The organism is Spirochaetota bacterium (assembly GCA_026414805.1).
Lineage (GTDB): Bacteria > Spirochaetota > UBA4802 > UBA4802 > UB4802 > UBA4802.
The window spans coordinates 1-48597 of sequence record JAOAIH010000019.1 but is presented as its reverse complement, the minus strand read 5'-3'; the positions used below and the strand labels follow the sequence as shown (position 1 = coordinate 48597).

Annotated in this window: 31 protein-coding genes and 1 tRNA gene; 18 read left to right on the top strand and 14 right to left on the bottom strand. The window is 36.7% G+C overall.

The annotated features are described in order from the left end of the window. Together N3F66_05730 and gltA are read left to right on the top strand one after the other, a co-directional pair. A partial coding sequence (locus N3F66_05730) for a sulfide/dihydroorotate dehydrogenase-like FAD/NAD-binding protein (GenBank protein MCX8123649.1) occupies positions 1–543 on the top strand: 543 nt, incomplete at its 5' end. Further along, positions 533–1930, top strand: coding sequence for an NADPH-dependent glutamate synthase (gene gltA / locus N3F66_05725; protein MCX8123648.1), 1398 nt, complete (start codon positions 533–535; stop codon positions 1928–1930). The genes N3F66_05730 and gltA, both read left to right, overlap by 11 nt. Here the strand turns inward: gltA and N3F66_05720 are convergent. Further along, entirely contained in the window at positions 1896–2690 is a 795-nt protein-coding gene (locus tag N3F66_05720) for a polysaccharide deacetylase family protein (GenBank protein ID MCX8123647.1), read from the bottom strand. The genes gltA and N3F66_05720 overlap by 35 nt on opposite strands. 332 nt (positions 2691–3022) lie before the next feature. Here N3F66_05720 and N3F66_05715 point away from each other — a divergent pair, with 332 nt between their 5' ends. The 6 genes from N3F66_05715 (at position 3023) to N3F66_05690 (ending at position 11876) form a co-directional block, all read left to right on the top strand. After that, positions 3023–4252, top strand: coding sequence for a mandelate racemase/muconate lactonizing enzyme family protein (locus N3F66_05715; GenBank protein MCX8123646.1), 1230 nt, complete (start codon positions 3023–3025; stop codon positions 4250–4252). 98 nt (positions 4253–4350) lie between these two features. Then, positions 4351–5736 (top strand): asparagine--tRNA ligase, encoded by a 1386-nt coding sequence (gene asnS / locus N3F66_05710; GenBank protein MCX8123645.1) that lies wholly within the window; start codon positions 4351–4353, stop codon positions 5734–5736. A gap of 130 nt (positions 5737–5866) precedes the next feature. Then, positions 5867–6304, top strand: a complete 438-nt coding sequence (gene rpiB / locus N3F66_05705; GenBank protein MCX8123644.1) for a ribose 5-phosphate isomerase B — start codon at positions 5867–5869, stop codon at positions 6302–6304. Then, positions 6301–7965 carry a hypothetical protein gene (locus N3F66_05700; protein ID MCX8123643.1) on the top strand — a complete coding sequence of 555 codons (1665 nt, stop codon included), beginning with the start codon at positions 6301–6303 and terminating at the stop codon, positions 7963–7965. The genes rpiB and N3F66_05700 overlap by 4 nt, the downstream gene beginning before the upstream one ends. 264 nt (positions 7966–8229) lie before the next feature. Next, the gene (locus N3F66_05695; protein ID MCX8123642.1) at positions 8230–10458 is read left to right on the top strand and encodes a cyclic nucleotide-binding domain-containing protein; all 2229 of its coding nucleotides are present in this window, start codon (positions 8230–8232) and stop codon (positions 10456–10458) included. Continuing rightward, positions 10455–11876, top strand: coding sequence for a CCA tRNA nucleotidyltransferase (locus tag N3F66_05690; GenBank protein ID MCX8123641.1), 1422 nt, complete (start codon positions 10455–10457; stop codon positions 11874–11876). The genes N3F66_05695 and N3F66_05690 overlap by 4 nt, the downstream gene beginning before the upstream one ends. Here N3F66_05690 and mtnP read toward each other — a convergent pair. Together mtnP and N3F66_05680 are read right to left on the bottom strand one after the other, a co-directional pair. Next, a complete protein-coding gene (gene mtnP, locus N3F66_05685) occupies positions 11873–12739 on the bottom strand; it encodes an S-methyl-5'-thioadenosine phosphorylase (protein ID MCX8123640.1) in 867 nt (288 codons plus the stop codon). The two genes, N3F66_05690 and mtnP, sit on opposite strands and share 4 nt — an antisense overlap. Before the next feature lie 69 nt (positions 12740–12808). Further along, the gene (locus N3F66_05680) at positions 12809–15100 is read right to left on the bottom strand and encodes an ATP-binding protein (GenBank protein ID MCX8123639.1); all 2292 of its coding nucleotides are present in this window, start codon (positions 15098–15100) and stop codon (positions 12809–12811) included. 193 nt (positions 15101–15293) lie between these two features. On the opposite strand from N3F66_05680, the gene N3F66_05675 reads away from it, so the two are divergent. Beyond that, a complete protein-coding gene (locus N3F66_05675; GenBank protein MCX8123638.1) occupies positions 15294–15908 on the top strand; it encodes a carbonic anhydrase in 615 nt (204 codons plus the stop codon). Between the two features lie 35 nt (positions 15909–15943). Here the strand turns inward: N3F66_05675 and N3F66_05670 are convergent, their stop codons facing one another. Both N3F66_05670 and N3F66_05665 read right to left on the bottom strand, forming a co-directional pair. Beyond that, on the bottom strand, positions 15944–16639 hold the full coding sequence (locus N3F66_05670) for a YIP1 family protein (GenBank protein ID MCX8123637.1): 696 nt from the start codon (positions 16637–16639) through the stop codon (positions 15944–15946). A gap of 291 nt (positions 16640–16930) precedes the next feature. Continuing rightward, a complete protein-coding gene (locus tag N3F66_05665; GenBank protein ID MCX8123636.1) occupies positions 16931–17686 on the bottom strand; it encodes a hypothetical protein in 756 nt (251 codons plus the stop codon). A 475-nt stretch (positions 17687–18161) separates the two neighbouring features. Here N3F66_05665 and N3F66_05660 point away from each other — a divergent pair, with 475 nt between their 5' ends. The 3 genes from N3F66_05660 to N3F66_05650 all read left to right on the top strand — a co-directional run bounded on the left by N3F66_05660 (position 18162) and on the right by N3F66_05650 (position 22093). After that, positions 18162–20474 (top strand): methyl-accepting chemotaxis protein, encoded by a 2313-nt coding sequence (locus N3F66_05660; GenBank protein ID MCX8123635.1) that lies wholly within the window; start codon positions 18162–18164, stop codon positions 20472–20474. Between the two features lie 262 nt (positions 20475–20736). Next, positions 20737–21150, top strand: a complete 414-nt coding sequence (locus N3F66_05655; GenBank protein ID MCX8123634.1) for a hypothetical protein — start codon at positions 20737–20739, stop codon at positions 21148–21150. A 31-nt stretch (positions 21151–21181) separates the two neighbouring features. Further along, positions 21182–22093, top strand: coding sequence for a hypothetical protein (locus tag N3F66_05650; GenBank protein MCX8123633.1), 912 nt, complete (start codon positions 21182–21184; stop codon positions 22091–22093). 3 nt (positions 22094–22096) lie between these two features. Here the strand turns inward: N3F66_05650 and N3F66_05645 are convergent, their stop codons facing one another. Beyond that, complete coding sequence (locus N3F66_05645; GenBank protein ID MCX8123632.1) at positions 22097–22678, bottom strand: cytochrome c family protein; 582 nt, start codon at positions 22676–22678, stop codon at positions 22097–22099. A 149-nt stretch (positions 22679–22827) separates the two neighbouring features. On the opposite strand from N3F66_05645, the gene N3F66_05640 reads away from it, so the two are divergent. From N3F66_05640 to N3F66_05625, 4 genes are all read left to right on the top strand, one after another. After that, the gene (locus tag N3F66_05640; GenBank protein MCX8123631.1) at positions 22828–23109 is read left to right on the top strand and encodes a hypothetical protein; all 282 of its coding nucleotides are present in this window, start codon (positions 22828–22830) and stop codon (positions 23107–23109) included. A gap of 129 nt (positions 23110–23238) precedes the next feature. Beyond that, positions 23239–23655 carry a PaaI family thioesterase gene (locus N3F66_05635; GenBank protein MCX8123630.1) on the top strand — a complete coding sequence of 139 codons (417 nt, stop codon included), beginning with the start codon at positions 23239–23241 and terminating at the stop codon, positions 23653–23655. Positions 23656–23670: 15 nt separating this feature from the next. Further along, positions 23671–23754: transfer RNA gene (locus tag N3F66_05630), tRNA-Leu, on the top strand. 1591 nt (positions 23755–25345) lie between these two features. Continuing rightward, positions 25346–25648 (top strand): hypothetical protein, encoded by a 303-nt coding sequence (locus N3F66_05625; GenBank protein MCX8123629.1) that lies wholly within the window; start codon positions 25346–25348, stop codon positions 25646–25648. Positions 25649–26765: 1117 nt separating this feature from the next. Here the strand turns inward: N3F66_05625 and N3F66_05620 are convergent. From N3F66_05620 to N3F66_05585, 8 genes are all read right to left on the bottom strand, one after another. Further along, positions 26766–29840, bottom strand: a complete 3075-nt coding sequence (locus N3F66_05620) for an efflux RND transporter permease subunit (GenBank protein ID MCX8123628.1) — start codon at positions 29838–29840, stop codon at positions 26766–26768. Positions 29841–29849: 9 nt separating this feature from the next. Beyond that, positions 29850–31391, bottom strand: a complete 1542-nt coding sequence (locus N3F66_05615) for an Ig-like domain-containing protein (protein ID MCX8123627.1) — start codon at positions 31389–31391, stop codon at positions 29850–29852. Between the two features lie 43 nt (positions 31392–31434). Further along, positions 31435–32877 carry an Ig-like domain-containing protein gene (locus tag N3F66_05610; protein ID MCX8123626.1) on the bottom strand — a complete coding sequence of 481 codons (1443 nt, stop codon included), beginning with the start codon at positions 32875–32877 and terminating at the stop codon, positions 31435–31437. Continuing rightward, on the bottom strand, positions 32867–34225 hold the full coding sequence (locus N3F66_05605; GenBank protein MCX8123625.1) for an efflux RND transporter periplasmic adaptor subunit: 1359 nt from the start codon (positions 34223–34225) through the stop codon (positions 32867–32869). The genes N3F66_05610 and N3F66_05605 overlap by 11 nt, the downstream gene beginning before the upstream one ends. Before the next feature lie 62 nt (positions 34226–34287). Further along, positions 34288–35655, bottom strand: coding sequence for a TolC family protein (locus tag N3F66_05600; protein ID MCX8123624.1), 1368 nt, complete (start codon positions 35653–35655; stop codon positions 34288–34290). Further along, positions 35652–36116: a hypothetical protein gene (locus N3F66_05595; GenBank protein ID MCX8123623.1), complete on the bottom strand. Its 465-nt coding sequence runs from the start codon at positions 36114–36116 to the stop codon at positions 35652–35654. The genes N3F66_05600 and N3F66_05595 overlap by 4 nt, the downstream gene beginning before the upstream one ends. A gap of 1 nt (position 36117) precedes the next feature. Then, a complete protein-coding gene (locus N3F66_05590) occupies positions 36118–36705 on the bottom strand; it encodes a tetratricopeptide repeat protein (GenBank protein MCX8123622.1) in 588 nt (195 codons plus the stop codon). Continuing rightward, positions 36702–37481, bottom strand: coding sequence for a hypothetical protein (locus N3F66_05585; GenBank protein MCX8123621.1), 780 nt, complete (start codon positions 37479–37481; stop codon positions 36702–36704). The genes N3F66_05590 and N3F66_05585 overlap by 4 nt, the downstream gene beginning before the upstream one ends. A gap of 800 nt (positions 37482–38281) precedes the next feature. Here N3F66_05585 and N3F66_05580 point away from each other — a divergent pair. Beyond that, the gene (locus N3F66_05580) at positions 38282–39025 is read left to right on the top strand and encodes a hypothetical protein (protein MCX8123620.1); all 744 of its coding nucleotides are present in this window, start codon (positions 38282–38284) and stop codon (positions 39023–39025) included. Further along, the coding region (locus tag N3F66_05575) for a hypothetical protein (GenBank protein MCX8123619.1) at positions 39022–48597 on the top strand (9576 nt) is incomplete at its 3' end. The genes N3F66_05580 and N3F66_05575, both read left to right, overlap by 4 nt.

Genomic DNA, 48597 nt, shown 5'->3' with positions numbered 1-48597 from the left:
GCGGTGTGTGTTGGTGGTGGCATTGGTATTGCTGCGGTGTATCCAATTGCAAGTGCACTAAAAAAAGCTGGCAATTATTGCATAAACATAATTGGTGCACGAAATAAGGATTTGTTGATATTAGAGGAAGAATTGAAAGCCGTGAGCGACCAGTTCATTGTTACCACTGATGATGGAACGTATGGTATAAAGGGATTTGTGACCGATGAACTTAAGAAGATACTTGATTCACGGCAGGTAAATATTGTAGTGGCAGTGGGTCCTGTCCCAATGATGAAAGCAGTGAGTGATCTAACAAGACAGTATAATGTAAAAACGCTGGTTAGCCTTAATTCAATTATGGTTGATGGTACAGGAATGTGCGGTGGGTGCAGGGTAACAGTTGGTGGCAAAAAGCAGTTTACCTGTGTAGATGGACCTGAATTTGATGCGCACCTGGTTGACTTTGATGAGATAATGAAGCGCCTCAATACATATAAAGATCAGGAAAAAGAGAGTTTTGAACAACATAAATGCCAACTGGAGAAATACTATGGCCGATAAGATTCCCCGACAAAAAATGCCCCAGCAGGATCCACAAGTGCGCATTCGTAATTTCAATGAAGTGCCGTTGGGGTATGATGAAAAGAAAGCTATACTTGAAGCATCACGGTGCTTACAATGCAAGCGGCCAACCTGTGTTGATGGATGCCCTGTCAATATCAATATTCCTGGATTTATCAAAGCATTAAAAGAAGGAAAGCCACTAGAGGCATTTTCCATTATAAAACAGACAAATACCCTTCCAGCGGTGTGTGGCAGGGTATGCCCTCAAGAAGATCAGTGCGAAAAATTATGTGTATTAGCCAAGAAAGGAGAGCCGGTTGCTATCGGCAACCTTGAACGATATGTTGCAGACTTTGAGCGAGAAAAAGAACATTATACCTTTCAAAAGGTAAAAGCAGATAAAGGGAAAAAAGTTGCAATCATCGGCTCAGGGCCTGCGGGGTTAACTGCTGCAGGGGATCTTGCACGTTTGGGCTATAGTGTCACAGTTTTTGAGGCTTTACATAAGGCTGGTGGAGTACTGGTGTATGGTATCCCTGAATTTCGTTTACCAAAGGACATTGTCCAGTATGAGATTGATGCATTGAAGGCTATGGGGGTTACCATAGAACTGAACAGGGTGATAGGGACAGCCGAAACCGTAAATGATTTGCTATCCACCGGCTTTGATGCTGTGTTTGTTGCAACAGGTGCCGGATTGCCACTATTTCTTGATATTCCCGGTGAGAACCTTCAGGGTGTATATAGTGCTAATGAATACCTGACACGGTCTAACCTAATGAAAGCTTACAGGTTTCCTGAATATGATACACCTATTGTCAGAGGAGAGCGGGTTGCAGTTGTTGGTGGTGGTAATGTTGCAATGGATTCTGCGCGCACGGCATTGCGCCTTGGAAGTAAAGAAGTGTATATTATTTACAGGCGTTCTAGAAAAGAGATGCCTGCACGAATTGAAGAAGTGGAACGAGCGGAAGAGGAAGGGATTATTTTTAAGCTTTTGACAAATCCTGTGCGTTTTATTGGTGATGAGAAGGGACGTGTTAAAGCCGTAGAATGTATTCAGATGGGATTGGGTGAACCTGATGCATCCGGACGAAGGAGCCCTGTGCCACTACCGGGTTCAGAATTTACTATTGATATTGATGTTGCAATTATTGCTATCGGCAATGGGCCTAATCCTTTGATACCAAAAACTACGCCAGGCTTAGATACAACAATGCGTGGGAATATCATTGCTGATCCACACACTATGAAAACCAGCAAGCGTGGTGTTTTTGCAGGGGGTGATATTGTAACCGGTGCTGCAACCGTAATACAGGCAATGGGTGCAGGTAAAAAGGCAGCAAAAGCTATTGATGCATACCTTTCGACCGGAGAGTGGTAGAAACCAGAATTTTTTCAGGTTCTTTTGGCACAGATGGTTTTTTGCTTTTATGGATGATTGCCTGCGCAATAGCATGCCAGTTATTTTGATACATGTAGCGAGGTAATTCCAGATTATTGGGCACCAGTGGTAGTGATACAGCACCCCATTTTATGGTAAATGCATACGTGTATCCTGCCTGAGCAAGAGCTTGTTTTCCAATTTCGGTTACCACGCCAAACGGGTACACAAAAGTATCAACGGTAATGCCTAATTTTTCTTCTAGCATCTTTTTTGATTCAAAGACTTCTAATTTGAAGTAGCGATAGTTTTTTGTATAAAGCTCATCATTAATAAACAAATGAAAATAGCCATGTGATGCAACAGAACACCCTTCGTGTACAAGAGATTTTAATTCTTCCCATGTTAACACATATGGCTTTTTGCCAATGATGAATGTGTTAATGCCAAGCATTGGTTTAATGCCTAAAGGCTTCAAGACTGAATAGTATGCATCAAGGACTGTTTTGTGCCCATCATCGATGGTAATGCAGATGTTTTTATCACCTTGTATTTTTCCCTGTTTTATGTCATTAAACGTTACAAATGTAAAACCATTTGTTTTCAACTCAATCATCTGATTGCGAAATTCATCCAGTGATATATCGTATTTGACCTTTTTCCCCATAAAGGTATGATACACAAGAACATATACTTTGTTTTTTGCATACAGCGGGGCAACTGTTAATAGCAATGTCAGTGCAACGGTTATAATTTTCATCGTGTTCTCCAAAATATCTATAAAAAAATAATACTAAAACAGGTCTGTGTCAATGCAGCATATATTTTTACATGAAATGAAATATTGTTATTTCCTTGTAATTATCGCTGCTTCGTATATATTATTTAAATATTTTATGATTAATATGCATCATTGTAGTTATTAATAAAAAAATCTATAGAGTAAATATTAGTAAGGGCATAATGGTGTCAACATAAAAGTAATGCTTGAGTAAATAAAGACTTCTAATGCATTGAATTGTAGTTGACGTTGTTTATAGAGATGTTATCTGATTAAAGAAAAGTAAAAAATTATTAATTTGGGGGTTAGCTATGAAAATAAGCTGCATTGAATTATATCATGTTTCAATTCCATTGCGCCACACTTTTTGGCCTACGTGGATTCCTGGTTACCCGCAGACGCATAACCGTTTTACACTCATTAAACTGATAACTGATGATGGTATAGAAGGATATTCTGCTGGTGCAGCGATGGGCAAGGAGCGTGAAGGATTAGGGGATCTTTTAGCTGGTTATATTTTAGGTACGGACCCAACCGACATTGATAGGGTGCAAAGCCTTTTAAAGCAGGCGGGGTATTTGGGTTGGAGAAATTTTTGGATAGAACCTGCATTCTGGGACATTATTGGCAAAAGCAAGGGAAAGCCTGTATATGAGCTATTAGGTGGCACTGCGCGCCCTATTGAAGTATACTGTTCCACCGGTGAAATGCATGATCCACATAAACGCATTGATGAAATATTACAATTACATGAACGTGGATTTAAAACATTTAAATTGCGTGTAAAGAACAAAGAGCTTAAAGATGATATTCGGCATATAGAAATTATAGCAAAAGGTGTAGGAAATAAAGTAACACTTGGAGTTGATGCTAATCAGGGGTGGCCGGTTTCAATTGTTGACAGGGTGCCTGATTGGGATTTGACGAGAGCAAAGGAATTTGTAAGAGCATGTGAGGCAAACAAAATAGTATGGCTTGAGGAGCCACTTGATTCTCGGGACTATGATGGCAATGCAGCGCTAAAACGTTTTTCAAAAAAGGTAAAAATTTCGGGAGCTGAACTGAACTATGGGTGGGATGAAATAAAGATAATGTTTGAAAAAGATTGTTTCCATATTTACCAGCCTGATGCTACTTTTGCAGGTGGCATTGCACAGGTTAAAAAGGTTATTGATACCTGCCACCTGAGGAAGCGGGAGTTTTCGCCCCATACCTGGACAAACGGGATAGGATTTTACATTAACTGGAATATGGTATTGGCAGATACAAAAAATAAACTTCCACTGGAATATCCGCTTGAGGAGCCATCCTGGATACCGGAATTCAGGGATGGAATTATAGAGCCAATAATTCCTGACAGGAATGCAATCTTACAACCATTTACTCGCCCAGGGCTTGGTTTTGAGATTGACAAAAAATTGCTATCAAAATATGGGAAGCGTTACTTCCGTATGACTGAGTTTGGATTAAAGATAAAGGTTATACGTGAAAAGGGTATTAAGGAAGCTCTGGCATTGAAGAAACGAAAGGAAGGGCAATGAATGATACACACATCACCTTTTGAAATAATTGATATTCACATTGCTATTTTTTTAAATAACATAACTTATGTAATACACAAAGGGTGACGCCAAAAGGTATGAAACGTATTCGTATTGCTGAATGTTTAAAGAGTGACGCTCCTATAAATGATTGCACTGTAGCAGGGTGGGTGCGCACAAAACGTGAATCAAAAGAAAATATATTTGTTGAGGTTAATGACGGCTCATGCCTTGCAAACCTTCAGGTTGTGATAGGTGTGGGCGATAGCTCCTATGAAGTAGCTCAAAAGCTGCATACAGGAGCAAGTGTATATATTCACGGGAGTCTTGTTCCTTCACCAGCGCCAGGTCAGCGATGGGAGCTAAAACCTGATAAAATTACAGTATTTGGCGATGCTGACCCTGAAAGCTACCCATTGCAAAAAAAAAGGCATTCATTTGAGTTTTTACGCGAAATAGCTCACCTGCGACCACGTACCAATACTATGGGTGCAATTATGCGAATCCGTAATCAGGTAGCGTTTGCCATTCATACATTCTTCCAGCAGAAAGGCTTTCTATATGTACACACACCCATTATAACCACCAGCGATTGTGAAGGTGCTGGGGAGATGTTTCAGGTAACTACGCTTGATTTGCATAATCTGCCATGGGTCAATGGTTCAATTGATTTTACTCAGGATTTTTTTGGCGCAAAGGCAGCATTAACAGTCAGTGGCCAGCTTGAAGGCGAGCTTTTAGCAATGGCGTTAGGTGATATCTATACATTTGGACCTACATTCAGAGCAGAAAATTCCAATACAACACGCCACCTGTCAGAATTTTGGATGGTTGAGCCTGAGATGGCATTTGCAACTCTTGAGGATGATTGTGCACTGGCTGAGGAATTTCTACGCTTTATTTTTAAATGGGTACTAGAAAAATGCCGGGAAGATATGGAGTTTTTTAATGAACGGATAAAACCGGGAATTATAAATAATCTTGAACTAATTGTTTCAAGTTCCTTTGAGATAGTAACGTATACCGAAGCAATTGAAAGTTTACAGCGGTCAAATGTAAAGTTTGAATTTCCAGTGCACTGGGGCATGGACCTGCAGACCGAACATGAACGATGGCTGACCGAAACCTATTTTAAAAAGCCAATAATTGTGATTCATTACCCAAAGGCAATAAAAGCTTTTTATATGAAGCTGAATGACGATAATAACACTGTAAGAGCAATGGATGTGCTTGTGCCAGGAGTTGGTGAAATTATTGGTGGCAGTGAACGGGAAGACAGGTATGAAGTTCTGGTAGCACGTATGAAGGAGATGGGATTAAATCCTGATGATTACTGGTGGTATCTGGATATTCGAAAGTTTGGGTCTGCGCCCCATGCTGGTTTTGGATTGGGCTTTGAGCGAGCAATTCAGTTTATTACCGGTATGCAGAACATACGTGATGTAATACCGTTTCCGCGAACTCCGGGGAATGCACGATTTTAATGATTTTAGAAAGATAATTGATGTTTATGACTACTTTAACAGGATAATATTTGTGTATATGCCAATTCAGGGTCTTACAATACTGAAAGTTGTTTAGCATAACAATCTGTATTTTCATAGGAGATAAAGCGTGAAAGTAGCAATTGGCAATGACCATGCCGGGGTTGAGCTGAAGCATTATATTATACAGAATTTTAAGGACATTGAATTTATCAATGTGGGGACTGATTCAACACAATCATGCGATTATCCTGATTACATAAAACTTGTTGCCGAACATGTACAAAAAAAAGATGTGGATTATGGCATAGCGATATGTGGCACTGGCATTGGTGCTTCTATAGTAGCTAATAAATATAAAGGTATACGTGCTGCTCTGTGTACTAATGAGTTTATGGCGGAAATGGCACGCAAGCATAACGATGCCAATGTTATAGTATTGGGTGCACGGGTGGTTGGTGTAGATCTGGCAATTCATATCATCAATGCATTTTTTCGGGCAGAATTTGAAGGTGGGCGTCACCAAAAAAGATTAGATAAGCTTATTGAAATAGAAAAAATTCAATGAAAAAACTGAAATTCAAAACGTTGTTTTCATCAAGTTTAATAATTATAATCGCAACTGTTTTGTGTATTGCGCTGACGTATGATACCGTGTATCAGGTTGTTTTTACATCGGATGATTTAGATCTTTTCAATGCAAAGAAAATTACTCTTCAAGGGAACAAATCCGCATATACTATCGCCAAAATAAATTATAAAGAATCAGTAAATCCGCTTGTTACGGATTTGTTGCTTTCATTTGACAATGATTTTGCAACTTTAATGAAAGATGATTCGGGACATTATGCTATACGGTATGCTCAGTACACATATTCAAAAGACGAAATTGAAGGCCAAGGTTGTGCATATTTTTTTCACAGGGATCATCGAGTTGAGATTCAAACGGCAAAGAATAACTGGCTGACAAACTGCGATGATCTGGGATCTTTCACCATTGAAGTAAAGCTTAAGCTTTCAAAGTATAGTAATGGTGCTATATTGTTATCTCGCATTGGTTATTCTGCCGGCAAACAGGGTTTTGAAATACTATGTATTGATAATAAATTGGCAATAAGGTTTTATAAAATGTTCTATAAAAAAGATGGTGTTCCCCTTGATGTGTTTTTGCACAGAGCACCAACGCTAGAGCTTAATACCTGGTATCACTTGGCAATCAGTTTTGACCGGATTTCGGGTAAACTGGAAACAATAATAAATGGTGATGTGGTAGAAACAGTGTTCTGTACTGAAAACGGGGATCCATTTGTTGATGTGCTAGTTCCCAAGTTTGTATGCCAGGATGTGCCAGTTGCAATAGTAGGTAAAAATTTTTATGGATATCTGGATAAAGTCCGTATTGCACAGCGCTACATTGCTGATTTGAAGAAGGAAGCAGAAATAGCACAAACGCAATATAAGGAAATAACCTATAGCAACAGGCAAACAACCAACCGTGAAGGTATAATAACAAGCCCGGTGTATCAATTCCCTGATTATGGAACTATGGTAACACTTTTTAAATGGGATGAACAACTTCCACAATCTACATTCATTTGGATGGAATTCAGAATAAGTGATGCATTTTTTAAAGCTGATGATACATTTCCACAATGGGTTAGAATCACAAACAATCAGAAAAATATATATTTACATAAAATAGGTGATGAATTCCTCAGGGGGAAGTATTATCAGTGGCGTGCCCACCTTATTGCATCTCCCGATGGGGCACATGCACCCATTATCTATAATATTGGTTTGCAGTATGTGCGCGATACTGCACCACAGCCTCCAGCGTTTGTCACAGTTGATTCTGTTGGGGATACGATGATCACTCTCAAATGGAAAAAGAATGTTGAGTATGATATTGCAGGGTATCGCATTTACTATGGTGTCAAAAGCAAGCACTATGATGGTGTTATAAAAACAGTTAATGGCAAGCGTATTTCCAATGAGCTATCGGACAAAAATGGATATGTTACAGTTAAAATAACAAATGATATAATAGAAGAAAACAGGAAGAATGATAATAAAGCATTTTTAACCTATCCTTTGCTTAAAAACAATGTTCTTTATTTCTTTACTGTTACTGCGTATGATACCTATAAACCTGATACAATGTTCAATCATGAGTCAAAGCATTCAAAGGAAGTAAGTGCCCGCCCCGATCCTGGATCAGATATTAAATAGTACTTGTTTTTTGATATGTATCTTTTTACAGCAATTTTGTATGGTATAGGAATAAAGGAACAATTATTATCATAATTAGATAAAGATATTGAACATTCCTGAAATAAAAAAATAATTACAGGGTAAATGATAAGTATTGTCTTGTGGTAGCAACCTTTCAAGTAGTATACAACATACGAATGGTATATTCAAATATTGTTGCAATTATTGTGATAATACCCTATTATTAAATTAATTTATCATTTATTAACAAAAGGTACTCCTATGAAAATATTTACTGTAAGTGAGCTTTTTGGAACAATACAACAGTTCCCCCTCATGCAGAAAGTGTCGCCTGTTGAGGTAATTAAGTCGTTGAGCTTTTTTAATGATGTTCCTGATAAAATTTTGCAGGAGATAGCTGGTGAAGTCTTTATCCATCAATACAACAAGGATGAAATAATAGCGCGTCATGGCAGATACAATGAATGGTTGTATGTTGTGCTTTCGGGTGAGGTTTCAGTATTTATTATTACACCTGATTATACAAAGTTAGAGCTATATGCGCTGGGGCCAGGAGATTTTTTTGGCGAGGATATTGTAATCCGTAATGAGCCACGAGAAAGTACTGCAATAGCTATTGCTGACTGCACGCTTATGGCAGTGGGGAAAGATGCACTTGTAAAGATAATAGCCTCATCACAGAAAATAAATGAAAAACTCAATGCTGCATTTTTACAACGCAAGATGCGCAACAATCTACGGTCTATTCCAATTTTTACTCATCTGCGGGAAGAAGTTTTTAATGAAATACTGGATGTGGTGCGTCTGGTACATGTGAAAAAAGGTGATGTTATTTTCAAACAGGGAGATGTAGGAGATGCATTGTTTTTAATCAGAAAAGGCGATGTGAGTGTCTACAGGGTGATGAACAAAAATGAAGAGCTGATATCACTGCTTGCAGAAGGAAATTTTTTTGGCGAAATGGCACTGGTGTTAGGAGAAAAGCGCAATGCAACAGTGATTGCCAATGATGACTGTGAGTTGCTTAAAATTGATAAAAAGGATTTTGATTCTATTATTGCCCGACATGTGGATGTATATAATACAATTCAGGCTGTTGCACTGGAACGTGTATCAGGACATGAGCTGGTTGATAGCAACGAAGCGTTTATATCCAAAAAACTCATAGAATTAAACCGTGCAGTGAATAAACATATTGATGTTATTGCACAGTGCACATTTGAAACACCAAAGGGCAGTGCTCTTTTGGCTACATTGCCAGGATCCCGCTACCCGTACGTGTATCCACGCGATAGCGCCTGTGCAACCAGGATGCTCTACCGCATTGCAATGAGCCGCTTACGATCAAAGGATATTGCCTTCAGGTTACTTGCCGGGATTGCTAAGTTCATTTACCATTGTCAGCGTGAAGATGGGTACTGGGGCCAGAGGTATGGGCTTGATACTGCAGATAAAAGTATATATAAGCAGGAAGACAATGTGGCACATGGGGTTACCATATTATGCCGGTATCTCCTTGCTGCTAAAACAAGAGGACATATTCCTCATGATAGTGAAGCGTATATAGATGCTATCTATAAAGGTGCTATGTTTGCAATAAAGCGTTACTATCGTAATGAAATTCATTTATTTTATTCTACAACATCAATACATGAATCAGCAATAGAAGAAGGGTATTCAATATGGGTAAACTACGCTTATTACTGCATGTTGCTTTTGATTGAGCAGGTTGCAAAGGAGTACAGCTGTGAAAAAAAATTTGAAAAAGCTTTTATGCTCAAAGACAGTTTTGGCACCATCGTTAAAAATGTATTTACCATTGGAGACAGGCTCATTCGGAGGCTCAAACCTGATGGAGAAGCTGATTTGCGACCTGATATTACTTTGATGAGCCCATTTTTCTTTGGTACAGGAATAATTCCTGACATTTTTAATCCTGATGAGATTTTTATTAATACAATGAAATTTGTTGAAGATACTCTATGGGATCCAGACCTTGGGATGCTGCAGCGTTACTTGCCTTTTATTGAGGACCCTAATACCCATGTACATGCGGGGAATGGACCCTGGGTGCAGTATACGGCGATGCTGGCACAGTACTATTATTTTACTGGGAATGTTGAAAAAGGTGATACAATTATGGATATTATAGATAGCTACAGCTCAGATGGCTATTTGTGCGAACATCTGACAACACCTGACAGGTTTCACGAATTTATGACTCTTGAGTGGTTGCCAGGCAGCGATGTGAATAAAGAATTTGCACCGGATATTATGGTTGAGGGGATTACCTATGATCTGATTGTGGAGGAGCTCAATCACATGAAAAATTCATATGACCAGATAAAAAGAAGGATTGAAACAGCATCAGTGCGCTATCTTACATTTGCAATTCCGCTTATGTGGTCTCATGCCGAATATGCCATGGCACTGTTGCTTAAGACATGGCGGCAATTAAAGGACTCTGGAGTTACACAGCATATTGTATGAAGACGTATACTATAAATTTGGAAATTCCTGACCATATAGCTAAAGAAATTAAGGCTATATGTGCCACTTTACAGGATAGAGGATATGAGTGCTACTTGATTGGTGGATCTGTACGGGATCTTATTCTGGGATTGCCTGTGTATGATTATGATTTTGCAACTAATGCCTATCCTGAAGAAGTAATGAAATTGTTTAAACGAGTTGTACCAACAGGTATTAAACATGGCACAGTAACAGTATGTATGCGCCATGCTCAGTATGAAATTACAACCTACAGGGCGGATGGTAAATACACAGATGGAAGGCACCCTGATTTGGTTATGTTTTCTAAAACACTGAAGGAAGATGTTGAACGCCGTGACTTTACCATAAATGGCCTTGCGTATGATGTTATCAATCACCAGATCATTGATTATGTGGGAGGCATGGAGGATATCGACAAAAGAATTATTCGTACCATTGGCAATCCACTGCAGAGGTTTAGCGAGGATGGATTGCGACCATATAGAGCTTGCCGCCTGGCAGCCAAACTGCATTGTAGTATTCATAAAGATACGCTAGAAGCAATTCCACAGGTTCTTGAGATTGCAAAAAAAATATCTGTTGAGAGAGTTCGTGATGAAATAAAAAAAATGTTAGAAGCCGATAAACCCTCAGAAGGTTTTGAATATCTACGCGTTACAGGTTTGCTGAATCTTTGTATGCCTGAGCTTGCAGAAGGGTTTGGGATGCAGCAAAATAAATACCACATGTACGATATTTACTATCACAGCATCTATTCCTGTGATGCAGCACCCAAAGAAAAACCCTTGCTGCGCATGGCAGCATTACTGCATGATATTGGTAAAATTAAAACTAGACGTGAAGGAAGTGACGGTGATTATACATTTTACAATCATGAGGTGATCAGCTCAACAATTGCCCGCAAAATCATGCGAAGGCTAAAATTTTCTAATGATGAAATAGAATATGTCTGCAATCTTATAGTAAATCACATGTTTCATTATACACCAGATTGGACTGATGGTGCAGTACGGCGTTTTATACGTAAAGTTGGACTGGATAATCTTGAAGATCTTTTTGTTTTGCGAATGGCAGATAGATGTGGAAATGGAATGAGGGATGGTTTGCCCGAACCAATAAAAAAGCTAAAAAGGCACATCAATAAGGTTATTGAAAAAGATAATGCTTTTACTGTAAGGGATCTAGATATAGATGGATATATTTTGATGGAACAACTAAACTTGAAACCAGGTCCCACTATTGGCAAAATCCTCAATGAGCTTCTAGAAAGGGTACTTGACAATCCTGAATTGAATAATGAGCAAACCCTTTTGGCATTAGCACATGAAATATATGCTGCCATGGCACAGGAGGCAAATAGCCGCCATGACAGCATCCAACACAATACTGTTTAAGAAAAATAGTTTGGTAAAATTGCCTTTAGTTTTTTCTTTTGTTTGCTGCTCTGCTTTTTGGGGTCAGTAATGACTGCATATTTGATGGCTTCCTTGCATCCGCAATCCCTTTCTTTAGTAAGCAATGGTATTAATTCTTTTATAAGGGCTTTAGCATTGGAAGCATTTTTATTGAGATTGTTGACAACCATATCAACAGTTACATGTTCCTCATCTTCTTTCCAGCAATCATAGTCAGTACTCATACAGATGACTGCGTAACACATTTCTGCTTCGCGAGCTAGTTTTGCTTCAGGGAGTGTGCTCATGTTGATGACCCCGGCATTCCATGAGCGATAAAGGTGGCTTTCGGCACGGGTTGAAAATGCTGGCCCTTCCATGCAGATAAGTGTTTCATTTGTATGCATGGGAATGTTTAATTTTTGTGCTGCAATAAGTATTAATTCATGAAGCCTGCTGCAGAAAGGGTCAGCAAAAGCAATATGTGCAGCAATGCCATCTCCAAAGAATGTGGAAACACGCTCTTTTGTGCGGTCAATAATTTGATTGGGTATGACAAAGTCAAGTGGTTTAATGCGTTCTTTTAAACTACCCACTGCAGAGAATGCAATTATCTGACCGGCACCTAACATTTTTAATGAAGCAATGTTTGCACGGTAGTTGATCTCATGGGGAAGTATAAAATGTCCTTTTCCATGACGTGGTAAAAATCCTGTTGTAACACCGCCAACTTCTGCAATGGTAATAACATCCGATGGCATTCCCCATGGTGTTTTTACTTTCACTTCATCAAGTATTTTAACTCCTTCAATCTGATATAAGCCTGAACCGCCAATAATACCCACATCAATTTTTGGTTTCATTGAATTTCTCCTGTAAATAAAATGAATTACGTTTGCACAGGCTCATACAATGCGTTTGTATAAAACTATTCACCTGCGCGATGCAATTGAGTATAGCAGTGATTTAATTTCTTTGATATCAAACGGCTTCTTAATGTAGCCAAAGGCGTGTTCTTTGTCAACTATCTCTTTAATCTGATCCTCATAAAAAATGCCTGTTATAAATATAACTCTTTGTTTTGGATTTTCTTCTTTTATCATTTTGTAAGCATCTATTCCGGACAACACTGGCATTGATACATCCATAAATACTATGTCATAATAGTTATCTTTACACAGTGAATACCCTTCAAATCCATTTGTAGCAAAAGTTATTGAACGGATACCAAGTGATTGAAGGAGAGTTTTAAAAAGGTCACGGATTGCATCATCATCATCAACAATTAAAATAGAAAGTGAACTTATATCAGCAGTATATGAAGAAGAATCAACCTCCTTTGGAAGGTAGGCAGTTTTATAGAGTGGAAGTTCTATGGTGAACGTAGTTTCTTTATCTGGGATGCTTTGAAAATAGATTTTGCCATTATGCTGCTCGATAATATTTTTAGATATAGATAGCCCCATCCCTGTCCCAACGATATTGTGTGCACCTGTTTTTGTTGTAAAAAATGGATTAAATATTTCGTCTTGAATTTTTGGATCAATCCCAATACCTGTATCGTGAATTGAAATAATAGCATTTCCATTACATTCATCTACTGTAATAGTGATTGTTCCGTAACCCTTTGGCCTTATTGCATGAACAGAATTGAGAAGTAAATTTAATATTACCTGTTGAATAAGTCCTGCATCTACCAAACAAACTGGATGCTTAATGAATTTTCGGATAAGGGTGATATTGTCTTTTATTAATATTTTCTCCTGGATGCGCAGAATATCGTTAACAAGATCAGTAATAGTATGGCGTTCTTTGTTGGTAATGTCTTTGCGTGTAAGCATTGAAAGATTTTTTAAAATAGCATGACCCTGTTCAGTCATCTTCTCAATTACTTTAAACGCCTTTTTGTTGGCTTCGATATCATCAGGATTTTCCAGTGTATACTGTACATAGCCTTGAATGCTGGTGAGTATGTTATTAAATTCATGTGTTATGCCCGAAGCCAGTTCACCAATTGCCGACAAACGTTCGGATTGTAGTAGTTTGTCCCATAGCTGGCGTGTTTGGGTAATATCATGCCAGTAAATTTGATGATATAATGAGCTATCGCTTACAAAACTTACAATGCGCAGTTCAAATGTAAGAGGTTTGTTAGTAATAGTTATTGCTTTTACATTAATAGTTTCTGCATTTTCAATTGGTTTATACAACAACTTGTAAAAAGTGACCCAATCATCAGGGTGTATAAGGGATTTAAGATTAATTTCGCTTATTAGCGTGTCAGGAGGAAAGTCAAATAATTTAAAGAATTGGGGGTTTGCATAAAGTAATACTTCACCTTTTGAAAGTGATAACCCATCAGGAAGATTTTCAACAAGAGTTCGATATCTAAGCTCAGAAGAAATAAGAAGGTCTTCGGCTTTCCGCTGAGTGGTGATATTAATACCAATAAGCAAGTATACTTCCACATTACTGTACAGTGTGATTTTTTCACCGGTGACTAAAAGTGTGGTATCGTTGTTGTTTATTCTGAATGTAATTTCTGATTCACGCTGTTCTATGTTACGATCAATTAATGAAAAAAGATGTTCTATCTTTTCAGGGTGTAATGTGAATTGCTGAATTTTTTTTCCGTATAATAATTTTTTAATATTATTATTGCGTGTGAAGAATTGCCTATGTGCCCTGAAATATATTATTGTGCCCTGTAATGTAGTAATACATACTACTGACGGATGAAGTTTTACGATAGCATTATACAAAATGTTTTGCGATAGCAGCTTGTAAATGTTGCGTGAGATTAAATTTTCCGTGGTGTACATTAGTGCATTCAATGAAGCTGTAGGATTTGATTGAAGGGTTTGGGATTCAAGTTTAATAAAGTGAGGGCGTTCGGTCAACTCCAGTATACCAATTATGCCTGCTATACTGAATCTCTTTTTGAATCGTGTGGTAATGGGAAAATCAGTTGCAAATAAAAGAAGTGGTGTGTATGAGGATTGAAGCATTTGCTGCAAAATATCAGTAACTGGTGTTATAGTGTGCATGCTTAATGGCAGGATTAATAGGGAATGTGTATCGGGTAATGGATCGTTTTGGGTAATAATTGAAAATGGTATATGGTTTCGAGATAAATAGCTCATTATGCGCTGATGCAAAGGCGAATCAGTAGCAAGCAATGAAACATTGCGTATTGCATGTGCATGTAAAAATTGTTTAAACATACCATACCTCGCACACCAGGTATATCATGGGAATTATGCATCTATTCTTCAATGCTTTTTTCTTAAATTAATTTATGGTGGTTTTTATTTATGTTGACAGATTTTAATCATACCATCGCGATTATACACAGGACATACAGTCACTATCTTCTGTATGTATGTTAGTAAAAATATTAAAACAAATGGGGGATCTATGATTCATGCAAATGTAAAAACTGATTTTGTAGGTAAGGAATACACACCTGCAATTGATGCATCAGCGTATGTGCATCCGTTAGCTGCGGTTATTGGCAATGTTATTTTGGGTAGAAATGTGATGGTAGCACCATTTGCTGCAGTCAGGGGTGATGAGGGTCAACCTATTTATGTGGGCGATAATTCCAATGTGCAAGATGGTGTTATTATTCATGCACTTGAAACTGAAAAAAATGGTCAACCGGTGGAAAAAAACCTGGTTGAAGTTGATGGCAAAAAATACGCAGTATATATTGGTAGCCGTGTGTCCCTTGCTCATCAGGTACAGATTCATGGTCCAGCATATGTGGGCGATAGCTCATTTATTGGGATGCAGAGTCTGGTATTCAGGGCAAAGGTGGGGAAAGGGTGTGTACTTGAACCACGCTCGCTTGTGATGGGCGTAACAATACCTGATGGAAGATATGTGCCAGCAGGCTCGGTGATAAAAACACAGAATGATGCTGATAAACTACCAGTTATAGATGATGCGTATCCTTTTAAAAGCTTGAATGATGGTGTGGTTCATGTGAATGTGGCACTTGCTGCAGGGTATAAGGAAAAGAAGATATAAATAAAACCCCCTCTTTGCGAGGGGGTTTTATTTTATTATTCCTCTTTCTGCTGTTCCAGTTTTTCTAATGATTTCTGTAGTTGCTGTAACTGTTCTAATGCTTTCTGCTGTTCAGATGAAAGTTTTTCGGTTTGCTGCATCATTTCATCACTCAGCTGCCCCACAGACTTGTATGCTTTAAACGTACCATATAAAGATACTACGTAAAGAATAGCCAGTACCGCAACGACAATCTTGGCAACATTTTCTTTTGCATTCAATGCATTCACAAGTGCAATAAAGGTGAGGTATAATCCATACAGTGTAATAAGCGCTGATACAACAATCCCCAAATAAAAACTTATTCCCGATAAAAAGGAAAATAAAGCCTGCACAGGGCCTAATACCATAAGTGCTGCTACTACACGTACATTTGCTTCAAATGCGGTATTCCCGCCGCATATAGCAGAGATGATGAGCATAATTATGCCACCTATGAAAAGACCTATAATTGCAAAAATTGGAGTTCCAATTAATGCCATAGTTGCACTTTTGCCAAACATACCAAATGCAGAAAGGTTAAGTAAAGTAAAAACAAAGTAGATAACTCCAGATATAAGCCCGTACACTAATGCTTTTATGACTGGTTCTGCCAGACCGCCTTGCTTTGCCATTTTTGAAAAATAATCCTTTGGAGCTACAAGAGTTGCTTTAGACTCATCAATGAATTTAGAAAAATCAAAACCATCCATACTTTCCTCCTTTTGTGGATAAAATTTATTTACTTTTGTTGATGGGAATGCGTTGATGTACAAAGTAAATAAAATGAATGTATATTGGTTAGTAGTGTTAGTCAAGTAAAAAAGAGTGTGGGTACAAATACAGGGATGAGGTGGAACATCAAAAAATGTATCATCAAAAAGAACACCTAAAAATATGTTTGTGTTTCACCAGCGATGGGTATAGGGACACTTATGAGGCCTTACTGATGCACGCAAGCAAAGAGTATTATTATGAGCTGTCGCCAAGCTGGGAGTAAGGGGTTAATAGGTAAGAGGAGTGATAGCGATCGATTCCCCTTTTTTAGCATTTGATATCTGTGTTAATAAAAACTCGTTCATATATGTATCAATTATTTCTAGTTGCTTAGGATCACAAATATGATGAGCAAATATTTTTCTATCTAGCTTTTTTATTTCTCTATTGTATTGCTCACAAAAATCTTTTTTTAATGCAATGAATTGTATTCTATTATTATAGATAGCAAGGGCAGTCCTGTGTATTTCAATGAATATATCTTCAATAGAAGATGTATTTTTCACATTTATTGATACAGAAAAATAATCAAACTTATAACTAATGATTTTTAACGGTATTATTGCTTCAACAAAATGCGTGAATAAATTTTTTGCCCATAGTGAACTGTATGGCCCTATAAAGGCTATATGGATTGCATCAATATTAAAGCCAGTATCACTAAAACCATTACACGATGAATATGTTGAAATGCCAATGCTTGAGAATGATTTCACTAATAAAGCTATAAATGGTTCAAGTGTTGCTACTGGAATTTTAAATGACCGTTCATACTTTTTGAAACGAAACCATCTACTTATGTATATGGGATACCCGGATTCACACTGAATCACTAAACTATTAGTAAAAAGTTGTTCACAAAAGGTGTTTATCTTTACACTATCAAATAATTGAATACGGAGTAAGTTGTCAATTGAACCAAAGTTATTGTATGTTAAAAATTCATTTAAATATTTATCATCAGGTATTACGGAATGAAACATGAAATCAGAAACATTATTTTGTGAATTTAAATATGAATTGTCGCTTAAATAAAATTCATTGCCCCTTTTCTCTATAAGAAATCCTCTGTGAAGAAGTGCTTCAATATAAGGGTTATTAAATGTATTGGTAGCAATAATTATCTTAGTATAATCGATAATATTCCACCTCCAGGAGCTGTTCTCAAGAACAATATGATAGTAACCACAATGTGCCTATTGTGTACGAAATATATTTTTTACACTATTTTAATCAATGTGTAAATACCAAAATAAAAAAAATTAATGCATATAATCAAAAATCTTCTTGAATAATAGTATGATATATATAAAAATTTAAATGATAATATATGATTAACATCTTATTACAATAAATGGATAGAGGGCTTTCTATATCAATGACTGCTCATATAAAGGTATACAAATACTCCAATATAGAGCGCGTATGTGAGATCCTATAAAAGGATAATTAATATTTATGCACTATAGCACTATTGCTCACAATACATCATCAAGTAAATATCCCATTGAAGAGTATGAAAAAATTGCAGTAGATTACCAATCTGTACTGTTAAAAAAATATGGTTTGAAGAATGACCCCACCTTTCTGCCACAAGCAATTGAATTGGATCTTTTAATGAAGCAAGATGAAATAGGAGTTTCGTGCGGTTTTATTGCAAGCTATCTTCAATATATTTTAAATAATGAAGTTGAGGCTGAATATGTAGAATTATTCAAAAAGATGGGAATCACTGAAAAGCTGTTGAAGATTATACTATCAGCAAAGCCCTACAAGCGAATATCGCAAGAGTTTGAACTGATGGTGATGTATTATATTCTGGACTTTTATCACAAGAAAGGGTATTCCTTTGGGATGCTTTTAGATCTTTTAAATAATGTTTCCATTAATTCTGTTTCATATATGAATGATCCTGATATTACACCAAATATCGCTCTAAAAATACCATTGACCCTTATAGTGCGTTTTATGGAGGGTGAAGCTAAAAAGTACAGCAATACAAATGATTTTATAGTAAAGATATCAAAAGATTCAAATTTTTTTCGTAAAATGATTGGTAGTGTAGAGATAGTATATAATAAAATGCCTCATTTACGGTGCCACTATGAGCTACAACGTCCTGAAAAGGTCACTATTGCTGGTAAAGCATATAACAATGTGCAATACTCAAATTATTTGGGATATGGATTGACAAGCTGGATAACCGAGATGACGACAATGGCAACAATTTCGGGACTCTATATTGTAAAGGGTATTGTGTTTGACCGCTATGTGCGAATGAAAAAATTCAATCTGCATCTTGATCAATGGCCACGATTTTTTGATGGCAAATATTACAGGATGAAGGAAAATGGAGAGTTCTATGAGGTATCTGATGAAAATAAAAAACCAGTGAAGGATTCTGAAGGGGCTAATGTACGGTATGATAGACCAGCGCGTTTTGTATTACGAAAGATACCTGATAGTTTTTGGTATGAGTGTATTCCAGTTGTGCAAAAGAAAGATACTGATTTAGATATAATTATTAATGCAGGCAAGGTTGAAATTGAGTTTGGTTGGGAAAAATTATGGCCATGGAAAAAGCTAAAGTCAATGGTAGCTGAAGATTATATAGATCATATAGAAGAGTTTTCTAATGGGAAAATTCATAGTCTCTCGTATGCAAAGGGGGCAAGGATTTTAGAGCAAAAAAAATCTAAACTAATTTCTAAGTATCGAAAGAAATATCGTTATGGTAGATATATTGGAATTGCAGTGGGATGTGCAGCTGGTGTAGCAATGTCTGCAATTATGGGGTTTAATGTGTTAGTGTTTATCAGTATAATTATATTTGGTTATTGTGTTGGAGTGTATCGGGATACTAAGAATCTTCAAAGTAGAAGGATTCAGCGAATTTTTGAAAAGAAAATTACAAACACACATAAGGTTCAAAATCAGCTATATCAAAAGCAGATAGAACTCTATCATGCAGTTGTGAAGGAATCACAAAAAATGGTAGTTGTAAAAGATATACTACATGATTCGTTTATAAATATTACACCAGCAACAAGACAAATTATTGGTCAAATGAATACTTTAGCACTGGAGGTTGCAAAAAGCAACGAAGCACAGAAAGTGTTAGACAGTTACTTCAAAAAACTTGAACATTTGCTACATAACACTATAACACAGAGTGTACAGCAGGTTGCTGATATTGTAAAAAGCGGTGTGATTGAAGTCCAAGAGGAGTTAATGAAAATTGTTGATGATAACAATGAATCAATGAAGGCCCTATCAAAGCTTATGGATAATGTAATGGAAACGCTTACAGGGATAGGTGAGCTTGCTGACCAGACGAATTTATTAAGCCTTAATGCTGCGATCGAAGCTGCACGCGCAGGACAATCAGGGAGGGGTTTTGCAGTTGTTGCTGAAGAGATTGGTAAATTGGCACAACGCACTGCTGATAAGGTGAAAGATTTGTATATTATAAAAGATATTTTTGTACGCGATACTGATACTATTGCTCAAAGGTTTGCCAGTGCCAATGATGTGATTGTAACAATGAACAAAAAGTTTTTAGAAAAGTTCTCAGTTTTAGAAAAGACAATTAAGGAAGAATTTTTACCTTTAATAAAAGAAATTGAAGAAATTAGCACAGTTATGAAACAAAATGCTGATATGCTAGATGCATTAGCTGCAATGAGCGAAGAGGTTGCTACCGCTGGCGAGCAAATAGAAGCCCAGCTTAAATCAGTACAGGATACAGTTGAAGCTATTGAACGTGGATAATTACTGCACTTAATCAATTCGTCAACATATTGTAACAATTAAAATAAATATACTGCTTACTGGTTTTAGGTAGAAAATATTGTATATGAAGTATTGTTATGAATGTTTTACACACAATTACAAAAAGTTACATAGATTCATCATTTATTTTACAATTGTGTGCTAAGACTTTACCGTATTTCTTAATTATCTGCAGTGGACTTGTAACACTGTTTCTTTTTTTACAAAATGTAGTAGCTCTTTACTATCACTCATTAATGTTGTGCTTGTAGTAATTTTAGGATTTCTTGTTGTTGCGATAATTCTTCGGTCAAACGGTAAATACTACATTGCGGCAAATGTTTCTGTTACTGGCACTGTAATTGCGTTGGGGCTGCTTGTTAATTTTGGCACTATGGCACACAATGAAGGGATTGTTCTTAATATGCAGCAATCATCAGTCAATGCACTTGTTATGAAAACATCAAAAGAGGTTAAAACAAGAGCTGAAGAAATACGCAATGCATCTGAAGAACAGAAAAATGCTTCCGCTGAGATTGTTAAGTCCATTTCCGGAATAAACGAGCTGACGCAAGCCAATGCATCTGGGGCGTTAAGCCTGGCTGAAAGCTCAGAATCAATACTTTTCATGTCCTATGTATTGAGGCAAAATGTAGCTGCAATTGAAATATCATAACATAGTGTGTAATATAATAGACCATAATACCATGCATAAATATTATATTGTAAGTGACAACCCACAAATAAAGAGTGCGATAGCTACACTGTCTATTGCTGATGCATGTGAACAGTGTGAAGATATAGCAAGGCTGTTACAAACACTCAATGATAATGCAACCATTGTGTGTGATATTGATTACATCAATCAACTGCACAAACATCTTCCAGAGATTATACAGCGTAATATTGGCTGTGTGTGCATATATTCTGATACTGGCTCTATTAATACAAAAACACTTTTGCAATCGGGAATAGTTGCTGCATTTGATATTTCTGAATGCAACTATATTGCAGCCTATAGCGAAATGTTTACTGGAATTGCAGGGGGGAGTGTTGGTATTGTTGACAGCAATCAGGCTAATCGTTTTGGGCTATCGACCATAATAAAAAAGTTTGGATACACTGCTGTTGAGTACCCTGATTTAGAGGCATGTTGCAATACTGCAGATGTAGCTGACATTTTATGTATTAATTGTTCACAGGTAAGCACAGAATCAATTGCCAAAAAATATATTGGAGGTATGCTTCCTAAAAAAAATGCTATTGCGCTCTACAAAAGTGATGATCAGGATATCTACATTCATGATATTATAAAGCTTAACCGGATAGCTAAAGTAATCTATACACTGGAAGAAGTGTATGTGATGTTGGTAAAGTTATTATTTACACAGCAGTTACATTCATATATATACAGGTTATATGAAAACTCAGGTATGCACATCATCACAACATCATACCGTGGTAGTTTGCGACAGTGGTACATGGAAGCAGGAACGACCTTGTTTGACACACCATCGATCGTTAACAGTGAAATGGAGGACGCATTAGGTGACGATATACGGATGCTTGAAAGGCTACATGCACGCGCAAAGGCTTTTAGCTGGATGGTTTCTAAATAGATATTATCTGCGGAGACGATGGGGAAACGCAAAGTCAGCTATTAACTGCAAAGGAAGATACTGATGTTGTTGTTCTGCAGGGTCTTTGGGGTAGCAGGGGCGTTTTTCATTGTGGCAGCTCCTGCACACTTTTTCCCTGGCCTTGATCCCATCTGTTCCAAGTATTGGGTACATCCCCAATGATACTGCTTTTTTATATGCGACATCCCTGTTACCCAAGGCAACATGATTTTCATAGCTATTGTATATACTGCCAGGTCCATGGCATGATTCGCACCCAACGCCATCTTCATAGATAGCGGGATTTTTTCCTGAACCAGTAGTGTGGCATTTGACACATTGTTCATGAAAAGCAGGGTTTTCAATTGATAATGCTTTTGCTAAAGCTAACGCTTTTTCCTGTTTTAAAAGTAAATATGCCTTAGAATGGGGCGATTGCTGCCAGGATTTATACTGATTGCCAATAGCGTCGGATTCATGGCATTTCTTGCAGATAGCAACACCAACAAATGTAGCAGTTTGCCGTGCAGCAATCAATGGAATACAAAGAAGAATAACCAGTATGTAAAATCGTTTTGTTAGCATACAATATATAGTATACACAATAGTGCAGACCATTGATATGTTTGCAAATACTTTTTATACGGGCGATAGCTCTAAACAAAAATTTTTTAGCTTGACTTATTAAATTTTTAATATTAATATTAAAAAAATACAATGATAGTGAACTAAATATGAATAATAAAAATGACAAAAAAGTTGGGACGTTTTTGGTTGAGAATGGAATTATTTCTGAAGAGCAGCTAAAGGAAGCATTGGAGTTGCAACGCGATAATCCCGAACGTCTTATTGGCGAAATTCTTGTAACTATGGGGGTATTGACCAAAGAAGAGCTCGTAATGGCATTAGAAATGTACATGATGACTACTGACGCCATGCCAGAGCATGTTGACGAATGGCTGGATCAGGACGAAATAGATTTATTAATGGATAAAATAAAAAATGAGAGCAGGTAGATACCGTAGCAAACGCTACATGGGCAAAAAGGTAATAGTTGGTCACATAACACCGTTTTTTTGTGAGTAAATGCTCAATAAGTTGAAAATTTCTTGACATTTATATACTGATTTTAAAAATATGCCACTATGATCGAGTTTGAAGATAAAACATGCTTTGGTTGTGGAAAATCTAACGAAAGAGGTTTAAAACTTCACCTTAAGTTTGATCCTGACACAAAAACGGCATACGGTGAATTTAAAGCAGATCAAACATTAGAGGGTCCTCCAAATATTATTCATGCAGGCATCATAGCAAGCGTACTTGATGAAACTATGATGACTGTAAATAAATATATGGAATATATTGCGTTGACGGGTGAGATAACCATTCGGTATCTTCAACCAGCGTTTATTGAAGAAAACCTCTATATCCGTGGCTGGTTTGTTAAGAAGAATAAACGAGTCATTGAAAACAGGGCTGAGATTGAAAACGAAATGGGTAAGATAGTAGCCCGTGCAAAAGCTAAATATATTGAAGTAGAAGAAATACCTCAACCAGAATAACGTAAAAGTTTTTATGCCGAAGTGGTGGAATTGGTAGACGCAGCGGACTCAAAATCCGCCGGGGGCAACTCCATGAGGGTTCGAGTCCCTCCTTCGGCAGATTTTACAGGTTACATCAAACATCACGGGCGTAATAATTATAATTACTGCAAGAGTTGTGCATAACCCTGCAATTATCGCAATTGCAAAACCCTGCCATAGACTATTGCCGTCACCAGCAAACAATAGAGGAATAAGCCCAGATACTGTCGTTAAGGTGGTCATAAGCATGGGGCGGAATCGCTGTAATGAAAGATATATGTAATCCTGTATTGAAAGAGTTGCTCCTTTCTTACTCAGCTCATTACTATAACTATCTATCAGTAAAATAGAATTATTTACAACAGTACCAGTAAGTACAATCAATCCTAAAGCTGTTACTGTGTTTAACGGTGCACCGTAAATATATACAACCCAGATAGCGCATATCCAGGAAAAGGGGATAGATATCATCACAATAAATGGAAGAATAAATGATTCAAAAATAAAACCCAATACTAAGTAAGTAGCTATCACAGCAATGATAATATAAAAAGCGATATAATATTTTGTTTCCTTTTGTTTGGTGTAAGCTTTACTAAATTCAATGTAATATCCATCAGGAATTTTCATACTCTTAATAATGTCATATAATGTATATTCAAGTTTATTCTGTGAATTGGTATTTGGAATAATACTTATAGTTTCTGCACGCATCTTGTCATAGTGCCAGAGTGTGGTAATGGTAGAAGATGGTTTGATACTGGCAATTTGTTTTAAAGCTATGATTTTATCATGATATGGTAATTTAAGTGCAGCAATGTCATTTTCAATATCAATAGGCTTTTTTGAACTGCAGCGAATATCTATCTCACCGTTTTCAATATATTTAGAAATAACAGGGCCATAGAATGCGCTACGGATGTAATTACCTGCAAACGCTATTGGTATACCATGTTCTGCACAGGAAATGTGATCAAATTCTACTGAAATCTGTGGGCGTTCTTCTTTGAAATGATAGATGATATCTTTTACAAGGGTTGTGGATAAAATTTTTTTAGAAAGAGCTTTTGCAATAGAACGAATAACTGCTACATCACTGCCCTTAATCACAATCTCTATTTCATTATTAATATCACCTGTGCTCTGAGTAAATAATAACGATGCATTGTGAGGTACCTTTATAGTCGATTGCAGTGAATTAATATATACTGGCTCATTAAGTGTAAAGATAAAATCAGCATGTGATGGCTCAATACGTGTTGATATATCTGCAATAAATGGTAATGCCTTACATTGGTCCTCAATAATCGTTGCAGCTACAGTTGTTGCCTCAAGCGAGCTTCCAGAAGGTAATTCAAGCCTTGCAAATACTTTATTTTGCTGACTAAACGAAAACTGTTCAAAGTGAAGATGGCTGGCAGGAATGATTGTACTGATGGCAAAACCAACAAAACATAGTAATAATGTTTTTTTATGTGAAAAGGCATGTTGAACTACTGCTGTATAATAATATTTAATATGTACTTTTTTATACTGTACGATGAAGTTTCTTAAATATTTATTTTTTTGAATATACTCTGGTATAGAGAAATATAATATGGATATAATCTGAACGGGTATAACATGAATTGGAATTGAAATGCCGTGAACGAGCAACCATGGGACAAATATGATAGCAACAATAAATGAAGCTAGAATTCCTGCAATAACAACTCCTGAAAGTTCTATGTATGTAGCAGTGTTCTTTTGCTTTAATAAAATGAATGGGATAAACACAACAATTGTTGTAAGACTTGAAGCAAGCAGTGCTTTTGAAATTTCTTCTGTTGATTGCACGACCGTTGGGATATTAATATTTTTGGTTTTATTTGTTATGTGTTCTATTGTTATTATGCTGTTATCTACAACCATACCAATAGCAATGGCAATCCCTGATAGAGTAATAATGTTGAGCGAAGAGTTTTTTGCATAAAGATATATACCAATACCCATAAGACAAAAAGGTATGGCAATAATAGCAGGGAATGATAGACGAAGACTTTTTAAAAATGCTGATAGTATAATTATTGTTAGTATAGTTCCTAAAATACAACTTACATACAGGTTACGTAATACCTTTTGTATTTCATTTGCTTCGTTGTAGATGATAGTACATTGTACATCAGGAAGATATATAGAATGTATTAATGATTCTACATTATGTGATAGTGTCAAAGGGTTAGCAATGGATGATTTATATATGTAGAGTGAAATATGCTCACTCCCATTGTATCGTGTAATTGATTCTTTTTGCGAAGCGTAATTATTAATGGTACCAAAATGTGACAGAAGAATGGTGGTCTGGGATTGTGGAATTAAAATTGGCAGAGATGAAATATCGTTAATGGAAGAAAATTTGCTATTTAATATTATTGTATAGTCATGTGATGTAGTATGGAGCATACCAATCGATGATATAAAATTGTTGTTCTGGATAGCATTAACTATTTGCTCTAACGAGATAGAGTGAGCTAGCATATAATTGTTGTCGCAAGTGATATTAATCTCACGTTTGGCTCCGCCTGCTATTTCAATTCGTGATATGCCATCAATGTGTTCTATTTGCTTTTTTATATTTTTTTCAGCAATCTCACGCAGTTGATTGAGTGAATAGTTATTGCTTGAAAGACTTACAATTATAGCAGGTGAGTACTCATTGCTGTGCAAATATACTTCTGGTTCATTCACATCGCGTGGGAAAGATGCACGAACAGGTTCAATTTTCTCACGTACCTCATAAGCTTTAAACCCGATATCAACATCGTACTCAAAGTAGATATAAATACGGGATTGATTGTCCTCACTTGAGGATATGATCTGTTCTATACCGCCAATAGTGCTAACAGCGTTTTCAATTGGTTTAGTTATGATTTCTTCAATTTTATAAGGTGATTGCCCGGGGTAACGGATAACAATGGAAATCCCCTTTGTATCCAAATCAGGGAAAAGTGCAGAAGGAATCCGGCTATACGAAAATATTCCTAACCCTATAATACCAATTAGTATAAATAATGTTGTTAGTTTTCGTGAAACAAATAGTTCAATAGTCTTCATTTTTTTCTTAGCAACCACACTAATAGTATAGAGGGGTATACGACCATTATGAATAATGTTCCGATAATCATTCCTCCTATGATTGAAATAGCTAAAGGAGATTGAAGATCTGATCCTTGCTGAAGACCTAAAGCCAGAGGAAGCAATCCGCATAGTGTAGTAAGCGATGTCATACTAATTGACAAAAACCGCGAATTACATGCTGCAATAATGAATTCTATAATTGGTTCAGAATGTTGATATTTCTTAATCACAGTGTCAGTAAGCAATATGACATTATTGACAATGGTACCAATGAGAATAACTGAACCCATTAGCGACATTATATTCAAAGAATTGTTTGTAATAAACAAAAAGATAGAAGAACCACACAATGATATGGGTATTGTAGACATTATAAGCATGGGAATTGAAAGTGATTCAAACTGTGAAGCAATAATCATAAAAATCAAAACTATAGACAGAATAAGTATTGCGATAAGATCATGTATGGATTCTTGTGTTTCTTTTATATCAGGGGAAATATTCAATGAAACTGATGAATTTTTTAATGTATTTTCCCATCGACTTTTGATACTTTTAATAATTGAAGAGTATGAATAGCCGTCATCAACAAATACATAAAACGCAATATAGTGTTGCTGATCCTTACGCGTAATTGATGAATATCCAGATTGCTGTTTTACATCTGCTATTTCTTTCAGTGGTATGAACGAATTTTGCGTATGTAATAATATAGCATTAATATCGTCTATACTATCTCTAAAAGGTGCATCAAATCGAACAGTTACATCAAATTCATTGTCATGCTCAAAGTATTTGCCAGCGGTGCTACCGTAAAAAGCAGTATGGAGCGTAGAGGCAACATCAAGGAGGCTTAGCCCAAACGAAGTTAATTTTTCTTTGTCAGGATGAATAGCTATTTCTGGTTTACCTTTTTTTACATCAACAATAATATCCTTAACTCCTGGTATAACTTTGTTATGCTCTAGAAATGTCTGGATTGCTTGTTCGATTTCTGAAAGTGATTGTCCGGTACACTCAAATATAATATTACCCATTGAAAGAGGTAAAACTTGCAAAAGCTCTGGATTTTGTGTATTGTAATCAATTTTTATACTGGATGAATGGTGTAGATTTTTACGTAACCATTTAATTGCATCATCAGCATCGCTATCTATGGTTACTGCTATTTCACCAATATTGGTATTTTTTTCTTTGCCAAAGTACTCGGTATGGTCATGTGGATTATATCCGGCATTTATTAGCCTTTTTTTGACAGCAGGATTTTTTGAAAGCAGTGAATCAATTAATAAACAAAAATCTACAGTGTGTGATAATGGGGTACCGCGGGGCATTTCTATTCTGATAAGAAATTGTTTTTGAGTGGTGTGAGGCATCAGACTTTTATCTAGAAACAACAGTGATAAACATCCAAAGGTTAGAATAATGATAGTAGTTATTTTTGTAACTTTTAATGATGGTAGAATCTTTTGTACTATTTGAATATAGTTTTTGTTTATTTCATCAATATGTGTATGGAGCTTATGTGAAAGTTTGTAAAACAGTTTAGAAGCTTTAGTGTTAGTACTGTTAATTTTGAAATTATGTAAAAGTATAAAAATTGCAGGTATAAGCATAATTGAAACCAGCAAAGATGCTATTAAGGCAACAGTTACTGTTATGGCAAGTTGTGTAAACAATGCACCAGCAATACCTTTGATTAAGATGAGAGGTAAAAATATTACTACACTTGTCAACGTTGATGTGACTAGGGACGGGGATACAGAAACTATTGCCTCCTGTATACGTTGTGTAAAACTATAGTTATGATTCTTGGTTTGGTTAATTGTTTCTAGAATAACGATACCACAGTCGATCAGCATACCGACACAAAGCGTCATGCCACCTAATGACATCATGTTAATGGATATGCCATATAAATTAAGGAAAAGTAACGTAATACATAATGAAACAGGTATTGCAATGATTATGACAAATGAAGATATTAGATTTTGCAAAAAAAACAAGAGCACAATAAATGCTATTACTGATCCCTGCAATGCAGATGAAATAACATTATAAATTGCCTGTTTTATGTATTCAGAGCCGTCGTAAAATACCTGGCATTGCAAATGAGTATACTTTGAGTTAATGTGTTGTACTAGTTGTAATGCTTTAGTGCACACCTTTACAGTGTTTTTGCCGGATTCTTTAATAATTGAAAGGTTAATGCAATCATGTCCATTGATGAATGATTGACTTGTTACTTCCTTGTAGCCATCAATAACCTTTGCTATATGTTTTAGGAAAATGGGTTTGCCTTCTTTGGTAGTCTTAACTCTCACGCTTTCAATATCAGATAGGTTTTTAAATTCACCTACGGTACGAATGATAAGTTCTTTGTCACCTGCGATAATTGTTCCTGCGGGATAATTGTAGTGAGATATCTGAATGGCATTAACAATGTCCTGAAGATTTACATTGTATGCATGCATAGTGTCTCTATTTACAAGTACTTCTATTTGGCGTACTTTACCACCAGAAACTTTTGCATTGCCAATACCGTCAATACGTTCAAACAGGGGTACAATGTTTTTTTCAACTTCATAGCGCAATGCTTTGCTATCGAGTTGTGAAGAGGTAATGGCAATATTCATAACTGGAAGTGCATTTGGATCAAAGCGCGTTACAATTGGTTTATATACATCCTGCGGCAACATTCCTCTTGTAAGGTCAACTTTTTCACGTGTTTTAAGTAATGCAAAGTCGATATTAATTCCCCATTGGAGTGTTGCAACTACCAAACTAGCCCCTTCAATGGATTCTGAGCGGATGCGCGTTATACCGGGGACACTGTTGACAGCTTCTTCAATAGGTTTTGTTATGAGTTGTTCAACTTCAGAAGGAGAAGCACCTGGATAGAGGGTTATAACTGATATTTCAGGATATTCTATTGGTGGCAAAAGATCCATTTGTAAGTTGAACAATGAAATAACACCGAAAAGGCACAGTGCGCTAAATACCATTATCACAGCAACTGGACGATGAACAGTAAACGAAGCAAACATGAAGCCCCTTTAATAATTCAAAAAAAGTGTAAATGGTGTTAACATGTAGTTGTTGAAGTTATCTTTTATTCCATCAGGTCCATGGGTTATGGAGATTTTGTAGTACATTGATTGGTTCTTTTCAAGATCAAACAAGTAGATATCGAGTGCATTGGACTTGTTTTGTGGTTTGCTTATCTTCCATATTTTTGGACTTGTTATTACATTACCAGCCTGCACGGTAAAGGATACATTCTGTAAAGAAGAAATTAGGTTTATACCAATTGAATCAAGAGTGTTGTTCTTGTTATTAAATACTATTCTCAAAATGTAAATGGTTTTAGGTAAACCATTAATTTGTTTTTCAAAATAGTAAGGTGGTGCTGAGTTAATGATATCATCGTTTTCAAGGATTCGTATAGGGCCTTGTTCATCAGGACCTTCTCCACTACATGGCATCTGGTAAAGGTATTTTACTGGATTTCCATAAGGTTGTATTTCTATTGGCAATGAGTTTTCACCGTTAATAAAAAAAAGAAAACTGTAATCCCTATCGAGCGCATTACCGGCAATATCCTTTGCCTGTCTTGAAATGCTTATGGTATATTGTTGCTGAAGAGCAAATTGCTCTGAAGGGATTAACTGTAAATTTTTATCGGTAACCCATTTAATTGTATATTCAACAAAAGGAGATATGCTGATACTTTTTTGCGTATCAAGTCTCTGCATAGCTTTTGAAAATGTAATAGAAAGATTTGCATATTTATCTACTCCGCTGTTTAGGGTGAAGGGAATAAGTCGTAATGTTGAGTTTGCATGTAAAGCAAATACACCTACCTGGGAATCGGGTGGGTTAGTTGCATCGGGATTCAGTGTTGGATTGACAAAGTCAGTTCCTGCCTTAAATATGCTTATTGTTCTTTCAAGAAGATGGTTGTCTGCTATATCACATATTTCATTTGAAAGTGTAAGCGTATACAGTATACCGTGAATATAGGGATCATAGGGAGTAAAAGTACAAATGGTGCCATCGTTGCTTAATGTAATGTTGCCACTTACATAAGGGCTTAATGAAAATCCACGATATAATGATTCAAGGCGCACTGGCTCAGAAAATGTTACAACAATGGGTGTGGTAAGATTATCAACTAATGAGCCATCTGGTGGATTGATTGAAATAACAACTGGTCTAATTAAATCAGATCCAACTGAAAAAGAAGATGAAGCATCATTAGTTAAATTATTTCCATTTTTATCTTCAGCACTTGATCTAACTTTTATGGTGTAGACGGTTGCATCTCTACAATCTTCTATTAGATCATAATAAAGTCTGTTTTTTTCCCATCTGAAATGCCCTTTTAATTGATGAACGCCTTCTATAATAAAAGCTTCCTCAGTTTTGGGTTTGTCCATCTCTTCGGAAAATTCCACAAATATTATAGGGCGATGCTGTATTATTGTTGAACCATTGGCCGGTTCAATTCGTTTAATAGTAGGAGGTTCTAAATCAACAAAGTAATTACAGCTGATAACAAATAATAAAGTTGATACAATCATAGTAATTACTTTCATAGAAATCACCCTATTTTTATAAGACATTGTGAAAATTACACAATTAATCCTGTGGTTCAAAGTAAAAGATATAATTCATATTTTCCTTTAACGGTATTCCTGTGTATGCAGTAATACCACTATCACCACCTTTAACTGTCAGCTTATAGACATTGCCTCCTTCGATTGCTGCGATAGTAAGTGTAAGTATGCGTGATGATCCCCATTGGAAAGAGCGAATATTTCCGCTCATTTCAGGTTGTTCTCCATGTAGATATTCTATCCTAACATTGTCAGGTACTGAATTCCTCAATATGTCCATAGAAAATGTGATGGTGAAAGTATAACTATTGTTTTGCACAGTAAGCTCTTGGCCTAAATTATTTATTTGACTATATGGTCCCAATTGAACTTGCCCGTTTACTGTTTCATTGCAGACTACATGAATGATTTCTGGACGTTGTGACAGTGGACCATTGGTAATGAAGTATATACAACGATTGTCTGACAGAAAGTTGCCTGCTTTGTCTTTTAAACTGGTAGTGAGTAAAAGTTCATACTGTGTATTGGGTTGCAAACTCTGAGCAAAGCGAATGGTACAACTGGTGTATAATGTGTTCCATAATGGCTGCCAGGAGACTGCTGGATTTATAATGAGAGCATTTAAAAGGGTTGACTCATCAACTGGTTCGCTAAATTGAAGAATAAGCTCATCGTTTATATTTGCACCTTCAAATATAGTAAAATTTAAAGCTTGTGCCATATTTTCTGCAATTGATGTGGTGTAGATTCCTGTAATTTGTGGACGCACATACTCGGTACCAGTTTTAAAACGAAATTCATACTGGTTGAGGATGCTGTTACCAGCAATGTCTGTACAATTGGTTGGTATGGTTATTGAATACCATGTATTAAATAGTAATGGTTCGTGAGGATACAGTATGAGTGTTGTGAATTGGTTATCCCACAAAACGGTATAACCAAAAGCAGGTGAAATGCGAATATTTTTTTGTACTGACTGTATATTCATTGGTTCGGAAAAATGTATTGTTATTATAGCATTCAAAGGGATGTTCAGTGCGCCATCCTGTGGTGAGGAATTTGTGACTGAAGGGTTGGTATAATCAAAGCCAGCGTAAAAACGTGATAGGTGCTGAGTGACTAAAGTGTTGTTATGTGTGTCACAGGCTGTTTTATCTACAATAATGCGATAGTAACCAGGGATTAGCTCTTTTTCGGGGATAAAAGTCATTATCTGGTTACTATCGCTCCATTCAAACTTTCCATTGATGTGGATTGATTCGGTTTCGCCGTACATTAGTGAAAATGCTTTTTGCGTGATGTCTTTGTTCATTGTTTTAGAGAAAGTTATTTGTATTGAAGTACTAGTGGGGGCAGATGTTCCATTGCCAGGAATATACGATACAATCCTGGGTGGAGTAATATCGTACCCGCATGAAAAAAAGATCATCAGTGTTAGCATTACCACGTACACATTAGCTTTCATTATTCCCTCCACTACGCTGCGATTGCATTGAGATAGGCTTAACTTTGGCTTTATCGTACAAAAGCTTGATGTGTGAGATAGCTATCATATCACCAGCGGACAACCCGGTTTTAACAAGAGCATATTGTTCATTGATATGCTCCAGTATTGTGATTGGTGTTTCAAACGCCATAGTATTCCTGATGCAAAATACGGCTGGCTTTTCACCTTCTTTGATTGATGAAAGAGGGATAAGAATAGCATCAGGTATGGCTCCTATATTGATAGAAGCACGAGCAAACATACCGGGTTTAAGCTCATTTGAGGAATTTGAGCAAAGAATCTTTACTTCTGCAGTTCTGCTAGAAGGATCAATTATTGGACTAATTAAAAATACCCTGCCATGTATCTTTTTACTTCCAAGTGCATCGATAGCTAGTTCAACATTTTGTCCTTGTTTTATCATAGGGAGGTCTTTTTCGTTCATCTGCACAATACAGTAAACCTGTGCAGTGTTGATAATAACAAAGAGATTGGTATCTTCACTCACCTTTTCACCAATATCTATTGAACGTATTGCAACGATACCATTAATTGGAGAAACGATAGTTGCTTCTTTTATATTGGTTTTGATTATCTCTATTTGAGTAGTAACCTGCTGTACCTGACTTTTTGCAGCGTCACACTCTGCTTGTTCAATTGCGGTATTGATCTTTATTAACAATTTATTTTTTTCTTCATCACTAGAAGGAATTACAAACCCCGCTTTTTTAATATCGCTATCGCGATACCCAACAACAAGCGTTTCGTAATCTTTTCTGGCCTGTAAAAATTGAGTCTTTACAGTATGGTAGTTTGTTTTAAGAGAGTTTAATTCAGTTTGGGTAATGCCACCTGCTTTAAAAAGCTGTTCTTTCTTCTTTAACACATCTTCAGTGTTTTTTAATGTCACGTATTTATCAGTAAGCTCTAATTTAGCTTTTACAATTGCCTTCAAACGTTGCTCAACAGTACGCTGTGACTGAATGAGCTTTTCTTCAGCAAGCCTGTGGTTTGCTTTTGCCTTTTCAAGTTCTGCCTGTGCTTCCATTAGCTGAAGCTCAAGAGGATAGGTTTCAATTTTTGCAAGTATCTGCCCCTTTTTGACAATGGTGCCCTGCTCGGTGTAGATTTTTTCAATCCTTCCAAATACTTTTGATGATATAATGGCTTTGTCTTTATATTGAATGCTTCCAACAGCAGGTAAGATTTTAGTAATTGTTTGAGGAGTTATAGTCATCGTTTCTATCTCAATAATGGGTTGAGTATCGGGGACATTGGTTTTTTTTATGAAAAGTGAAATAATGCCATACACTATCGATAAAACCATGCAGAGTAGGACTCCAAACAAAACTTTTTTCTTATGAGTTAATAACATATATAACATTCTCATTATTGAACACCCTTAAAAAAAGATTCCTGTGGGACTCCAACAGCATTTTCTAGTAAAGCTATGGCAATAAAGACATCAGTAATTGTAGATTGTAGTTGCAATCGTGCCTGTGAAAGCTCTAAAAGTGTTTTTAATACATCATAGCGAGTGATATCACCAAGCCGTACACGTTCATTTTCAATAGTTGCTTGTTTTTCAAGTAGCAATACTTGTTGCTTTGCTATCTCTACTTTTTTTGTTGATTCTATTAAACTATCGTAGGTCTTTGAAACATCGCTAGCTATGGACCGCTTGAGTTGTTCGTAGGTTTGTATTGCCTGTGTATATGCAGCTTCAGAATCAACTATGTTACGTAAAAAATCAGGTGCATCATATACCTGCAATGAGGCATTGCTATCGGAAGTGGTTGTATTGCCATTATCCTTTTTTCCGTAACTATTGCCTGCATTTACTGTATTCCCAAAAATGGTGCTTGTAACTGAAATGCCAACATTCCAGGTTTGTTTATTCATAGGGAATTGTTCACCAGTATAACCATAGCTTGCAAAGATTTGAATTTTTGGCATATAGTAGTAGCGTGCTAACTCATATTCTTTTTGTGTTTTAATTACTGCATAGTGACTTTTTTTCAATTCATTGCGTTGTTGTAAAGCTAAAGCAATGAGGTGCTCTTTTGTTGGCAAAGATTTGTCGTGAAATTCTTCAAACTGGGGGGCCTCAACGTCAATGCGGGATGGTTCAATATTAAGAAATGTTGCAAAATCACTAAGTGCATTAGCATAATCGTTTTGAGCGGATATGATGTTATACTGAGCTTCTGCAATCTTGCCATCTACCTGTATGCGCTCTAATTCGGTTGCCATGCCCAATTTTTGTTGAGCAGTGATAATCTGCTTTTGTAATAAAAAGCTATCTAATAGCATAGTATAGATTTCTATTGCCTTTTTCTTTTTTTGAAGGTCAAAATATCCTTTTTTGGTGTTGAGAATAATAGTGTTTTTTTCTATATTATATTCTTCTAGTGCAAGTAATGATTCCAATTCGGAGATTGAATACGCTATGAGGGCTTTTCTGCTGGTAAAGATGTCATACTGCGCAGTACAGAGTAATGATTGATTCCGTGTGTCCTGCTCTCGTATTGCTACGTTGTCCATTTTTGTATATTGTACAGTAATGGAGGGGAGCAGTTCACGCAACCGCTCATGAATGATAAGCCGTGTGGATTGTACTCTTGCTTTTAATGAAGTTAATGTTATGCTGTTTTTAAGTGCATACTCAATAGCAGTTTTAAGTGTAAATGGTTCTTGCCCTGATGCTATATTTGCTGTAATGACTATTGTGTATATAATACATATTCCCCGTTTCATTTTTTCTGCACCATATCATCAATTTTTTGAGCAATAGTCTGGGCTACTTTTGTTTGGTCATCACTCCGTCGTATATCAAAGCTTTGTGAACTGAGCTGTATGGTAGCAACATGTCCTGATGAATCCTGAATTGTTGCATAGAGTAAAAGATTCTGGACAGGGCTCAAAATATCGCCTGTGCTTGTAATAAAAACGTCAACTACGAGCGTATAACGGTAATTAGATTGGTGAAGAGATTGTGAAAAATATGAAGCGGCTTTGAAGCTGTTTTTTTGAAGGTAAAATACTATATTTGAAGCTAATGCATCTTTTATGTCGGTGTATGCCTGATGATGAATTCGAACGTCATTTATGTAAATTGAATCATTTAAAATCTTGCCTGTCGATACTGTCTGAACATTGAGCCCTTTACATGATATTACAGTGCACAGCATAACACATGCAATTCTTAAAATCTGCATATTATTCCTCCATTGGAAATTCTTTATCAAAAGCAGTAATTGCTTTTACCATAATAGTATGCTTTGATGATCGATCAGCCAAACCAATATCAGAGTAGATTGTGGCAAGCTGTTTATGGATCAGCATAAGGAAGTAATAATTAGCAAAGGCTTTGTAGAAGCTGATAATAGCTTCGTCATATTCTTTTTCTGCATAGTGTATGCTTCCAAGCATATATGATGCTGCTGGGTCGTAAGGGGAGTGTTCAAGTGCCTTTTGAAGAAGTGTTTTTGCATCTTTAAATTTGTTTTGACGCATCTGCCAACGGGCATACAGTGTGTACCCCTGTGTACTTTCGGTGAGTGAAATATATTGTTGTATTGTATCCTCAAAGTTTGGGTGATTTGTAAAAAAATATATTTTTGAAAGCAAAAGTAGTGCTTCAGGGTTTTTGGCTTCTTTTATGGATTGAAGACATAGTTCCTTTGCAATTGAAAAATTTTTTTCCAAATACTGTGTTAAAGCTTTATTATATAATTCCTGGGATTTTTGTATGTTGGAACATGATAATAAAAAGATACTTATGATTATTATACATGGAAATTTCATTGCACCACCTTCAATTGATTAAAAAGTGTAGATACTGCTAATTGGATGAGTTCCTTTTTATGAAGATGTATGTTCTCATCGTTGTAGTATTTGCTAAAGTTATCTGTTATTAAAATTGTGGGACTATCCTTTATCCACCTCTTTAGTTTTTTTGAATATGAATAATCATAGGTGACTGTTTTATGGAGTGTAGGTTCCTGAATGAGGTTTTTGTTCTTTAGAAGGTCAAATGATGTTATGGTTACATCACCCTGCCATATAATTATTTGATTAACAGATATACACACACTTATTGAAACTATGTAATAATATATCTGGTGCTGGGCTTGATTGTTATCGATAACCTGTTCAAAAGAAATAATTTCAGTTTGCTTGTTGAGCTGAATATGTTCAACAATGCATATTGCATCATAGCTTGTAACAGAATTTTCCTCTTTGAAAAGATCATCGCTATTGTCCTGCTGAACAATTAAAAATCCATTTCTAAGTAACGCTTTTTGAATTGCCTGATTCCATAATAGAAGTGTATCGTCAGGTTGACTTTCCCTGGTTGCATATTGAATTAATATTTTTTTTACATTGTTTGGTAATGGATAGTGGGTTACTATATCAATACTATGTAGTTTATTATAATCTGGAATACCGTGCGAACCCTTGATAATTACCTGTTGTGGTTTGGGCTCGATATGAGCACTAACACAGGAAAATAATAATGCACAAATAAATAATAATGAAATACTAAGTAATATAAATTTAGTTATTATTTCGCTGGGCATAGGTCCTCCTTTTGTATTTATGTATTAATACGCTTGTGAAGGAAAATTTTTAAAAAATTTTTTTGTATGTATTTTCAATTCTATAAACTATATATCCTGCATTAAATATTTTTTGATTTCCTGGTACAATACATCCGTAATATTTATATAAACCACTTTTCCAATACGATATTTCTATAAAAATGAAATAATAATATGCTTCTGTTAAAAAAATTCAATATAGCTGGTGATTTTATTTTTTAATAACTCATAGTTTTTACTTCATTGAAAAAGTATGAAGTATGCATTTACCACCCTTACCCACATTCACATATTTATATCATGAATACCTGACGAACAACCTGGTTTTGGTAAGGATTCATGAGTAAAATGAACTATTAAAAATTTTTACAATTGAATTAGTTTTGTATAATAATTAGTTGTAAATAGTAAAAATATTACAGTAAAAAGTCAATATATTTTCTATTATAAAATAAAAAAATACTTGACATTAATAATATTATTTACATTTAATTAATACATATATTAGTATATAAAAAATATAGAGTGTAGTTTTACGCCCTATCATTGAGATTTGATAATAATTTGGGGAAATCGTATATATAAAGCAGTGTTTAATTTTAAAGATATTGCGTGAAAGCGTTGAGGGATAGATGGTATTGTTGTATTCAAAATATTTTTTCTTTGCTTTTAAAAGATTGCTGATCCTTATTGCTATATGTATATCGATACACAATTCGTATGCATCATCCTGGAATTATTTAAAAAAACTTAATAGTAGAGAGCTTTATGTAATTCCAGTGGATAATAAAATTAAGAGTGCAATTGTATATTCTGGCGTTGCTACTAGCATATGTAATAGTTATGTACCGCTCTTATCAGGTATGGATGCAAAAAACAAAACTTTAAAAGAAATCCAATCACCAAGGGTGTGTAATAGAGAAAATATCATATATTCCAGAAAGTATCAATGTAATGATATAAAGTATTGCATTGCAAGGGCAACGCAGAAAGCGCTTGTGGTATTACAAAAAAGTAAAAAGTCAATAGCGCTGGAAGAAGAGGCTATGCTGCCGCATCATTGTTCTTTTATAAAACTCAGTAGTATGGCTTTTAGCGTTGATGTGTGCAGTATATGTGTGTATGCAGTACTACATAAGAAAGAATCGAGTGTTGGTAGCACAGTTTATAACCTGATTTTGTTGGTATCAGTGGCATGTGCATCACTGATGTTTTTTAATGGTGTTTCCTATTGCTATGAGCGTTTTTATTATCGTCAACGTGAGGCCTATCCCCAAAGGTATATTCCTTCAATAACATCACTTATATCCAGTTTCTTATTATTCTATACGCATAGCGAGAAAAGCCGCTATTCCCCTAAACTGAAATATTACCTGTATAATTTATATCTCACGGAGAATAAACAAATACAAATAAAGCTGGTAACGGTTTTGACGCTGCTACAGGTTTTTTTGGCAGTTACTATCGCCCACACAAATCCCGCACATAGTATTACCATTATACCCACAATGGAGGTTTTATGAAACGTGTAGTAGTGAGCATTGCATTTATTTTAGTTTCTACACTTACATTTGCAAACATAATCCCATTTGAAAGCAGTAGACAAAAAGAAACACTTTCGCGGGCACTTGAATCGGCGCTGGCTGAAAGGGATAAAATTGCCTTTACGCTTAAGGCCAGTCAAGCTGCGGGACTTGCGTATACATTGTGGGAAAAGGAGGCATTGTTTGGATTTGTACAGACAGGAGATGAAACAGATGAGGGGGTTTATGAATTACAGCAGCGTGCAAAGCATACTATTGAACAGATGTTGATAGAGGCAGAGGGACGTTTTGAAGCACGGTGTGCTGAGATAGTAATGCCAAAGTATGCAAAGGAAGAGCTTTTAGAAAAAATACAAATGATGAAAGCATTGAATGCGCCGCAGAACATGGTTGATGCTTATCGTGCATGGAATGAAGCAGTGGGGGGTTATGTAGAGGATTTGCTTGCAAGTGTTGGTATTGAACTTGGTAGACAGCGTGAGGATGCAATAGCAGATATTGGTGAAACAATAGAATCATACAGGGATGGCTTTATAAAAGAGATAGATGCCCGTATTGCCAGGTTAAAGAAAGAAGCTCAGAGAGAAATAGAGTTGTACTACATCGGTGCACGTAATGCATATATGGCCAAAAATTATACAGACACAAAGAGCTTGCGGCGTGAAAGCGAGCAGCAATCAGCAGAGTCAATAACTCAGGATATTTTGAGTAAGACCCAAGACACCGCTGATGCGCTTGCAAAGCAGGTAGAGGAAAAATTAGTCTATGTAGTGAACGGGGTAAGTATACCACAAACAGATGATATAGAACAGCTGATACAGGCGGGGATTTATGCATGGAAAGCTGCCGAGGATAAGCTTATTGCTAAACGCTTTGAATGGGAAAGAGCTGCGTTGACCAATTATGAATCTACAAATGCTGCATGGGAAAATGCCTTTAATATTCTTAGACAAAAGCAGAGTGAATGGTACCTGAGCATACAGCGCCAGATACGTCAAGGAATAATAAACTGGGAAGAAACATTTTTACAGACCGACAGAGATTTTGCCGGTGGTTTGAAATTGCTTGATGAAACAATTCAGACTGAAATTGAGCGATTTGACGATTACTCAGCATCAATTCGCGATTTAATAGTGACGGGCTCAACATCGCTTAAAATGGCGTATGACAATATTGGGTGGTTGCGTGAGTATTCGCAAACGCTTGGCAGCGACAGCAATCTATTACAGATAAAACAGGCAGTTGATGAACAGTTACAAAACTGGAGAGATAGTATTTTACGATATAACCAGCTGGTGGCACGCCTGGCATTGCAGTATCATGAGCAGGACATGTGGGCAATGCAAAAATTATTTGTACAGGGTGAGTTTGTAAAGCAATATTGTGATGAATCGTACGAATTGGCAGGATACGAAGATATTTTTAAAACATTATATATTGCTGTACGCAAAGGCAATATCGGCAATAGTATACAGGGAGTCAATGCCTTCCAGTTTACAGAGCAATTATGCCAGGAAATTGTAACTATACAGTTTGTATATTTGCTTTCGGAAAGATTTGTTCCATTTGATGAGGCGTTTGGGCAACTGGTAAACCGTTACGGTAGTGGTGTTGTGAAGTATAGGAGTAAACTTGCTGCTGTGTACAATGATTACGTTGTTGCAAGTATAAGCTATGTGAATGGACAATTACTAGCAAAAAAAGAAAGTAGCGGATGGATTGCGGCACGACTTGATAATTTCAGGCAGTATGTGCTAAAGCATGATGGAAGCTTTGAAGCTCTTTTTGGGTACACTACTGGTGGCAGTGGTTTGCTTGCCGACAACCGATACGATGAGACAGGTAATCCACTGTATCAATTTTACTGGTATCAGGATACGCAGGGAATAGTGCTTATTGATGGTAATTATCCTGTGACGCATGATCCGTACTTGATGACACAGACAGAATTTGAACTGGAAAAAGAAAAATGTACGCTTGCCTACTGGGAAGAACGCTATCAGCGCGCAAAGAAGCTGTACGAATATGCGTATAATGAAGCTTCAAGGCCTGATGCTCAAACACAGAAGAAACAGTTACAACAGGCAATTGATGCATATAATAAAGCAAAAGAGGATTATTACAATGCACTTAGTCGTTTGAAGGGGAAATATAAGGATACTCTTATTGCTTCACAGCAGGATGTTGATGAAAAGCAAAAATTTTTGGAAGAGATGCGCCTTGCATACTATGCTGCTCAGATGCGGTATCAGGAAGTAGTTGAACTATCGCTGTACTATACAAATCCGCTTTCATGTGATATGGCAATACAGATGGTGCAGGGAGCAGCAAGTACAATTATCCAAATAAAAAACAGGATTCAAGATAAAGAAAAAAAGCTGTTCTCAGCAAAACTTGATTATTTTAAAGCACTGATACTTAGCCAGCGTCATCGTCAGACTGCGGAATATGCTTTGCGTATAGAAAAGGCAGTCCGTGCACTTGCAGGCAATGGAGAAATACCAGGATTTGGGGGTGCATATAATACGTGGGATACAATAGTAAAAACAAATAACATTGATGGTGTAATTGCTGCAATAGAAGAAAATGCTGATGCAGTGTTTGTGAAAATAGAAGAACTATTTGAGGAAAATCCGGAGGATGAGGACATTGGATTTTTAACACAGGGATTAAAGCGGCGTGAAGAGGCAAAATTACTATACGTAGATGCAGTAGAAGTATATAATCAGTGGAAACTTTTAAATTCTGAAGCAGATGTACAAAAGAAATCTCGTGATGCAGCAATGTATATATTGAATGGTATGATGGTAAATGCTGAGAATGATACTTATTCTACTGAGATAACATGGCAGAAGATACAGGAACAGATTGAGTACCTGTTATCTGAGGATAGTATCGTATGTGAAAGTGCTGTTAACTTGCTTATACGGTATTCAGCAGGTTTACTGCAGATAGACACAATACGTGATATTCTTTCAGAGTATACAGGGCTTAATGGTGATGAAATAAAGGAAAGCATTGAAGCGGTGCTTTTAACTAATATCCTCATGAAGAGGTATGGCATTGATACCATAGAAGATACTCAAAGTGGGTTGATATATAAACCATGTGCACAGCTTTATGAAATCTATGAAGAAATAATAGATAAACAGCACACCAAGGCAGCTGCCAACCTACAGAGGGCTGTTGCAACGCTAGGACAGACTATTACCGAGTTGTATGAGATAACCCATGCAGTTGCAAAGTATTGTTTAAAAGATATGAGGAATGAAAATCTACAAACCTCGCCGTATACAAAAGACAATATACTGCAAGCTGCTACAATTGCAGAAAAAGAGGCCAGTGGAGGCTATTTTGACACAACTCAGGCAACGCTTACTATGGTAAAGAAGATTCTTGAGGGATATCGCCAGAGACTGCAACAACAAGAAGGACAGGATGGGGAGGGGGAAAATGGTCAGACAGTTAATGGCGATAGTCTATATAAAAATATATATGCATTGTGCAAAGATAAAATTGTGAATGGGAGCAGTGATGAAGGATTACAGTATGCATACATGTTTACAGTGTTATTGAGTATGGAAGAAAACCTTTGCACTGTGAAAAATGTTGATGAACTTAACAGTGTTTTAGAAAATATTGAGAGTTTGATACAGGATCTAAACGTTGTGAAGGATTTGTATACATCAGAGGTGAGTGAATGTAAAAGTGAAACAGATTTCAATAGTCTAATAAAAAAATACAATACAATTGTAGATACAGGGAAAGATAGCAATGGCAATGAGCTTACCGAAGAACAGAAGAATATAGCAAAGATTAAATTTACGGCACTTATTCATCCAGAGGTATTCGACATAGTGCGTCCTGTTGATGCAAAACAAAGACATGCATTTGTGAAAGAAGAATATGCTCGTTATGTGGAAAAATATTACAAGAGTTCCCTTGAATATGCACGCAGGGTTAAGGAAGAAGGGTGGATGGGCACCCTTGCACGGATTTTTGGTTTAAATAGTTCAGATAGTGTATCTGTTGAACTTCAAAATCCAAAGACTGTAGCTACACTTTTAGAGTATGGGAAGAAGGCTGAAAGCTATATACAGACACATGAGTTTGGGAAATTACCTGTGGAATTGCGCCAGGCTTTGCTTAGCATAGTTGACCGTTATCACGCATTGCTTGCAAAGCGTACACTGTATGAAAACATATATACATCAGAGGATGACGCTCGTACTGCCTACCAGCAGGCCGAAATGATATACAGCAAGCTTGCACAACTGCAGGATAAATATGGAAAGCTTATTCAACTTAAAAGGAGCATGTACAGTGATGATAGGGATAATAGTTATACACAGCAGCGTTATGCGTATAACAGTGTTGTACCGCGAGGCACCTGGCCTGCATACACTGATGCAATGATAACAACTTTAAAAGAGTGCGAAGCTATTTACAATGAAATAAAGGCACATATTGAAAATTCTGCATTTCACACCATTCAGGCAAATATCCTTACTCAGCTTTCAAAACTTGAAAAGATACGCAGTGAATATGAACTGGTGGATTACAGTGGACGATTTCTGGTAGATAGCATTGGTGCATATGGTACACTTGATGAGTACTGCCAGCGTTTGCGCGGGCAGGGGAAAACTGAAGAATTTGTTATAAAAGTGAAGAGTGAAATTGAAAAACAACTGGCAAAGCGTGGAATAGTTGATCAATTGACGCACAACGAGGTGAAACCCGATGAAGTACAACAAGGACCTGATGATAACCTATGGATACTTGCTGCCTATTATGAAGGAATTAAAAATAGTATTGGTGATATAGAGAATTTTAATGCATTTGCGTATTCAAATGATTTTATTTTGTATGCACTGGGTTTGCATTTCCAAAATTATGTATATGATTCACTCAAAAGCGGTGAATTGCCAACATTAGAAGCACTCCTTGGCTATATTGATGATAGCGAGTTTGTTGCGGGCAGATTTGGGCAGCTTGTTCAATACAAACGGGATGAAGTAAGGGAGTATTTTAAAAAACATTATAATGAACTCCAGGCTATATATTATGAAACTCTCACCAATTCATTGATTGCACAAGCGTACAAAATAGACAAAGTTCAGCAATTTACGGCATCAAGTGAACGGGATATTTTGGCACACTTTGTTGCATACTGTATTGAACTGGCTGATAGTAGTGGAACAATTAGCGAAGATTTTACACAGGTGTTTGGCAATATAGAAGAAGGAAATTTTATGGCTTCAGGGTTTACCAGTCTTACACAGTATGGTGATGATGACAATCAACACTACTTTAAAACCCACTATGATGTTTTCCATACACTATTTGTCTGGTTACAAAAGGATACCGCTGCGCTATCGCTTGCATGGCTGCCGCAAGGGGTACGTGAATATGCACTACAACGGGAATACTACCTCCAACGCAAAGGAGGAATGATTGTTGATTCAGTAGAAAAGCTTTTTGCATATTATGGAGTGGATGCTGAAAATGAAGTAATGGTTTCAAGTGTTGAAAGTTTTGTGCATCTTACTAATATTGCCATGGAGTATGATGGCACTACGCCGCTAAAGGAGTATTGCGATGAACACAGAATCACCCTGGAAAAAGAAAGAAATTATATTATCATGGCAACCATGTATCCTGAGCTTGCTGATCCGGTAAATTTGATAGTAAGCGATAGCCAGGTGCCACTGGTATTTACAGGATTACAGTTGCAGTATTCAACCGAAGAACTTTTTGAAACCATTGGTAAAGATGATGAAAATGGCCTGCAGTCATTACTGGCACTATGCATATATGCAGCACAGCGCGATAAAACAATAGCAGGCGAGGTATATCAGTTTATTTTAGCTACAAGGCCAATATTTTCACACTTTAGGGACTATCTCCCAAGTATAAAATACTACTATGAGGACTATGTCTCTGATGAAAATTCATTAAGCCCGTTTAAGGATTTCATTGTTAATGATGTGGATAAGTTGAAAAACCGAAAACTTGAAAAAGGTGAAAATACAGGAAATTATAAGTACTATGATGATGCAAATCAAAATGGAACACATGATGAAGGTGAAAAATATTTGGCTGATTTTCTGGAAGAGTACAGATCAAAGGGGTTTGGACTTGCTATTGAAAACAGGCAGTCAAGGGGAATAGATGATATAGTGACTGATGCTGGCAATATAATGGGATATTTTACAGGAGATATCAAAAGTTACTTTAATGCAATACTTGAAGAAGCTACCAACTTGCAGGTACAGTTTGACCTCCTGGTTAAGGTGGCACAGATGGCAGTTGAAGAGTCAAGTGGGTTTGTGCTTACGGGTGATGATGACAGGGCAGTAGACATGTCGTTTATAAGGGATTATGCCAGGTTTATGGATGAAATAGCCCTTATTACAGAACAGGGTGGCCAAAGCAATGAGGAAGGGAGTAATAACGGTGAAAACAATAATGGGGAAAGGCTTCCCTTTACGGCCATACAGCAATATCTTTCAACTGTTATTAGAGGTGGTAGTGATGTCAGAGTTGAAGAGCTTGTTGATAACATGCGTGATAGGGAAGCAAATATGGAGAGAGCACTCATTGATGCGTACAAAAATATTGAAAAAATGGGGAAAATCCTTGAAAACGCTAACCTGGCAGGGTATTTAAAGAGTGTGTATTTTACCAATGCAGAAAGTAACTATGTAAGTAAAAAAGTGCGCTTTGAAGAAGCACAGAAAAACTTTAACAATGCATTGAATGCATATAACAAAGCGCAGAATGAATATATCAGACAGCTTGAAATTATCAGCATTCTGTATAATAGGCTTGAGGAGGCACGCAAATTAAAAGAAGATGAAGAATTGCTCTATGCATACGCTTCAACACCGTATCTTTTTAATAGTCAGACCAATGCTGAAGGAGGCGATGAAGGAATAAGCAAACTAAAAGCTGATGCACGGCAACAGTATGAACTAGCACAAAAGTACCGTGATGAGGTACAACAAAAGATTCAAAACTTGCAAAAGCGGGTTGATGAAGTAAAGAAGCAGAATGTAGAAAACGATCAGCAGTATATACAGCTACAAGATGAGATCAGGGGAAAAGCACAACGGGCATACCGCATGGAAAAACTGGCCATGTGCATGCAACAAGAAATTAAGAAGCTAAGTGTAGCCTATGAAGAGGCAAAGGCACAGTATGAAACAACAAAGGATGCATTTTTGCAGGTAACTGACAAAGAATATGAAGATGAACGTAACAGGCTTGTTGACAGAATGATAGATGATGGTTTTGTAAATGGCGTGACTAATGTAGCAGGGTTTAATAGAATTTTTACACAGTCTACATTGTTGCACCATTTGCAAACGGCAGCATATTACTATAATGAGCACCACTCATGGTATGGTGTAAGTGAGCGTATCCTCAATGTAAAACCGTATTTTGGCTCGATGCCAGAAGGGAATGAGATTGAAGGGATGGACTCACCCTTATATGAGTATCTTTTAATGGTGCAAAAAAATGATAAGAAAGTTACTGGGAATCATTACATACAGCAATATTTTAATGAATTTCTAAGAGCGCGCAATTATGAAAATAAGTATGATAATTTAATGGTCAATTATCTTGGTACGTATCAAACCATATATAAACCCAGTAAAAAGATGTATGATTATTTATACAATAAAACGATTAAAGTTTTAGGGAAAAAAGTACATCCACTGCGAAACATTGCAAAATCATATTATAAAATAGTATTAAAACCTATAGTATTGATGCTTGATTTACTGTACAAACCAATAATAGAAGCAGAACAAAATATTAAAACACATGACAACAATGCAAAAGCAGCATTACGAAACATCCATTCCACACTGACAAAGCTTCAGGCACAAAAGATTGTTATGTTGCAAGCAAAAGCTTCACTTGCCAGATATGCAGAAATTGCATCAGTTGATGGTGAAGTAAATACCGGTGTATTTGTGTATTACAATCCAAAAACAAGGCAGAAAGTTGTGGTGCAAAAGCCAACGCTAAAAATGGCATTGCAAGAGATAGCTAAAAATTATGGTGTAGCACTGAAGGAAAGTGATCTGGAATACATGGTGGTACAGGAAAAAGGTGGTGACTATGTAAATGTAACACAGTTTACAAACAAGGTAAATAAGACCGATGAAAATGGCTATGAAACTGATGAATTGATACAAGTATACCATGCAGGCACGGTAAGCCAGACGTATGCTACCATAATGAATCAGCAGCGGCGAAGCTGTCTTGCCCGTTACATAAATTATACAAAAAGCATGTATACCGGGAAAGGTTACGATAGGGTAGTTATTGACAGAGCAGTGGAAAAAGAGCTTTTTGGACAATTTGCACAATATGAGCAATCAGCATTGCAAATAGGTGCTGAATCAAAGGGAACTGTACGGGCAATGATAGCATACATGGGGTACCTTGAAGGTATACCGGTTGATGTGATTAATGAGCTTGATGCAATGATGGATAGCAATAGTCAGGATGAGATTCGCTCAAAATTTATGGAGTATGTGAAGCAGTATGAAGGAATAAATGACCGGGAGCTTAAGCAAAGGCGGGATCTGCAGGTGTATCAGTGGCAACTTACAAAGAAGCTGTTGCAGGACAAAAAGGATGATTGGGATAGAATGACGGGCCGAATCTTTGAACGGGGGCTGCGGCAGTGGGATATGATGTTGCAGGCATTTGCAAACCGATGGAAGAACTGGCAGAGCGATACTAAAGAAAAGATAGTGGTCGCAAACAGACAGTGGGACCAGCAGATGAAACAGCTTGAGCAGGCAAAGCTACAGTGGTTTGCCGATGTGCAGAAAAACATGAGCGCAAAGGAATTGCATTCACGTCTTAGTACTATGGAGGTGACTCTTAATCAGTTACTATCGCACATGAAAGAAAAGTATGGTGGTGCAATTGCAACAATTGATGTGCACGCAATGCTACTTGACTTGCTTAAGGAGCAGCCCGAGCTTTTAAGCGATGAGGTAATGGCGCTGACAAAAACAAAGGTAAATTTTGGATTAACTAAGCTTACCACACGCAAATATAATAGAGCGGTACTAAATGAGGCAAAGCAGCTTGCAGAGGATTTTGCACAGGCCCAGCAAAAGATACAGAACATACAGATGTTCAAGGCTCTCACGGAACTATTGAAGCGCTGCAGACAGCAGATTGAAGCAGCAAATGAGCAGGCACGGAATGCAGCAGAGCAGTTTGTAAGCGCCTATGATTTTAATATACGTGGCGATACCTACCGGCGCAGGTTGCCTGCAAGTAATAAAGAACAGGTACTACAGGCGTACAGACCGTTTGTATATGAGGATGAACTGATACTGGGCACACACAGCATACCGGCTGTGATGGAGAAGTACCAAAGCTATGATGGGATACATTTTGCTGGGACAATGAATGCAATGCTGACAGAAGCACAGATGCGGATGGGAATGCTATTTAAGCCTGATGAGCAATGGGGGTTTACCTACTATGTTGGGGAATTTGGCAAGATAGAGTATGAT

Excerpts from the sequence above, each read along its gene's own strand:
- gltA (MCX8123648.1), top strand. The coding sequence starts at position 533 with ATGGCCGATAAGATTCCCCGACAAAAAATGCCCCAGCAGGATCCACAA.
- N3F66_05720 (MCX8123647.1), bottom strand. The coding sequence starts at position 2,690 with ATGAAAATTATAACCGTTGCACTGACATTGCTATTAACAGTTGCCCCG.
- N3F66_05715 (MCX8123646.1), top strand. The coding sequence starts at position 3,023 with ATGAAAATAAGCTGCATTGAATTATATCATGTTTCAATTCCATTGCGC.
- asnS (MCX8123645.1), top strand. The coding sequence starts at position 4,351 with ATGAAACGTATTCGTATTGCTGAATGTTTAAAGAGTGACGCTCCTATA.
- N3F66_05700 (MCX8123643.1), top strand. The coding sequence starts at position 6,301 with ATGAAAAAACTGAAATTCAAAACGTTGTTTTCATCAAGTTTAATAATT.
- N3F66_05695 (MCX8123642.1), top strand. The coding sequence starts at position 8,230 with ATGAAAATATTTACTGTAAGTGAGCTTTTTGGAACAATACAACAGTTC.
- N3F66_05690 (MCX8123641.1), top strand. The coding sequence starts at position 10,455 with ATGAAGACGTATACTATAAATTTGGAAATTCCTGACCATATAGCTAAA.
- mtnP (MCX8123640.1), bottom strand. The coding sequence starts at position 12,739 with ATGAAACCAAAAATTGATGTGGGTATTATTGGCGGTTCAGGCTTATAT.
- N3F66_05680 (MCX8123639.1), bottom strand. The coding sequence starts at position 15,100 with ATGTTTAAACAATTTTTACATGCACATGCAATACGCAATGTTTCATTG.
- N3F66_05675 (MCX8123638.1), top strand. The coding sequence starts at position 15,294 with ATGATTCATGCAAATGTAAAAACTGATTTTGTAGGTAAGGAATACACA.
- N3F66_05670 (MCX8123637.1), bottom strand. The coding sequence starts at position 16,639 with ATGGATGGTTTTGATTTTTCTAAATTCATTGATGAGTCTAAAGCAACT.
- N3F66_05665 (MCX8123636.1), bottom strand. The coding sequence starts at position 17,686 with ATGTTTCATTCCGTAATACCTGATGATAAATATTTAAATGAATTTTTA.
- N3F66_05660 (MCX8123635.1), top strand. The coding sequence starts at position 18,162 with ATGCACTATAGCACTATTGCTCACAATACATCATCAAGTAAATATCCC.
- N3F66_05650 (MCX8123633.1), top strand. The coding sequence starts at position 21,182 with ATGCATAAATATTATATTGTAAGTGACAACCCACAAATAAAGAGTGCG.
- N3F66_05645 (MCX8123632.1), bottom strand. The coding sequence starts at position 22,678 with ATGCTAACAAAACGATTTTACATACTGGTTATTCTTCTTTGTATTCCA.
- N3F66_05640 (MCX8123631.1), top strand. The coding sequence starts at position 22,828 with ATGAATAATAAAAATGACAAAAAAGTTGGGACGTTTTTGGTTGAGAAT.
- N3F66_05635 (MCX8123630.1), top strand. The coding sequence starts at position 23,239 with ATGATCGAGTTTGAAGATAAAACATGCTTTGGTTGTGGAAAATCTAAC.
- N3F66_05625 (MCX8123629.1), top strand. The coding sequence starts at position 25,346 with ATGATAGCAACAATAAATGAAGCTAGAATTCCTGCAATAACAACTCCT.
- N3F66_05620 (MCX8123628.1), bottom strand. The coding sequence starts at position 29,840 with ATGTTTGCTTCGTTTACTGTTCATCGTCCAGTTGCTGTGATAATGGTA.
- N3F66_05615 (MCX8123627.1), bottom strand. The coding sequence starts at position 31,391 with ATGAAAGTAATTACTATGATTGTATCAACTTTATTATTTGTTATCAGC.
- N3F66_05610 (MCX8123626.1), bottom strand. The coding sequence starts at position 32,877 with ATGAAAGCTAATGTGTACGTGGTAATGCTAACACTGATGATCTTTTTT.
- N3F66_05605 (MCX8123625.1), bottom strand. The coding sequence starts at position 34,225 with ATGGTTTTATCGATAGTGTATGGCATTATTTCACTTTTCATAAAAAAA.
- N3F66_05600 (MCX8123624.1), bottom strand. The coding sequence starts at position 35,655 with ATGAAACGGGGAATATGTATTATATACACAATAGTCATTACAGCAAAT.
- N3F66_05595 (MCX8123623.1), bottom strand. The coding sequence starts at position 36,116 with ATGCAGATTTTAAGAATTGCATGTGTTATGCTGTGCACTGTAATATCA.
- N3F66_05590 (MCX8123622.1), bottom strand. The coding sequence starts at position 36,705 with ATGAAATTTCCATGTATAATAATCATAAGTATCTTTTTATTATCATGT.
- N3F66_05585 (MCX8123621.1), bottom strand. The coding sequence starts at position 37,481 with ATGCCCAGCGAAATAATAACTAAATTTATATTACTTAGTATTTCATTA.